This is a genomic window from Streptomyces sp. NPDC096079 (assembly GCF_040303145.1).
In the GTDB taxonomy this organism is placed as follows: Bacteria; Actinomycetota; Actinomycetes; order Streptomycetales; family Streptomycetaceae; genus Streptomyces.
Map to the genome: position 1 here is coordinate 507455 of NZ_JBEOST010000001.1, position 53198 is coordinate 560652.

Annotated in this window: 70 protein-coding genes (2 of these 70 running past the window's edge); 15 read left to right on the top strand and 55 right to left on the bottom strand. The window is 70.3% G+C overall.

Annotation, left to right across the window (positions count from 1 at the left end; genetic code table 11):
• Both rimI and tsaB read right to left on the bottom strand, forming a co-directional pair.
• Positions 1–313 carry the 5' portion of a ribosomal protein S18-alanine N-acetyltransferase gene (gene rimI / locus ABTY59_RS02335; RefSeq protein WP_352017302.1) on the bottom strand. Its footprint begins 152 nt before the window's first position, so only the first 313 of its 465 coding nucleotides appear in the window; its start codon is at positions 311–313; its stop codon lies beyond the left edge, outside the window.
• 32 nt (positions 314–345) lie between these two features.
• Complete coding sequence (gene tsaB, locus ABTY59_RS02340; RefSeq protein ID WP_352017023.1) at positions 346–1002, bottom strand: tRNA (adenosine(37)-N6)-threonylcarbamoyltransferase complex dimerization subunit type 1 TsaB; 657 nt, start codon at positions 1000–1002, stop codon at positions 346–348.
• Between the two features lie 95 nt (positions 1003–1097).
• On the opposite strand from tsaB, the gene ABTY59_RS02345 reads away from it, so the two are divergent.
• Complete coding sequence (locus tag ABTY59_RS02345; RefSeq protein ID WP_352017024.1) at positions 1098–1664, top strand: hypothetical protein; 567 nt, start codon at positions 1098–1100, stop codon at positions 1662–1664.
• A 36-nt stretch (positions 1665–1700) separates the two neighbouring features.
• Here ABTY59_RS02345 and ABTY59_RS02350 read toward each other — a convergent pair whose 3' ends face one another.
• The 9 genes from ABTY59_RS02350 to ABTY59_RS02390 all read right to left on the bottom strand — a co-directional run bounded on the left by ABTY59_RS02350 (position 1701) and on the right by ABTY59_RS02390 (position 10540).
• On the bottom strand, positions 1701–1859 hold the full coding sequence (locus ABTY59_RS02350) for a hypothetical protein (protein WP_352017025.1): 159 nt from the start codon (positions 1857–1859) through the stop codon (positions 1701–1703).
• 110 nt (positions 1860–1969) lie between these two features.
• Positions 1970–2470, bottom strand: a complete 501-nt coding sequence (gene tsaE, locus ABTY59_RS02355) for a tRNA (adenosine(37)-N6)-threonylcarbamoyltransferase complex ATPase subunit type 1 TsaE (protein ID WP_352017026.1) — start codon at positions 2468–2470, stop codon at positions 1970–1972.
• Between the two features lie 10 nt (positions 2471–2480).
• Positions 2481–3644 carry an alpha/beta fold hydrolase gene (locus ABTY59_RS02360; RefSeq protein WP_352017027.1) on the bottom strand — a complete coding sequence of 388 codons (1164 nt, stop codon included), beginning with the start codon at positions 3642–3644 and terminating at the stop codon, positions 2481–2483.
• Positions 3645–3650: 6 nt separating this feature from the next.
• Positions 3651–4799: an alanine racemase gene (alr, locus tag ABTY59_RS02365; RefSeq protein WP_352017028.1), complete on the bottom strand. Its 1149-nt coding sequence runs from the start codon at positions 4797–4799 to the stop codon at positions 3651–3653.
• 20 nt (positions 4800–4819) lie between these two features.
• A complete protein-coding gene (locus ABTY59_RS02370) occupies positions 4820–5773 on the bottom strand; it encodes a L,D-transpeptidase (protein WP_502995325.1) in 954 nt (317 codons plus the stop codon).
• 110 nt (positions 5774–5883) lie between these two features.
• Entirely contained in the window at positions 5884–7338 is a 1455-nt protein-coding gene (locus ABTY59_RS02375) for an NAD(P)H-hydrate dehydratase (protein ID WP_352017029.1), read from the bottom strand.
• Between the two features lie 124 nt (positions 7339–7462).
• The gene (locus ABTY59_RS02380) at positions 7463–7831 is read right to left on the bottom strand and encodes a holo-ACP synthase (RefSeq protein ID WP_030687778.1); all 369 of its coding nucleotides are present in this window, start codon (positions 7829–7831) and stop codon (positions 7463–7465) included.
• Between the two features lie 7 nt (positions 7832–7838).
• Positions 7839–9686, bottom strand: a complete 1848-nt coding sequence (gene glmS, locus ABTY59_RS02385) for a glutamine--fructose-6-phosphate transaminase (isomerizing) (RefSeq protein WP_352017030.1) — start codon at positions 9684–9686, stop codon at positions 7839–7841.
• A gap of 89 nt (positions 9687–9775) precedes the next feature.
• Positions 9776–10540, bottom strand: coding sequence for a hypothetical protein (locus ABTY59_RS02390; RefSeq protein WP_352017031.1), 765 nt, complete (start codon positions 10538–10540; stop codon positions 9776–9778).
• Between the two features lie 221 nt (positions 10541–10761).
• On the opposite strand from ABTY59_RS02390, the gene coaA reads away from it, so the two are divergent.
• Together coaA and ABTY59_RS02400 are read left to right on the top strand one after the other, a co-directional pair.
• A complete protein-coding gene (gene coaA / locus ABTY59_RS02395; protein ID WP_352017032.1) occupies positions 10762–11832 on the top strand; it encodes a type I pantothenate kinase in 1071 nt (356 codons plus the stop codon).
• A gap of 18 nt (positions 11833–11850) precedes the next feature.
• Positions 11851–12801, top strand: a complete 951-nt coding sequence (locus tag ABTY59_RS02400) for a DUF389 domain-containing protein (RefSeq protein WP_352017033.1) — start codon at positions 11851–11853, stop codon at positions 12799–12801.
• Positions 12802–12882: 81 nt separating this feature from the next.
• Here the strand turns inward: ABTY59_RS02400 and glmM are convergent, their stop codons facing one another.
• The 4 genes from glmM to ABTY59_RS02420 all read right to left on the bottom strand — a co-directional run bounded on the left by glmM (position 12883) and on the right by ABTY59_RS02420 (position 17262).
• A complete protein-coding gene (glmM, locus tag ABTY59_RS02405; protein WP_352017034.1) occupies positions 12883–14241 on the bottom strand; it encodes a phosphoglucosamine mutase in 1359 nt (452 codons plus the stop codon).
• A 132-nt stretch (positions 14242–14373) separates the two neighbouring features.
• Positions 14374–14886 (bottom strand): 30S ribosomal protein S9, encoded by a 513-nt coding sequence (rpsI, locus tag ABTY59_RS02410; protein WP_015035601.1) that lies wholly within the window; start codon positions 14884–14886, stop codon positions 14374–14376.
• 44 nt (positions 14887–14930) lie between these two features.
• A complete protein-coding gene (gene rplM, locus ABTY59_RS02415; RefSeq protein WP_041130788.1) occupies positions 14931–15374 on the bottom strand; it encodes a 50S ribosomal protein L13 in 444 nt (147 codons plus the stop codon).
• 265 nt (positions 15375–15639) lie between these two features.
• Complete coding sequence (locus ABTY59_RS02420) at positions 15640–17262, bottom strand: ABC-F family ATP-binding cassette domain-containing protein (RefSeq protein WP_352017035.1); 1623 nt, start codon at positions 17260–17262, stop codon at positions 15640–15642.
• Positions 17263–17318: 56 nt separating this feature from the next.
• Here ABTY59_RS02420 and ABTY59_RS02425 point away from each other — a divergent pair, with 56 nt between their 5' ends.
• The gene (locus ABTY59_RS02425) at positions 17319–18365 is read left to right on the top strand and encodes a hypothetical protein (protein ID WP_352017036.1); all 1047 of its coding nucleotides are present in this window, start codon (positions 17319–17321) and stop codon (positions 18363–18365) included.
• Here ABTY59_RS02425 and truA read toward each other — a convergent pair.
• The 33 genes from truA to ABTY59_RS02590 form a co-directional block, all read right to left on the bottom strand.
• Positions 18336–19193: a tRNA pseudouridine(38-40) synthase TruA gene (truA, locus tag ABTY59_RS02430; RefSeq protein WP_352017037.1), complete on the bottom strand. Its 858-nt coding sequence runs from the start codon at positions 19191–19193 to the stop codon at positions 18336–18338. The genes ABTY59_RS02425 and truA overlap by 30 nt on opposite strands.
• Before the next feature lie 91 nt (positions 19194–19284).
• Complete coding sequence (gene rplQ / locus ABTY59_RS02435; RefSeq protein WP_352017038.1) at positions 19285–19749, bottom strand: 50S ribosomal protein L17; 465 nt, start codon at positions 19747–19749, stop codon at positions 19285–19287.
• 180 nt (positions 19750–19929) lie between these two features.
• Positions 19930–20952, bottom strand: a complete 1023-nt coding sequence (locus ABTY59_RS02440; RefSeq protein ID WP_003966937.1) for a DNA-directed RNA polymerase subunit alpha — start codon at positions 20950–20952, stop codon at positions 19930–19932.
• A gap of 126 nt (positions 20953–21078) precedes the next feature.
• Positions 21079–21483: a 30S ribosomal protein S11 gene (gene rpsK, locus ABTY59_RS02445; protein ID WP_003956432.1), complete on the bottom strand. Its 405-nt coding sequence runs from the start codon at positions 21481–21483 to the stop codon at positions 21079–21081.
• A gap of 66 nt (positions 21484–21549) precedes the next feature.
• A complete protein-coding gene (gene rpsM, locus ABTY59_RS02450; RefSeq protein WP_015035595.1) occupies positions 21550–21930 on the bottom strand; it encodes a 30S ribosomal protein S13 in 381 nt (126 codons plus the stop codon).
• A 189-nt stretch (positions 21931–22119) separates the two neighbouring features.
• Positions 22120–22233 (bottom strand): 50S ribosomal protein L36, encoded by a 114-nt coding sequence (gene rpmJ / locus ABTY59_RS02455; protein WP_003956441.1) that lies wholly within the window; start codon positions 22231–22233, stop codon positions 22120–22122.
• 63 nt (positions 22234–22296) lie between these two features.
• Complete coding sequence (gene infA, locus ABTY59_RS02460) at positions 22297–22518, bottom strand: translation initiation factor IF-1 (protein ID WP_003956442.1); 222 nt, start codon at positions 22516–22518, stop codon at positions 22297–22299.
• A 174-nt stretch (positions 22519–22692) separates the two neighbouring features.
• Positions 22693–23544, bottom strand: coding sequence for a type I methionyl aminopeptidase (map, locus tag ABTY59_RS02465; RefSeq protein ID WP_352017039.1), 852 nt, complete (start codon positions 23542–23544; stop codon positions 22693–22695).
• Between the two features lie 97 nt (positions 23545–23641).
• Positions 23642–24289: an adenylate kinase gene (locus ABTY59_RS02470; protein WP_093874530.1), complete on the bottom strand. Its 648-nt coding sequence runs from the start codon at positions 24287–24289 to the stop codon at positions 23642–23644.
• Positions 24289–25608: a preprotein translocase subunit SecY gene (secY, locus tag ABTY59_RS02475; protein ID WP_352017040.1), complete on the bottom strand. Its 1320-nt coding sequence runs from the start codon at positions 25606–25608 to the stop codon at positions 24289–24291. The genes ABTY59_RS02470 and secY overlap by 1 nt, the downstream gene beginning before the upstream one ends.
• A 324-nt stretch (positions 25609–25932) precedes the next feature.
• On the bottom strand, positions 25933–26388 hold the full coding sequence (gene rplO / locus ABTY59_RS02480; RefSeq protein WP_093874532.1) for a 50S ribosomal protein L15: 456 nt from the start codon (positions 26386–26388) through the stop codon (positions 25933–25935).
• 1 nt (position 26389) lies between these two features.
• Positions 26390–26572 carry a 50S ribosomal protein L30 gene (gene rpmD, locus ABTY59_RS02485; protein WP_015035589.1) on the bottom strand — a complete coding sequence of 61 codons (183 nt, stop codon included), beginning with the start codon at positions 26570–26572 and terminating at the stop codon, positions 26390–26392.
• On the bottom strand, positions 26572–27174 hold the full coding sequence (rpsE, locus tag ABTY59_RS02490) for a 30S ribosomal protein S5 (RefSeq protein WP_015035588.1): 603 nt from the start codon (positions 27172–27174) through the stop codon (positions 26572–26574). Before rpsE ends, rpmD begins: the two co-directional genes overlap by 1 nt.
• 45 nt (positions 27175–27219) lie before the next feature.
• A complete protein-coding gene (gene rplR / locus ABTY59_RS02495; RefSeq protein ID WP_056651228.1) occupies positions 27220–27603 on the bottom strand; it encodes a 50S ribosomal protein L18 in 384 nt (127 codons plus the stop codon).
• Between the two features lie 3 nt (positions 27604–27606).
• The gene (rplF, locus tag ABTY59_RS02500) at positions 27607–28146 is read right to left on the bottom strand and encodes a 50S ribosomal protein L6 (protein ID WP_073810162.1); all 540 of its coding nucleotides are present in this window, start codon (positions 28144–28146) and stop codon (positions 27607–27609) included.
• A 21-nt stretch (positions 28147–28167) separates the two neighbouring features.
• Entirely contained in the window at positions 28168–28566 is a 399-nt protein-coding gene (rpsH, locus tag ABTY59_RS02505; protein ID WP_015035585.1) for a 30S ribosomal protein S8, read from the bottom strand.
• 222 nt (positions 28567–28788) lie between these two features.
• Positions 28789–28974, bottom strand: coding sequence for a type Z 30S ribosomal protein S14 (locus tag ABTY59_RS02510; RefSeq protein ID WP_003948630.1), 186 nt, complete (start codon positions 28972–28974; stop codon positions 28789–28791).
• Between the two features lie 5 nt (positions 28975–28979).
• Complete coding sequence (gene rplE, locus ABTY59_RS02515; protein WP_099054322.1) at positions 28980–29537, bottom strand: 50S ribosomal protein L5; 558 nt, start codon at positions 29535–29537, stop codon at positions 28980–28982.
• Entirely contained in the window at positions 29534–29845 is a 312-nt protein-coding gene (rplX, locus tag ABTY59_RS02520) for a 50S ribosomal protein L24 (RefSeq protein WP_015035583.1), read from the bottom strand. Before rplX ends, rplE begins: the two co-directional genes overlap by 4 nt.
• Before the next feature lie 2 nt (positions 29846–29847).
• Positions 29848–30216 (bottom strand): 50S ribosomal protein L14, encoded by a 369-nt coding sequence (rplN, locus tag ABTY59_RS02525; RefSeq protein ID WP_003956455.1) that lies wholly within the window; start codon positions 30214–30216, stop codon positions 29848–29850.
• 98 nt (positions 30217–30314) lie between these two features.
• A complete protein-coding gene (gene rpsQ, locus ABTY59_RS02530; protein WP_030208995.1) occupies positions 30315–30596 on the bottom strand; it encodes a 30S ribosomal protein S17 in 282 nt (93 codons plus the stop codon).
• Positions 30596–30820, bottom strand: a complete 225-nt coding sequence (gene rpmC / locus ABTY59_RS02535) for a 50S ribosomal protein L29 (RefSeq protein ID WP_017239580.1) — start codon at positions 30818–30820, stop codon at positions 30596–30598. The genes rpsQ and rpmC overlap by 1 nt, the downstream gene beginning before the upstream one ends.
• A complete protein-coding gene (rplP, locus tag ABTY59_RS02540) occupies positions 30820–31239 on the bottom strand; it encodes a 50S ribosomal protein L16 (RefSeq protein ID WP_017239579.1) in 420 nt (139 codons plus the stop codon). The genes rpmC and rplP overlap by 1 nt, the downstream gene beginning before the upstream one ends.
• Before the next feature lie 5 nt (positions 31240–31244).
• Positions 31245–32084: a 30S ribosomal protein S3 gene (gene rpsC / locus ABTY59_RS02545; RefSeq protein WP_015035579.1), complete on the bottom strand. Its 840-nt coding sequence runs from the start codon at positions 32082–32084 to the stop codon at positions 31245–31247.
• On the bottom strand, positions 32084–32431 hold the full coding sequence (gene rplV / locus ABTY59_RS02550) for a 50S ribosomal protein L22 (RefSeq protein WP_030359020.1): 348 nt from the start codon (positions 32429–32431) through the stop codon (positions 32084–32086). Before rplV ends, rpsC begins: the two co-directional genes overlap by 1 nt.
• A 42-nt stretch (positions 32432–32473) precedes the next feature.
• Positions 32474–32755, bottom strand: a complete 282-nt coding sequence (gene rpsS, locus ABTY59_RS02555; RefSeq protein WP_015035577.1) for a 30S ribosomal protein S19 — start codon at positions 32753–32755, stop codon at positions 32474–32476.
• 12 nt (positions 32756–32767) lie between these two features.
• Positions 32768–33604, bottom strand: coding sequence for a 50S ribosomal protein L2 (gene rplB / locus ABTY59_RS02560; protein ID WP_030208986.1), 837 nt, complete (start codon positions 33602–33604; stop codon positions 32768–32770).
• 40 nt (positions 33605–33644) lie between these two features.
• Positions 33645–33968 carry a 50S ribosomal protein L23 gene (rplW, locus tag ABTY59_RS02565; RefSeq protein WP_024755407.1) on the bottom strand — a complete coding sequence of 108 codons (324 nt, stop codon included), beginning with the start codon at positions 33966–33968 and terminating at the stop codon, positions 33645–33647.
• A complete protein-coding gene (gene rplD, locus ABTY59_RS02570) occupies positions 33968–34618 on the bottom strand; it encodes a 50S ribosomal protein L4 (protein WP_189800378.1) in 651 nt (216 codons plus the stop codon). Before rplD ends, rplW begins: the two co-directional genes overlap by 1 nt.
• Positions 34619–34625: 7 nt before the next feature.
• Positions 34626–35270, bottom strand: a complete 645-nt coding sequence (gene rplC, locus ABTY59_RS02575; RefSeq protein ID WP_030687820.1) for a 50S ribosomal protein L3 — start codon at positions 35268–35270, stop codon at positions 34626–34628.
• A 13-nt stretch (positions 35271–35283) separates the two neighbouring features.
• Positions 35284–35592 carry a 30S ribosomal protein S10 gene (rpsJ, locus tag ABTY59_RS02580; protein WP_003948644.1) on the bottom strand — a complete coding sequence of 103 codons (309 nt, stop codon included), beginning with the start codon at positions 35590–35592 and terminating at the stop codon, positions 35284–35286.
• A gap of 430 nt (positions 35593–36022) precedes the next feature.
• Positions 36023–37264, bottom strand: coding sequence for an RNA polymerase sigma factor (locus ABTY59_RS02585; protein WP_352017041.1), 1242 nt, complete (start codon positions 37262–37264; stop codon positions 36023–36025).
• Positions 37261–37623, bottom strand: a complete 363-nt coding sequence (locus ABTY59_RS02590) for a YciI family protein (protein WP_352017042.1) — start codon at positions 37621–37623, stop codon at positions 37261–37263. The genes ABTY59_RS02585 and ABTY59_RS02590 overlap by 4 nt, the downstream gene beginning before the upstream one ends.
• Positions 37624–37822: 199 nt before the next feature.
• Between ABTY59_RS02590 and ABTY59_RS02595 the strand changes: the two genes are divergently transcribed.
• Positions 37823–39793, top strand: a complete 1971-nt coding sequence (locus tag ABTY59_RS02595) for a PIG-L family deacetylase (protein ID WP_352017043.1) — start codon at positions 37823–37825, stop codon at positions 39791–39793.
• Between the two features lie 97 nt (positions 39794–39890).
• Here the strand turns inward: ABTY59_RS02595 and tuf are convergent, their stop codons facing one another.
• The 5 genes from tuf to ABTY59_RS02620 form a co-directional block, all read right to left on the bottom strand.
• The gene (tuf, locus tag ABTY59_RS02600) at positions 39891–41084 is read right to left on the bottom strand and encodes an elongation factor Tu (protein ID WP_352017044.1); all 1194 of its coding nucleotides are present in this window, start codon (positions 41082–41084) and stop codon (positions 39891–39893) included.
• Positions 41085–41234: 150 nt separating this feature from the next.
• On the bottom strand, positions 41235–43364 hold the full coding sequence (fusA, locus tag ABTY59_RS02605) for an elongation factor G (protein ID WP_190101712.1): 2130 nt from the start codon (positions 43362–43364) through the stop codon (positions 41235–41237).
• Between the two features lie 39 nt (positions 43365–43403).
• The gene (gene rpsG, locus ABTY59_RS02610; protein WP_351213415.1) at positions 43404–43874 is read right to left on the bottom strand and encodes a 30S ribosomal protein S7; all 471 of its coding nucleotides are present in this window, start codon (positions 43872–43874) and stop codon (positions 43404–43406) included.
• A gap of 2 nt (positions 43875–43876) precedes the next feature.
• Positions 43877–44248: a 30S ribosomal protein S12 gene (gene rpsL, locus ABTY59_RS02615; RefSeq protein WP_003948652.1), complete on the bottom strand. Its 372-nt coding sequence runs from the start codon at positions 44246–44248 to the stop codon at positions 43877–43879.
• Positions 44249–44531: 283 nt separating this feature from the next.
• Positions 44532–44981, bottom strand: coding sequence for a helix-turn-helix domain-containing protein (locus ABTY59_RS02620; RefSeq protein ID WP_352017045.1), 450 nt, complete (start codon positions 44979–44981; stop codon positions 44532–44534).
• A gap of 252 nt (positions 44982–45233) precedes the next feature.
• Here ABTY59_RS02620 and ABTY59_RS02625 point away from each other — a divergent pair, with 252 nt between their 5' ends.
• From ABTY59_RS02625 to ABTY59_RS02635, 3 genes are read left to right on the top strand one after another with little or no spacing between them, the layout of a single operon-like run.
• A complete protein-coding gene (locus tag ABTY59_RS02625) occupies positions 45234–45509 on the top strand; it encodes a WhiB family transcriptional regulator (RefSeq protein WP_352017046.1) in 276 nt (91 codons plus the stop codon).
• Positions 45502–46551 (top strand): hypothetical protein, encoded by a 1050-nt coding sequence (locus ABTY59_RS02630; protein ID WP_502995326.1) that lies wholly within the window; start codon positions 45502–45504, stop codon positions 46549–46551. The genes ABTY59_RS02625 and ABTY59_RS02630 overlap by 8 nt, the downstream gene beginning before the upstream one ends.
• Entirely contained in the window at positions 46545–46748 is a 204-nt protein-coding gene (locus tag ABTY59_RS02635) for a MerR family transcriptional regulator (protein ID WP_030687838.1), read from the top strand. The genes ABTY59_RS02630 and ABTY59_RS02635 overlap by 7 nt, the downstream gene beginning before the upstream one ends.
• 56 nt (positions 46749–46804) lie before the next feature.
• On the opposite strand, the gene ABTY59_RS02640 is transcribed toward ABTY59_RS02635, so the two are convergent.
• On the bottom strand, positions 46805–47629 hold the full coding sequence (locus ABTY59_RS02640; protein ID WP_352017047.1) for an ATP-grasp domain-containing protein: 825 nt from the start codon (positions 47627–47629) through the stop codon (positions 46805–46807).
• 502 nt (positions 47630–48131) lie between these two features.
• Between ABTY59_RS02640 and ABTY59_RS02645 the strand changes: the two genes are divergently transcribed.
• The 4 genes from ABTY59_RS02645 to ABTY59_RS02660 all read left to right on the top strand — a co-directional run bounded on the left by ABTY59_RS02645 (position 48132) and on the right by ABTY59_RS02660 (position 50068).
• The gene (locus ABTY59_RS02645) at positions 48132–48539 is read left to right on the top strand and encodes a phage tail termination protein (protein ID WP_352017048.1); all 408 of its coding nucleotides are present in this window, start codon (positions 48132–48134) and stop codon (positions 48537–48539) included.
• Between the two features lie 125 nt (positions 48540–48664).
• Positions 48665–49276 (top strand): phage tail tube protein, encoded by a 612-nt coding sequence (locus ABTY59_RS02650; RefSeq protein WP_352017049.1) that lies wholly within the window; start codon positions 48665–48667, stop codon positions 49274–49276.
• A gap of 88 nt (positions 49277–49364) precedes the next feature.
• Positions 49365–49655 (top strand): hypothetical protein, encoded by a 291-nt coding sequence (locus tag ABTY59_RS02655; RefSeq protein ID WP_030687847.1) that lies wholly within the window; start codon positions 49365–49367, stop codon positions 49653–49655.
• A gap of 119 nt (positions 49656–49774) precedes the next feature.
• Complete coding sequence (locus ABTY59_RS02660) at positions 49775–50068, top strand: hypothetical protein (protein WP_352017050.1); 294 nt, start codon at positions 49775–49777, stop codon at positions 50066–50068.
• A 53-nt stretch (positions 50069–50121) separates the two neighbouring features.
• Here ABTY59_RS02660 and ABTY59_RS02665 read toward each other — a convergent pair whose 3' ends face one another.
• Positions 50122–50913 (bottom strand): hypothetical protein, encoded by a 792-nt coding sequence (locus ABTY59_RS02665; protein ID WP_352017051.1) that lies wholly within the window; start codon positions 50911–50913, stop codon positions 50122–50124.
• A 301-nt stretch (positions 50914–51214) separates the two neighbouring features.
• On the opposite strand from ABTY59_RS02665, the gene ABTY59_RS02670 reads away from it, so the two are divergent.
• The 3 genes from ABTY59_RS02670 to ABTY59_RS02680 all read left to right on the top strand — a co-directional run.
• Complete coding sequence (locus tag ABTY59_RS02670; protein WP_352017052.1) at positions 51215–51427, top strand: hypothetical protein; 213 nt, start codon at positions 51215–51217, stop codon at positions 51425–51427.
• A 98-nt stretch (positions 51428–51525) separates the two neighbouring features.
• Positions 51526–52527 (top strand): hypothetical protein, encoded by a 1002-nt coding sequence (locus ABTY59_RS02675; RefSeq protein ID WP_352017053.1) that lies wholly within the window; start codon positions 51526–51528, stop codon positions 52525–52527.
• Positions 52528–52556: 29 nt separating this feature from the next.
• Positions 52557–53198, top strand: the 5' portion of a protein-coding gene (locus ABTY59_RS02680; protein WP_352017054.1) for a phage tail protein. 564 nt of this gene lie beyond the right edge of the window; 642 of the gene's 1206 nt are visible here — the first part of the coding sequence; it begins with the start codon at positions 52557–52559; the stop codon falls past the right edge of the window.

The following is a 53198-nucleotide window of genomic DNA, read 5'->3' on the forward strand; positions in this document are numbered from 1 at the left end:
GGAGGACCTCCTCGCACTCGAAGGCGGTGGCCTCCTTCAGCAGGTCGGTGAGGAGCCGGGCGCCGAGGCCCGTGCCCCACTGGTCGCGGGAGACGGCGATGGTCTGCACGTCGCCGAGACCGCCGGCGGCGGCCAGCCCTGCGTAGCCGACGATCCGGTCGTCGTCCGGGTCCTGGGCCACCACGTAGTGGCGGGTGGCCCGGGGTCCCCTGGCGTGCGCGAGCTCCGACCAGAACATCCCCTCCGACCAGGCGTCCTCGGGGAACAGCTCGGCTTCGAGCGCGAGCACCGGCTCGATGTCCCACCAGCGCATCTCGCGCAGCACGACTGCCTGGGTCGCGGCGCTCACTGGGGGGTGACCACCTTGTAGTTCTTCGGCACCTGCGCGTCGGGGCGGCGCAGGTACATCGGCAGCGGGTCGAGGAAGCCGTCCCCGCCGGCGGCGAGCCGCTCGGCGGCGAGACCGGCGAGCGCGGCGGCCGACTGGTGCTCGGGGTCACGGGCGTCCGGGAAGGCCTCGGGGTAGAGGCGGGCGCCCGCCCCGACGACCGGGAGCCCGGCGAGGGACTCGGCGATGTCGGCGGGCCGGTCGACGGCCGCGTCGCCCACCCGGGTGCGGGAGTCCGCGTACCGCGCCCAGTAGACCTCCTTGCGGCGCGCGTCCGTCGCGACGGCGAAGGGCTCGTCGATCCCGGAGGCGTAGGCGAGGCCGTCGAGGGTGCACAGGCCGTGCACGGGCACGCCGAGCGCGGACGAGAAGGCCGCGGCGGTGACGAGGCCGACCCGGAGCCCGGTGTACGGACCCGGGCCGACGCCGACGACGATCCCGGTGACGGCGTCGAGCTTCAGCCCGGCGTCCGAGAGGACCCGGTCGACGGCGGGCAGCAGCAGCTCCCCGTGGCGGCGGGCGTCGACCTGGGTCGACGAGGCGACGACGGCCTCTCCGTCGTGGAGGGCGACGGTGACGGCGGGGGTGGCGGTATCCAAGGCGAGCAACAGCACGCGAACAGCCTACGGCTCCCGGGCACGGTGCCCCGAACCTCGGGGCGGCGGCTGCTACCGTCACCCTCGATACGTTCGTACGAGAGGTGGGCACGGTGGCAAGGAGCAGCTCGGGATTCGTGGCCGGGCTCACCGCGGCGGCCGTCGTCGCGGTCGGCGTCCTCGCCTACCAGGCCTCGGCGAGCGCGCCCGCCGATCTGTCGTTGAAGCCGCGGACGCCGGGCGCGACCGTCCCCTCGGTCTCGCCGAGCGGCGGCCCGAAGCAGCCCGCCAGGAACCCCCTCGCCCTCCCCGCGGCCTCGGGCACCGGCGAGCGGGTCGTGTACTCGCTCACCGACCGCCGGGTGTGGCTGGTGAACGGCAAGGGGAAGTCGACCCGGACGTTCGCGGTGTGGCCGAGCACGGTCGACCCGGCGCCGGGGGCGTACCGGGTGACCTCGCGCTCGGGCTCCGTGCGGGGTTCGGACGGCGTGCAGATCGAGCACGTGGTGCGGTTCGCGACGGCCGAGGACGTGGCGATCGGCTTCAGCGCGGCGGTGGACGGCTCGACGCCGTCCCCGGACCCGGCGCGGAAGACCGGCGGCATCCGGATGAAGCGCGCCGACGGCGACGCGCTGTGGACGTTCGCGGTGATCGGCGCGAAGGTCGTCGTCGTCGCCTAGGTCGTCGTCGCCAGGGCCTGATCCGAAAGACAGGCCCTAGGCGGCTTCGTCCCGTACGGGCACGTCCACGGGGTCCGTCACCTCGGGCTCGGCCGGTGGCGGGGTCGACAGCGCCCGGGCCGCCGCGCAGGACGCGAGCAGCTCACTCATCGAGACGTGGTCCCGGCCGGGTTCCGCGCGTTCGGGCGTCGCCATGCATGCCTCCCGTAGGTTAGGTGCACCTAACCAGCTCGTGCATCCATGTGACCACGGCGCCCGCGGCCCACGCAACACCTTCCCGACACGTTGTCGGAACCTACGTGCGTTCAGAGCAGCGCCAGGTCCTCCTCGGCCCAGCGCGCGCCGATCCCGCGCAGCACGACCGTGCGCCGGTCGTCGTCGGTGTCGCCGGTCACCCGGTGGATGAGCAGGTGCAGCCGGTCGTCGGTCAGCTCCTCGACCTTGCCGTCACCCCACTCGACGACCACGACGGACTCGGGCAGCGAGACGTCCAGGTCGAGGTCCTCCATCTCGTCGAGACCGCCGCCGAGGCGGTAGGCGTCGACGTGGACCAGGGCGGGGCCGCCGACCAGGGAGGGGTGGACGCGGGCGATGACGAAGGTCGGGGAGGTGACGGCGCCCCGGACGCCGAGCCCCTCGCCGAGACCGCGGGTCAGGGTGGTCTTCCCGGCGCCGAGCTCGCCGGTGAGCATGACGAGGTCGCCGGGGCGGAGGACCTCGGCGAGCCGGCGGCCGAGCTCCTGCATCCGCTGCGGGGAGTCGACGGAGAGTGTGGCGCCGGAGACGGGCGGGTGCGCTGCTTCCATACCGGCAAACCTAGCGCGTGCCGAAGGGCTCCCCGGCCGGGACCGCACCGGCCCGCGCCAGCAGGTCGGCGAGCCGGTCGGTGACCGCCTCCGGATGCTCCAGCATCACCAGATGGCCCGCGTCGGGGACGATGACCAGCTCCGCGTCCGGCAGGAGGGCCGCGATGGCCTCGGTGTGCGAACTCGGGGTGACCAGGTCGTTGTCCCCGGCCAGAGCGAGGACCGGCAGCTCGCCGAAGGCGGCGAGGGCGGCCGTCTTGTCGTGCTCGGCGAAGGCGGGGTAGAAGGCGGCGACCACGTCGATCGGCGTCGACTCGATCATCCGCTCCGCGAAGCGGGCGACGGCCGGGTCCACGTCCTTCGAGGCGAACGAGTACTTCTTGATCAGCCCGGCGAACAGGTCGGCGGTCGCCCGGCGCCCGCGCTCGACCAGCTCCGCCTGGGAACCGAGGGCCCGCAGGACGCCCGGCAGGACCCGGCGGACGGCGTTGACGCCGGCGAGCGGCAGCCCGTACGTCACCTCCCCGAGCTTCCCGGCCGAGGTGCCGACGAGGGCGACGCCGACGACCCGCTCGCGGACCAGCTCCGGGTACTGCTCGGCGAGCGCCATCACCGTCATGCCGCCCATCGAGTGCCCGACCAGGACCAGCGGCCCCTCCGGGGCGGCCGCGTCGAGGACGGCCTTGAGGTCGCGGCCCAGACGGTCGATGGAGACGGGCACCGCCTCCGGCCCGGTCTGCGCGGCGCCCGGCCCGGAACGGCCGTGGCTGCGCTGGTCCCAGTGGACGGTGCGGACGAGTCCGCGCAGCGCGGCCCGCTGGAAGTGCCAGGAGTCCTGGTTGAGGCAGTAGCCGTGGCTGAAGACGACGGTGACGGGAGCCGGTTCACGGCGCCCGAAGAGCCGGCGCCGGCGCGCGGGCGGGGCGTCCGCCTCGACCTCGTCCACCTCGTAGTACAGGACGGTCCCGTCGTCGGCGAGGGCCCGGCCGGAGGTGCCGCGCAGACCGCCGTACGGCCCGGTGGCGTCCAGGGCGAGCCGCGCCTTCTGCCGTACGGAACGGCCGACGGTGAGCCGCTCCACGGCGACACCGGCGGCCGCCCCGGCGGCGAGGACGCCTATCGCGGCGCCGGCGAACCCGGCACGCCGCCAGCTGCTGCCACCCGACTCGGCCATGACCGGCTACTCCCCCAGGTAGACGCGCGGGACGCGGGCGCCGATCCGGGTGACGATCTCGTACGCGATCGTGTCGGCGGCCACCGCCCAGTCCTCGGCCGTCGGCTCGCCCCGGTCGCCGGGCCCGAAGAGCACGGCCTCCGTGCCGGGATCGGGGGTGTCCCCGCCGAGGTCCACCACGAACTGGTCCATGGCGACGCGCCCGGCGACCGTGCGGACGCGGCCGTCGACGAGGACGGGGCCGCGCCCCGAGGCGTGCCGGGGAACCCCGTCGGCGTACCCCAGCGGGACGAGTCCGAGCGTGGTCGCCTCACCGGTCACGTAGTGGTGCCCGTAACTCACCCCGTGCCCGGCGGGCACGTGCTTGACCAGGGCGACGCTCGCCTTCAGCGACATGACGGGCCGCAGGCCCAGCTCGGCGGAGGTGCCCAGCTCGGGGCTCGGCGACACGCCGTACATCGCGATCCCGGGCCGGACCAGGTCGAAGTGGGCCTCGGGCAGCGTCAGGGTGGCCGGCGAGTTCGCGATGTGCCGGACCTCGGGCCGGACGCCCGCCTTCTCCGCGTGATCGAGCATCGAGCGGAACACGCCGAGCTGGGCGGCGATGGAGGGATGGTGCGGCTCGTCGGCGCAGGCGAAGTGCGACCAGAGGCCGGTGACCTTGACCAGCCCGTCGACCTCGGCCTTCAGGGCGGCCCCGACCAGCTCCGGCCAGTCGGCGGGCTGGCAGCCGTTGCGCCCGAGCCCGGTGTCGGCCTTGAGCTGGATGCGGGCGGTCTTCCCCACCGCCCTGGCGGCCTCGACGACCTCCTCCAGCGCCCACATCCCGCTCACGGACATGTCGAGACCGGCCTCGACGCCCTGGTCCCAGGGGTCGCCGGGGGTCCACAGCCAGCACATGACGGGCACGTCCGTGATCCCGGCGGCGCGCAGGGCCAGCGCCTCGTGCGGGGTGGCCGTGCCGAGCCAGTCCGCGCCCGCGTCCAGGGCGGCGCGGGCACAGCGCTCGGCGCCGTGTCCGTACGCGTCGGCCTTGACCACGGCCATGATCCGGACGTGGGGGGCGACACGGGCGCGCAGCGTGCGGACGTTCGCACGCAGCGCGCCGAGGTCGATCTCGGCGCGGGCCCTGCGGGGCGGAGGTGTCTCAGTCATCGCGCCCAGTCTCTCAGGTGTCAGCTCCCGGGCCGCTTTCCCCAGATGTAGACCCGGTCACCCTTACGGAGGACGCCCCAGAGTTTCCGCGCGTCCGCGTGGCTCAGATTGACGCAGCCGCGGCTTCCGCCGGGCGTGGCGAGCTGCCCGTAGACGGCGTGGAAGGCCTGCCCGCCGCTGAAGAACTGGGCGTACGGCATGGGGGTCTTGTAGATGGTCGACCAGTGGTCCTTGTGGCGCCAGTAGACGGTGTGCCAGCCGGTGCGCGTGGCGTATCCGGGCCGCCCGCTCCGCATGTTGACCACGGGATACGTCACCTTCTTCCCCTTTCGCACCCACATGAGCTGGCGGTCGAGGTCGACGCAGGCGACGGCGTACTTCTTCACGGGACAGCGGCGGCCCGGGTCGAGGTTCCTGCGGGCGGCGAGCAGTTCGGCGCGGGCCCAGGTGACGGGCCCCGCGTAGCCGACGGCCGGCTTGATCTTCTCCCTCACCTGGAAGGCCCGGATGGCCCGGCAGTCGGCGACGGACTGCCGCCCGTCGACCCGCAGCCCCAGCAGCCGCTCGACCCGCCTCTGATGGGTCCCGGCCCGGGCGGTGCAGGCGGTCCCGACGGCACTGCGCGGCAGGAACTCGACGAGCTCGTCGACCTCCTCCTCGGGCTCGGGCACGGCGACGCCCCCCTCCTCCCGCAGCGGCGGCAGCACCTGATCGGGCGTGTCCATCGGATACTCGGCCCGCCCGCCCCCGACGACACCGGGCACGAGCGGATCGGGATCGCCCACGGCCGACACGGCGAGGGGCAGGGCCCCGGGGGCGGCCGGCGCGGCGAGGGGCAGGGCCCCGGGGGCGGCCGGCGCGGCGAGGGGCAGGGCCCCGGGGGCGGCCGGCGCGGCGAGGGCGACGGGCCCGAGGGCGAGGGAGACGGCGAGGACGGACAACAACGGCGCGGTACGACTTCTCCAACTGGTCACCCCACCCACCCAATCCGCCCCCCGCCCCACGAGCGCGCCGGAACCCACGGCTGGTCCAACGGCGTTCGCCCGAGTGGGGGTCGGGGGACCCTCCGGTGACTCCCCAGGGGTCACCGGGCCGCCGTGACGTCCCGCCATGCCTCCCGCAGGGAGTCCGCCACGTCCGTCGCCGTCACCGGCGCGCCCCCCTCCGACGCCCGCCGCGCCGCGAGCCCGTGCAGGTAGGCGGCGCAGGAGGCCGCGTCCAGGGGCCGGAGGCCGGCCGCGAGGAGGGAACCGGCGAGGCCGGAGAGCACGTCACCGCTGCCGGCCGTGGCGAGCCAGGAGGTCCCGGTCGGGTTGACCCGTACGGGACCGTTCCCGTCCGCCCCGCACACGAGCGTCGTCGAGCCCTTCAGCAGGACGGTCGCGCCGAAGCGGCCCGCCAGTTCACGGACCGCCGCGAGCCGCCCGGCCTCGACCTCCTCCCGCGCGACGCCGAGCAGCGCCGCGGCCTCACCGGCGTGCGGGGTGAGCAGGGTGGGCGCGCCGCGCCCCCGGACGGTCGCGGGATCCAGGCCCCTCAGGCCGTCGGCGTCGACGAGGACGGGCACGTCGGTGGCGAGGACCCCGGCGACGGCGACCCCGGCGCCCGGCCCCTCCCCGAGACCCGGCCCCACGACCCAGGCCTGGACCCGCCCGGCCTTGTCGGGCGGTCCGGGGTGCACCAGGGTCTCCGGGTGCGCGGCGATCACGGCGTCCCCGGCGTGCCCCACGTAGCGCACCGCCCCCGCCCCGCCGCGCAGCGCGCCCGCCACGGCGAGCACGGCGGCACCCGGATAGCGCGCCGATCCGGCGAGGACGCCGACGACACCGCGCCGGTACTTGTCGCTCTCGGCGCCCGGTACGGGCAGCAGCCACGCCAGGTCGTCGTGCTGGAGGGCCTCCAGGTCGGGCACGCCGGGAAGGACGGCCCCGAGCCCGATGTCGACGAGCCGCAGCGCGCCGGCGTACTCCCGGGCGGGGTCGACGAGCAGACCCGGCTTGTACGCGCCGAAGGTGATCGTCGCGTCGGCCGGCAGGGCCTCGCCGTGGACCTCCCCGGTGTCGGCGTCGACGCCGCTCGGGAGGTCCACGGCGACGACGACGGCGTCGGAGCCGCGCGCGGCCCGGGCGAGGGGCACGGCGTCCGGCCGGAGGCCGCCGCGGCCTCCGATGCCGGTGATGCCGTCCAGGACGAGGTCGGCGCGGGCGAGGGCCTCGAACGGCTCGTCGGCGACCCGTCCGCCCGCCGCCCGGAGCGCCGCGAGCCCGCCCTCATGGGCGCGGTCGCCGAACAGCACGGCGGAGACGCCGGCGCCGCGGCGGGCGAGGCGGGCGCCCGCGTAGAGGGCGTCGCCGCCGTTGTCGCCGCTGCCGACGAGGAGGACGACCCGGGCGCCGTACACCCGCCCCCTGCCGAGCAGCGAGCAGCAGGCGGCGGCGAGGCCGGCGGCGGCGCGCTGCATGAGGGCGCCGTCGGGGAGACGGGCCATGAGGGCGGCCTCGGCGGCCCGGACGGTCTCGACGCGATAAGCGGTACGCATGCCAGCAGTCTGCCCCGCCGGTCGCGCCCGCGCCCCGTGTGAGCCCGCGCCGCCCCGCACCCGTGTGGGCACCGCCCGGGGGGCCGCGGCCACGGGACAGGCCACCCGGGGGGCAGGTCACCCCCTACCCCTCCGCGATCACCACCGCCGACGCCACCCCCGCGTCATGGCTCAGCGACACGTGCCAGTGCTTCACGCCCAGTTCCGCAGCCCGTGCCGCCACCGTCCCCCGGACCCGCAGCCGGGGCTGCCCGCTGCCCTCCACGTACACCTCGGCGTCCGTCCAGTGCAGGCCGCCCGGCGCGCCGAGCGCCTTCGCGAGGGCCTCCTTGGCGGCGAACCGCACGGCGAGCGAGGCGGGCCCGCGCCGTTCGCCGCTCGGGAGCAGCACCTCGCGTTCGACGAAGAGGCGCTGCAGCAGCCCCGGTGTGCGTTCGATCGACGCGGCGAAGCGGTCGATCTCCGCCACGTCGATCCCCACCCCAATGATCATTTCCCACTCACTCCACGGTCACGGATTTGGCCAGGTTGCGCGGCTGGTCGACCTCGTTGCCCCGCGCGGTGGCGAGCTCGCAGGCGAAGACCTGGAGCGGCACCGTGGAGACCAGCGGCTGGAGCAGCGTAGGCGTGGCGGGGATGCGGACGAGGTGGTCGGCGTACGGGACGACGGCCTCGTCGCCCTCCTCCGCGATGACGATGGTCCGGGCTCCGCGGGCCCGGATCTCCTGGATGTTGGAGACGATCTTGTCGTGGAGGACGGACCGCCCGCGCGGCGAGGGCACCACGACGACGACCGGCAGGTCCTCCTCGATGAGCGCGATGGGCCCGTGCTTGAGCTCGCCGGCGGCGAAGCCCTCGGCGTGCATGTACGCCAGCTCCTTGAGCTTCAGCGCGCCCTCCAGGGCCACCGGGTAGCCGACGTGCCGCCCGAGGAACAGCACGGTGTCCTTGTCGGCGAGCGACCGGGCCAGGGCCCGGACGGGCTCCATGGTCTCCAGGACCCGTTCGACCTCGTCGCCGATGCGGGCGAGCTCGCGGACGACGGCGTGGATCTCGTCGCCCCACTTGGTGCCGCGCACCTGGCCGAGGTAGAGCGCGAGCAGGTAGCAGGCGACGAGCTGCGTGAGGAAGGCCTTGGTCGAGGCGACGGCGACCTCGGGCCCGGCGTGCGTGTAGAGGACGGCGTCGGACTCCCGGGGGATCGTCGAGCCGTTCGTGTTGCACACGGCGAGCACCTTGGCGCCCTGCTCGCGGGCGTGCCGGAGCGCCATGAGGGTGTCCATGGTCTCGCCGGACTGGGAGATGGCGACGACGAGGGTGCGCTGGCCGAGGATCGGGTCGCGGTAGCGGAACTCGCTGGCGAGCTCGACCTCGCAGGGGATCCGGGTCCAGTGCTCGATGGCGTACTTGGCGATGAGCCCGGCGTGGAAGGCGGTGCCGCAGGCGATGATGACGACCTTGTCGGCCTCGCGGAGCACGGCGTCGGGGATGCGCACCTCGTCGAGGGTGAGCCGGCCGGCTCCGTCGATCCGCCCGAGGAGGGTGTCGGCGACGGCCTTGGGCTGCTCGGCGATCTCCTTGAGCATGAAGTAGTCGTAGCCGCCCTTCTCGGCGGCGGAGGCGTCCCAGTCGACGTGGTAGGCGCGGACGTCGGCGGGCGCGCCGTCGAAGTCGGTGACGGTGACGCCGTCCCGGGTCAGTTCGACGACCTGGTCCTGTCCGAGTTCGATCGCGGACCGGGTGTGGGCGATGAACGCGGACACGTCGGAGGCGAGGAAGTTCTCGCCCTCGCCGACGCCGACGACGAGGGGCGAGTTCCGGCGGGCGCCGACGACGACGTCCGGCTGGTCGGCGTGGACGGCGACGAGGGTGAAGGCCCCGTCGAGCCGGCGGCAGACGAGCCGCATGGCCTCCGCGAGGTCCCCGACGGAGGAGAACTCCTCGGCGATCAGGTGGGCCACGACCTCGGTGTCGGTCTCGGACAGCAGCGTGTGGCCGCGCTCGCCGAGCTCCTCGCGCAGGGCGGCGAAGTTCTCGATGATGCCGTTGTGGACGACGGCGACCCGCCCGGCGTTGTCCAGGTGCGGGTGCGCGTTGGTGTCGGTGGGCCCGCCGTGGGTGGCCCAGCGGGTGTGTCCGATGCCGACGGAGCCGCCGGCCAGCGGCCGGTCGACGAGCTCCTTCTCCAGGTTGACGAGCTTGCCGGCCTTCTTGGCCGCGGCGAGCCCGCCGTCGGCGAGCACCGCGACACCGGCCGAGTCGTAGCCCCGGTATTCGAGCCTCTTGAGGCCCGCGACCACCACATCAAGCGCCGACTGCCCGCCGACGTATCCCACGATTCCGCACATGACGGCAGGCTACGCCGGAACCCCCGCGACCGGCCGGAGTCGACGCGTCACGAACCACCGCCCGTGTCGTGCTCCCCACGGGCCGCGGTTCAGCCCAGCTTGGCGGCCTGGGCGTCGATCACGGCCTTCGGGAGGTCCTTGGCGGTGCCGCCGAGGCTGAGGGTGGAGAAGGAGGCGAGCGTGTTGCCCTTGCGGAAGACGACGAGCTTGGTGACGAAGGGCTCGCCGTCCATGTCGGTGGTCACGGTCCACGCGAGCGACTCCTCGCCGGCGGACACGGTCTCCGGGGCGACCTTGCTGATCTTCGTCTTCTCGCCGCCGCCGTTCAGCGTGAAGCCGCCCGCGCAGTCGGTGCCGGCGGTCTTCAGCGCGGCGAAGGCCTCCTGGGCGCCCTGTCCGTCGTACGAGCCGAGGGTCACGCTGGTCACGGGTGCGCTGAGCGCCCCGAGGGCGTCCTGCGGCGAGGCCGTGGCGCCCTCGGTCTTCGGCACCTCGATGGCCTTGCGGTGCGCGGAGGCGGCCGGGTCGCCGGTGGCGACGAAGGACATCGCGTCGGCGAGCGGCTTGCAGGAGGGCTTGTCGGTGGAGAGGGTGTCGGGCTTCACGAGGTCCGTGGCCTTGGCCTTCTGGACCTGGTGGCCCGGCAGGTCGGCCTGCTCGACGATGAGCTTCTCCAGCTCGGCGGAGGACAGGGCCTTCGCGGCGGGCGCGCCGCTCGTGGCGGAGGCGCTCGGCCGCGCGTCCTTGCCGGTGTCCTTGCCGTCGCTCTCGTCGCCGCTGCCGCAGGCGGTGACGAGCAGCGCGAGGGAGGCGGCGGTCACGGCGGCGGCGGTGCTTCGGGTGAGGGTGCGCATGGGGTGTGGCTCTCTGTTTCTCTTCGTGACGACCCGGCGTCCGCGTGACGGTCCCGGCGTCGTCGTGACGTCGCGCCGCCTCGTGGCGGCTCCCCCCGCGTGACGTACGGGAACCCACGCGGCTCCAGCATGATCACCCGGGGGCCGGGGTCGGACAATCGCTTTTGTCGCGTGACCGACCCCACGGCCCACGGAGCCCGCCGACCCCCGACAATGGCGGGGTGATCACTTCGCCGCCACGAAGCCCCGACGACGCCCCCGGCAACGGTGCCGGGAACGGCCACGACGCCGCGACCGGCCGGGGCGCCGCTCCCGGCACCGCCCGCAACGGCGCCGGGCACCGTCGGCCGTCCGAGGCGACCCCGTACGTCGACCTCACCCGCGCGGAGTGGAGCGCCCTGCGCGACAAGACGCCGCTCCCCCTGACCGCCGACGAGGTCGAGCGGCTCCGCGGCCTCGGGGACGTCATCGACCTCGACGAGGTCCGGGACATCTACCTGCCGCTCTCCCGGCTGCTCAATCTGTACGTGCAGGCCACCAGCGGTCTGCGCGGCGCGCTGAACACCTTCCTCGGCGAGCGGGCGGAGCAGCGCGGCACCCCCTTCGTCATAGGGGTCGCCGGTTCGGTGGCCGTCGGCAAGTCGACGGTCTCCCGTCTGCTCCAGGCGCTGCTCGCCCGCTGGCCGGAGCACCCGCGCGTGGAGCTGGTGACCACGGACGCGTTCCTCTACCCGATGGAGGAGCTGAAGGCGCGCGGCCTGATGTCCAGGAAGGGTTTCCCCGAGTCGTACGACCGCCGGGCCCTGACCCGGTTCGTCGCGGACGTCAAGGCGGGCAAGGACGAGGTCACCGCCCCGGTCTACTCGCACCTGATCTACGACCGGGTGCCCGGCGAGCGGCTCGTCGTGCGCCGCCCGGACATCCTCATCGTGGAGGGCCTGAACGTCCTCCAGCCGGCCCTGCCGGGGAAGGACGGCAGGACCAGGGTGGGTCTCGCCGACTACTTCGACTTCTCGGTGTACGTGGACGCGCGGCCGGAGGACATCGAACGCTGGTACCTGAACCGCTTCCGGAAGCTGCGCGACACCGCCTTCCAGGACCCGTCCTCGTACTTCCGGCGCTGGACGCAGGTCTCGGAGGAGGAGGCCTTCGACTACGCCCGCACGATGTGGCGGACCATCAACAAGGTGAACCTCCTGGAGAACGTGGCCCCGACCCGCGGCCGGGCGACCCTCGTCGTCCGCAAGGGCTCCGACCACAAGGTGCAGCGCCTCAGCCTCCGGAAGCTCTGACCTCCGTACGCTCTCCCCATGCTGCATCTGCGGATGATCGTCCCGCCCGACCGCACCTCCGAGGCGGTCCGGCTGATCGAGTCGACGGTCGGCACCACCCATCTGGTGGTGCTGCCCGGCGCGGCCCGGGACCCCTCGGGCGACGTCGTGATGTGCGACGTGGCCCGCGAGGCGGGGCACGAACTGCTCAACGGAATGCGCGAGCTGAGGATCGATCAGGACGGCTCGATCGCCGTCGACAACATCGACTTCTCCCTGTCCACGCGCGCGGACGCGGCCGAGGCGGAGGCGCCGGGCGAGCCCGCGGACGCGGTGATCTGGGAGCAGCTGGCGGGCGCGACGCACGAGGAGTCGACGCTCTCCATCACGTACAGCGCGTTCATGATCCTGGCGACGATGATCGCGGCCTGCGGTGTCATCCTGGACAACGCGATCCTGATCGTGGGCGCGATGGCGGTAGGACCGGAGTTCGGACCGCTGGCCGGGGTCTGCACGGCCGTCGTCCAGCGCGCTCCGAAGCTGGCGGCGCGCTCCCTGCTGGCGCTGGTCGTCGGCTTCGCGGCGGCGATCGTGGCGACGACGGTGTTCAGCCTGGGGATGGACGCGCTCGATCTGTTCAGCAGGTCCCAGTTGGAGGCGGACCGGCCCAACACCAAGTTCATCTGGCAGCCGGACCCGTTCTCGTTCGTCGTGTCGCTGCTCGCGGGCATCGCCGGGACCCTCTCCCTGACGTCGGCCAAGTCGGGGGCGCTGGTGGGTGTGGCCATCTCGGTGACGACGGTCCCGGCGGGCGCGAACGCGGCGGTGGCGCTCAGCTACGGCGATCTGAGCCAGACGTGGGGTTCGGTCGAGCAGCTGGGACTCAATCTCTTCGGCATCATGCTGGCCGGGACGCTCACCCTGTACGGACAGAAGCTGCTGTGGCGCACCCAGCGCGGCCGTTGGCGCCGGCAGCCGAAGAGGTCCTGACCCGCCGAAGACACGAAGGAGGGCCCCCGCCGGAGAATCCGGCGGGGGCCCTCCCCCTTGCATGACGGTGCCTCAGAAAGGCTAGCCCAGTGCGGACTTCACGACGTCCGCGAGGCGCTGCGCGACGGCGCGGGCCTGCTCGATGTCGGCGGCCTCGACCATGACGCGGACCAGCGGCTCGGTGCCGGAGGAACGCAGCAGGACGCGGCCGGTGGAGCCCAGCTCGCGCTCGGCGTCGGTGACGGCGGCGGCGAGCTCACCCGAGGTGGTGACCCGGGACTTGTCGACGTCCTTGACGTTGATGAGGATCTGCGGGAGCCGCTCCATGACTCCGGCGAGGTCCGCGAGCGACTTGCCGGTGGCGGCGACGCGGGCGGCCAGCATCAGACCGGTGAGGGTGCCGTCGCCGGTGGTGGCGTGGTCGAGCACGATGACGTGGCCCGACTGCTCGCCGCCGAGGGCGTAGCCGTTCTCCTTCATGGACTCCAGGACGTAGCGGTCGCCGACCGCGGTCTGGACGAGGCTCAGGCCCTCGCGCTCCATGGCGAGCTTGAAGCCCAGGTTGGACATGACGGTCGCGACGACGGTGTCGCCGCGCAGGGTGCCGGCCTCGCGCATGGCGAGGGAGAGCACGGCGAGGATCTGGTCGCCGTCGACCTCGTTGCCCGCCGCGTCGACCGCGAGGCAGCGGTCGGCGTCGCCGTCGTGCGCGATGCCCAGGTCGGCGCCGTGCTCGACGACCGCGGCCTTGAGCAGCCCGAGGTGGGTGGAGCCGCAGCCGTCGTTGATGTTGAGGCCGTCCGGCTCGGCACCGATGGTGACGACCTCGGCGCCGGCCCGGGCGAAGGCCGCGGGCGAGACGCGGGCGGCGGCGCCGTGGGCCTCGTCGAGGACGATCTTGAGGCCGTCGAGGCGGTTCGGGAGGACGGCGATGAGGTGGGCGACGTAGGTCTCGAAGCCCTCGTCGTAGTCCCGGACGCGACCGACGCCGGCACCGGTCGGACGCTCCCAGGGGGCGCCGGTGCGGTGCTCCTCGTACACGGCCTCGATCTTGTCCTCCAGCTCGTCGGCGAGCTTGTGGCCGCCGCGGGCGAAGAACTTGATGCCGTTGTCGGGCATGGCGTTGTGGCTGGCGGAGAGCATCACGCCGAGGTCGGCGCCGAGGACGCCGGTGAGGTGGGCCACGGCCGGGGTGGGCAGCACGCCGACGCGCAGGACGTCGACGCCGGCGCTGGCGAGACCGGCCACGACGGCGGCCTCCAGGAACTCTCCGGAGGCGCGCGGGTCCCGCCCGACCACGGCGGTCGGCCGGTGGCCCTCGAAGGTGCCCGCCTCGGCGAGCACGTGCGCGGCCGCGACCGACAGGCCGAGCGCGAGCTCCGCCGTCAGGTCCGCGTTGGCGACGCCGCGTACGCCGTCCGTGCCGAAGAGTCGTCCCACAGCTGTCCTCCGAAAATACGTGCCCAAGCTGATGAAAGATGAAAGAGGTGACGAAAGAGGTTATGAAAAAACGTACGCCCCGACGGCACGGGCAGTGCCGCCGGGGCGTACGAAAGCAGACCGAGCAGGCGATTAACGCTTGCTGTACTGCGGAGCCTTGCGGGCCTTCTTGAGACCGGCCTTCTTCCGCTCGACCGCACGGTCGTCACGGGAGAGGAAGCCGGCCTTCTTCAGCGCCGGGCGGTTGTTCTCGACGTCCGCCTCGTTCAGCGCACGGGCCACGCCGAGGCGCAGGGCGCCGGCCTGGCCGGAGACACCGCCACCCGCGATGCGGGCGATGACGTCGTAGCGGTTGTCGAGCTCGAGCACCTTGAAGGGCTCGTTGACTTCCTGCTGGTGCACCTTGTTGGGGAAGTAGTCCTCAAGGGTGCGACCGTTGATCTTCCACTTGCCGGTGCCCGGAACGATCCGGACGCGGGCGATGGCGTTCTTGCGACGGCCCAGGCCGGCGGCCGGCTGCGGGTCGCCGAAGCGGGACGCGAGCGACTCGGAGGTGTACTCACCCTCGACGAGCTCGGTCTCGGTGGTGTACTCCTCGACGCCCTCGAACTCGTCGACGGGGGTCTCGGGGGTGGTCTCGGCCACGATGCTCCTCAGATTTCTTTCGTTCTTAGGGGGTGTGGCCGGAACTACTGCGCGACCTGGGTGATCTCGAACGGGACCGGCTGCTGCGCAGCGTGCGGGTGGTTCTCGCCCGCGTAGACCTTCAGCTTCGAGAGCATCTGACGGCCCAGGGAGTTCTTGGGGATCATGCCCTTGATGGCCTTCTCGACGGCCTTCTCGGGGTTCTTGTCGAGCAGCTCGTCGTAACGGACGGAGCGCAGACCACCCGGGAAGCCAGAGTGGCGGTAGGCCATCTTCTGGGTCTTCTTGTTGCCGGACAGGTGAACCTTGTCGGCGTTGATGATGATGACGAAGTCGCCCATGTCCATGTGGGGGGCGTAGACCGGCTTGTGCTTGCCTCGCAGGAGGTTCGCAGCCGTCGTCGCCAGACGACCCAGGACGATGTCCTGCGCGTCGATGATGTGCCACTGGCGAGTGACATCGCCGGGCTTGGGGCTGTACGTACGCACTTCGTAGCCTTCGCTTCTTCAGTGGATGGAGTCCAGACACACCTGAAGCGATCATGCAGCTGGGGCCTGCACTGCCGGGACACCGCCCGTATGCGAGCCACTGGTAACTGCTCCAGGGAACCTGCGTAACGGCCCTTCGCGTGAGAACGACGAAGCCAATACGCATAACAAACCGCAACAGTACCCGCGCCACCCCGGACGGGTCAAAACGCCGCGGGTCCCCAGGTCACCGCGGCCCGGGGCCGAGCCGCGACGAGCCCCGGGGTCACCGCGCCCGCTCGACCCGCCGCTCGTCCCACACCGGCTCCGCCGTCTCCCGCACGATCCCGTCGGACCCGAAGACCAGGAAGCGGTCGAAGCTCTTCGCGAACCAGCGGTCGTGCGTGACGGCCATCACGGTCCCGTCGTACGACTCCAGGCCCTCCTGGAGCGCCTCGGCGGACTCCAGGTCCAGGTTGTCCGTGGGCTCGTCGAGCAGCAGCGCCGTCGTCCCCGCCAGCTCCAGGAGCAGGATCTGGAACCGCGCCTGCTGCCCGCCCGAGAGCCGGTCGAAGGACTGGTCGCCCTGGCGCTCCAGCTCGTACCGCCGCAGCATCGACATCGCCGCGCCCCGGTCCTTGGCGTGCTCGGTCCACAGGATGTCGACGAGCGGACGCCCGGCCAGCTCCGGGTGCGCGTGGGTCTGCGCGAAGTGCCCCGGCAGGACCCGGGCACCGAGCTTCCAGACACCCGTGTGGGCGACCGTCGGGTCCCCCGCGAGCAGCCGCAGGAAGTGCGACTTGCCGGAGCCGTTCGAGCCGAGGACGGCGACCCGCTCCCCGTAGAAGATCTCCAGCGAGAACGGCTTCATCAGACCGGTCAGCTCAAGGTTCTCGCAGGTCACGGCACGTACACCGGTCCGTCCGCCGCGCAGCCGCATCCGGATGTCCTGCTCGCGCGGCGGTTCCGGCGGCGGCCCCGCCTCCTCGAACTTCCTCAGCCGGGTCTGCGCCGCCGCGTACCGGGACGCCATCTCGTGGCTGACCGCGGCCGCCTGCCGCAGGTTGATCACCAGCTTCTTCAGCTGGGCGTGCTTCTCGTCCCAGCGCCGCTTCAGCTCCTCGAAACGGGCGAACCGCTCCCGCCGGGCCTCGTGGAAGGTGTCGAAGCCGCCGCCGTGCACCCAGACGTCCGACCCGGCGGGACCGGGCTCGACCGCGATGATCTTCTGGGCGCCCCGGGAGAGCAGCTCCCGGTCGTGGGAGATGAAGAGCACGGTCTTGCGGGTCTCCCGCAGCCGCTCCTCCAGCCACCGCTTGCCCGGCACGTCGAGGTAGTTGTCCGGCTCGTCGAGGAGCAGCACCTCGTCGGGGCCGCGCAGCAGCGACTCCAGGACCAGCCGCTTCTGCTCGCCGCCGGAGAGCGTCCGGACCTCGCGGAACTGCGCCTTCTCGTACGGGACGCCCAGCGCGGCCATGGTGCAGATGTCCCAGAGGGTCTCGGCCTCGTACCCCTGCACCTCGGCCCAGTCGCTGAGGGCCTGCGCGTACTTCATCTGCGCGGCCTCGTCGTCGACCGTCATGATCAGGTGCTCGGCCTCGTCGACCGCCTTCGCGGCCTCCCTGATCCGGGGCTGGGCCACCGAGACCAGCAGGTCACGGACGGTGGACTCGTCCCGTACGGAACCGACGAACTGCGGCATCACACCGAGGCCGCCGCTGACCGTGACGGTGCCGCCGTGCGGCTGGAGCTCGCCGGCGATCATCCGCAGCAGTGTGGTCTTGCCGGCGCCGTTGGCCCCGACGAGGGCGACGACGGCACCCTCCCCGACCCGGAAGGAGGCGTCCCCGAGGAGGACCCTCCCGTCGGGAAGGTAGTACTCCAGATGCGCGGCCTCGACATGTCCCATGGGATGCATTGTCACCGCCCGCGTCGGTCCGGCCCAACCGGTTTAGGATGCGCGGCATGAGCTTTGGGGGACCGCAGTGGCCGCAGGAGCCGCAGCAGCAGGGGCAGCAGGGGTACGGACAGCAGCCCGGGTACGGGCCGCAGGGCCAGGGACAGCAGCAGGGGGACGGAAGCGGGTACGGGTACCCGCAGCCCCAGCAGCAGGGCGGTGGGTACGGGTACCCGCCCCAGCAGCAGGGCGGCGGCTACGGCTACCCGCCCCAGCAGCCCGCGCAGCCGAACCCGTTCCCGGGCGCGCAGGGCAGCGGTGACACCCCCGACTGGGGCGCCCTCGCCGACGCCTCGGCCTCGCGCGGCCGCCGCAAGCGCCTCCTGGTGATCGCCGGCGGCGTCCTCGCCGCGGTGGCCGTCGGCGCGATCGTGGCGACCGCCGTCGTGAGCACGAACAACAAGAACGACGAGGCCAAGAACGGCCCGCTCCCCACCGGCACGGTCTCCCCCACCGACGCCCCGACCCCCGATCCGACCTTCTCCTCGGTGGCGCCGCCGCCCCCGCCGAACCCGAAGGACTACATCTCGGACCCGAAGAAGGACAAGGCCCCGCTGACCGCGGAGGGCCTCTTCCCGGGCAAGAAGCTGACCATGAACGGCCGCCCGTACAAGAAGGGCGCGACCTCCTCGACCACGAACTGCGCGGCCGTCACCCAGGGCGGCCTCGGCGGCGTCCTGAAGCGGAACGGCTGCCAGCGGGTGCTGCGCGCCACCTACGTCGACGACGGGGTGGCGATCACCGTCGGCGTCGCCGTCTTCCCCTCCGAGGCGGCCGCCCAGAAGGCGAAGGAGCAGGCCGTCGGCGGCATCGCGCCGCTGGTCGGCTCGGGCGTGGGTGACTTCTGCCACGCCACCGTCTGCCTGCGCCGCTCGAACGCGATCGGCCGGTACGCGTACTTCACCCAGGCCGGCTTCGCCAACGGCAAGAAGGTCACCAAGGCCGACAAGCCGGTCTTCCAGGCCAGCGACGACCTCGGCACCTTCGCCTTCAACCAGATCTACGCCCGGGGACGCTCCCAGGCCTCAGCAGCAGCCGGCGCTCCCCGGGAGTGACCGCTTGTTGCGGGCCTCCCGGCTGCGGGCGGCGAGCAGCTCGTCCGCCGGGTAGCCGACCTCTTCGAGGGTGAGGCCGTGCGGCCGCACGACGTGGACGGCCGAGTCCCGGACACCGGCGGCCAGCACCTTGCCGGGCCAGTCGACCGGGCGGTGGCCGTCGCCGACGAAGAGCAGGGCGCCGACGAGCGAGCGGACCATGTTGTGGCAGAAGGCGTCCGCCTTCACGGTCGCCTCCAGGACGCCGTCGTCCCGCCGCTCCCAGCGCAGCACCTGGAGCGTGCGGATCGTGGTGGCGCCCTCGCGCTTCTTGCAGTACGCGGCGAAGTCGTGCTCGCCGACGAGCGCGGTGGCGGCCTCGTTCATGGCGTCCATGTCGAGGGCCCAGTCGTGCCACAGCACGTGCCCTCGCAGCAGCGGGTCGACACCGCCGGGGTTGTCGGTGACGCGGTAGGCGTAGCGGCGCCAGACGGCCGAGAACCGGGCGTTGAAGCCCGCCGGGGCCTCCGCCACGCTCCACACCCGCACATCGTGCGAGAGCCGCCCCGCGAGCCGCCGCAGCAGCTTGTCCCGGTGCTCGGCCCACACGTCCTCGGGCAGGTCGACGTGGGCGACCTGGCCGCGCGCGTGCACCCCGGCGTCGGTGCGGCCGGCGACGGTCAGCTCGTACGTCTCCCTGGACCGGGTCACGGTCCGCAGGGCGTCCTCGATCTCGCCCTGTACGGTCCGCTGCCCCTGGGCCTGCTTGGCCCAGCCGGAGAAGTCCTTGCCGTCGTACGAAAGGTCAAGGCGTACCCGTACGAACCCGTCCTGCACGTCATCGCTCACGCGAAGATCCTCTCAAACACACGACGAACACACGGGAACGGGCCCGCACCCCTGGGGGTGCGGGCCCGCTCACGAGAAACGGAGGAAACGCTTACGCGTCCTTCGACTCCTCGGCCGGAGCCTCGGCGGCCGCGTCGGCCTCCTTGACGGCGCGCACGGTGGCGGCCTCGGCCTCGGCGACGGTCGCCTTCTTGGCGATCTCGCCCTCGACCAGCTCGATCACGGCCATCGGGGCGTTGTCGCCACGACGGTTGCCGATCTTGGTGATGCGGGTGTAGCCACCCGGACGCTCCGTGTAACGCGGGGCGATCTCGGTGAAGAGGGTGTGGACGACGCCCTTGTCGGTGATCGTCTGCAGCACCAGGCGACGGTTGTGGATGTCGCCCTTCTTCGCCTTGGTGATCAGGCGCTCGGCGACCGGACGCAGGCGACGGGCCTTGGCCTCGGTCGTGGTGATGCGGCCGTGCTCGAAGAGCGACTTCGCCAGGTTGGCGAGGAGCAGCTTCTCGTGCGCGGCGGAACCGCCGAGGCGGGCACCCTTCGCGGGACGCGGCATGGTGTTTCTCCTTGTGATCTGCACCGGCCGTATGAGGTACCGATGTCAGTGTCCGAGCGGGCGGTCACCCGTCGGAGATCCGGCCGCGCCCCGAAGGGGCGAGGCCGGAAGGGGCACGGGGAACTGCGCGATCAAGCACAGCGCACCCGCGCCCACGTACGGACCGTGAGGTCCGAGCTCTTAGTACTGCTCGGTCTCGACGAACCCGGCGTCCGCGTCGTCGTCGGCGCCGAAGGCGTCGGCGGCGGCGGTCGGGTCGAATCCGGGCGGCGAGTCCTTCAGCGCGAGGCCCATACCGGCCAGCTTCGCCTTGACCTCGTCGATCGACTTCGCACCGAAGTTGCGGATGTCGAGCAGGTCGGCCTCGGAGCGGGCGACGAGCTCACCCACGGAGTGGATGCCCTCACGCTTGAGGCAGTTGTAGGAGCGGACCGTGAGCTCCAGCTCCTCGATCGGCAGCGCCAGGTCGGCGGCGAGGGCGGCGTCCGTCGGGGACGGACCCATGTCGATGCCCTCGGCGTCGATGTTCAGCTCGCGGGCGAGACCGAACAGCTCGACCAGGGTCTTGCCGGCGGACGCCATGGCGTCACGCGGGCGCATGGCCTGCTTGGTCTCGACGTCGACGATGAGCTTGTCGAAGTCGGTGCGCTGCTCGACTCGGGTCGCCTCGACCTTGTAGGTGACCTTCAGCACGGGGCTGTAGATGGAGTCGACCGGGATGCGGCCGATCTCCTGGCCGACCTGCTTGTTCTGGACGGCGGAGACGTAGCCGCGACCGCGCTCGACGGTCAGCTCCATCTCCAGCTTGCCCTTGCCGTTGAGCGTGGCGAGAACGAGGTCGGGGTTGTGCACCTCGACACCGGCCGGGGGCGCGATGTCGGCGGCGGTGACCAGACCCGGGCCCTGCTTGCGCAGGTACATCACGACCGGCTCGTCGTGCTCCGAGGAGACGACCAGCTGCTTGATGTTGAGGATGAGGTCGGTGACGTCCTCCTTGACGCCCGGCACGGTGGTGAACTCGTGCAGGACACCGTCGATGCGGATGCTGGTGACAGCGGCACCCGGGATCGAGGAGAGGAGGGTACGGCGCAGGGAGTTGCCGAGGGTGTAGCCGAAGCCCGGCTCCAGCGGCTCGATGACGAACCGGGAGCGGAACTCGTCGACGACCTCTTCGGTCAGCGACGGACGCTGAGCGATAAGCATGTCTGTGTTTCCTTCAGTCGTGGACGCCCACTATTTGACGCCCGACAAGTACTGCGTACTGCAAGGGTACGGGCGGCACGGTCCGAAGAGCCGTACCGCCCGAAGTCCTGTCAAGCAGCCCGTGCGTCAGACGCGGCGGCGCTTGGGGGGACGGCAGCCGTTGTGCGGCGTGGGGGTGACGTCCTGGATCGAACCGACCTCGAGGCCCGTGGCCTGGAGGGAGCGGATCGCGGTCTCACGGCCGGAGCCGGGACCCTTGACGAAGACGTCGACCTTGCGCATGCCGTGCTCCTGCGCGCGGCGGGCGGCCGACTCGGCGGCCATCTGCGCGGCGAAGGGGGTGGACTTGCGCGAGCCCTTGAAGCCGACGTGGCCGGCGGAGGCCCAGGAGATCACGTTGCCCGAGGGGTCCGTGATCGAGACGATCGTGTTGTTGAACGTGCTCTTGATGTGCGCGTGGCCGTGAGCGACGTTCTTCTTTTCCTTGCGGCGCACCTTCTTGGCAGCGCCCTGACGTCCCTTGGGGGGCATCTCTTACTCCTACGGGAGGTGGTCGGTCCTACAGCGAAGACCGCTTGGTCAAGCGTCCGCTGAGGACTACTTCTTGCCCGGCTTCTTCTTGCCGGCGATGGCGCGACGCGGGCCCTTGCGGGTACGAGCGTTCGTGCTGGTGCGCTGGCCGCGGACGGGCAGGCCACGACGGTGACGCAGGCCCTGGTAGCAGCCGATCTCGACCTTGCGGCGGATGTCGGCGGCGATCTCGCGGCGGAGGTCACCCTCGGTCTGGAGGTTGGCGTCCACGTACTCGCGGATCTTGACGAGGTCTTCCTCGGCAAGGTCGCGGACACGGGTGGACGGGTTCACGCCGGTCGCGGCGAGGATCTCCTCGGACCGGGTGCGCCCGATGCCGAAGACGTAGGTGAGTGCGACCACCACACGCTTTTCGCGCGGGATGTCAACACCGGAAACGCGTGCCATTCAATGGCTCCTGTGTTCTCGGGGGTCTGCTGCAGAACCGTTCCCGGCTGCCGTATGAGGTACAGGTCGGGTCCCCGGCCCCCGCCGGAGGTGCCGTCAACCGTGGGACACGATCGGACGGGCTCTGCGTATGTACGTATTGCTATGCGTCGCGCGAAGAACTGCGAAATGCAGGTCGGTCGGCGTGCGTCAGCCCTGGCGCTGCTTGTGGCGCAGGTTGTCGCAGATGACCATGACCCGGCCGTGACGGCGGATCACCTTGCACTTGTCGCAGATCTTCTTGACGCTCGGCTTGACCTTCATGGGATGTGAGGTTCTCCGGGTCAGTGCCACCACCCGCGCGCGGAGGCGGGGTGCGGGCAAGATCTACTTGTACCGGTAGACGATCCGGCCACGCGTCAGGTCGTACGGAGAGAGCTCCACGACGACCCGGTCGTCCGGGAGGATTCGGATGTAGTGCATCCGCATCTTGCCGGAGATGTGCGCGAGGACCTTGTGACCGTTCTGGAGCTCCACCTTGAACATGGCGTTCGGGAGGGACTCGATCACGGTGCCCTCGATTTCGATGGCACCTTGCTTCTTGGCCACGCTTCGCCTTTCGAATCGGCTACCTTGATCGACTCTCGCCGCCGTGTGCGGACACACGGGTACACGAGAGCCGACGCATCAGTCTACGTCAGGGCCCTGGAAAAGACGAATCGGGAAGTCTGCCCACGCTAGAAGATCATTACGCGAACACCGAATCGGCATCGGGCCCAGGACCTACGCCAGCGGGTCCGGCGCCGCCGTCACACCCAGCTCCGCCAGCTTCGCCTTGCCGCCGTCGACCGCCGTGAGGACCAGGGGGCCCTCCTCGGTGAGGGCGATGCTGTGCTCCCAGTGGGAGGACCAGGTGCCGTCGGTCGTGATGACCGTCCAGTCGTCCTTCAGGACCTCCGTCCGCGGCGTGCCCAGGGAGACCATCGGCTCGATCGCCAGGCAGAGGCCGGGGACCAGCTTCGGGCCCTTGCCGCGCTTGCGGGAGACGTAGTTCAGCAGGTGCGGGTCCATGTGCATCTCGGTGCCGATGCCGTGGCCGCCGTAGTCCTCGATGATCCCGTACCGGCCGAGGCTGTGGTCGCCGACGGCCGGCCGCGGCTGCCGCTTGATGTAGGTCTCGATCGCCTTCGAGATGTCCACCAGCCGGTTGCCGAGCCGCATCGCCGCGATGCCGGCCCACATCGACTCCTCGGTCACCCGGGAGAGCTCGATCAGCTCCGGGGCGTGACCGGTGCCCACGAAGGCCGTGTAGGCCGCGTCACCGTGCCAGCCGTCCACGATCGCGCCGCAGTCGATCGAGATGATGTCGCCGTCCTTGAGGACGGTCTTGTCGTCGGGGATGCCGTGGACGACGACCTCGTTCACCGAGGTGCAGATCGTCGCGGGGAAGCCGCCGTATCCGAGGAAGTTCGACTTCGCCCCGTGATCGGCGATGACCTTCCGCGCGACCTCGTCCAGGTCCTTCGTCGTGGCGCCCGGCACGGCCGCCTCGCGGGTCGCCGCGTGGATGGCGGCGACGACCAGCCCCGCCTCGCGCATCTTCGCGATCTGCTCGGGGGTCTTGATCTGCACCATCGTGGCCGCGGCCTTTCCATCGAGTACGGGGAACAGAACAACGATACGGCCGCGACGCCCCCGAGGGGCACCGCGGCCGTATCGAACGAACCAGGGGTTACTTCTTGAGCGCGGCCATCGCCTTGGCGGTGACCTCGTCCACCTTGCCGAGCGCCGAGATCGTCTCGACCAGGTTCTGCGCCCGGTAGTAGTCGATGATCGGCTCGGTCTCCGTGTGGTAGACCGACAGGCGCTTGCGGACGGTCTCCTCCGTGTCGTCGTCACGCTGGTACAGCTCGCCGCCGCAGACGTCGCAGACGCCCTCGGTCTTCGGAGCGTTGTACGTCACGTGGAAGACGTGCGCGGAGTCCTTGCGGCAGATGCGGCGACCCGCGATCCGCTTCACGACCTCGTCCTCGGGGACCTCCAGGTCCAGGACCGCGTCCAGCTCGATGCCGTCCGACTTGAGGAAGGCGTCCAGGGCCTGGGCCTGGGCCACGTTCCGGGGGAAGCCGTCGAGCAGGAAGCCGCCCTCGGCGTCCGCCTGGCGCATGCGGTCCTCGGCCATCCCGATCGTCACGGAGTCCGGCACGAGCTGGCCGGCCTTCATGTACGACTGCGCCTCTACGCCCAGCGGCGTGCCCTGCGAGATGTTGGCACGGAACAGGTCGCCCGTAGAGATGTGCGGGATGCCCAGGTTCTTGGCGAGGTACGCAGCCTGCGTGCCCTTACCCGCACCGGGCGGTCCGACGAGGACGATTCGCATCAGCGGAGGAACCCTTCGTAATTGCGCTGCTGGAGCTGGCTCTCGATCTGCTTCACGGTCTCCAGCCCCACACCCACGATGATCAGGATGCTCGTCCCGCCGAAGGGGAAGTTGGCATTGGCACCGCCGAAGCCTGCCAACGCCATCGTCGGCACAAGAGCGATCAGACCCAAGTACAGCGAGCCCGGCCAAGTGATCCGGTTGAGCACGTAGCTCAGATACTCGGCAGTAGGTCGACCAGCCCGGATACCCGGGATGAAGCCACCATACTTCTTCATGTTGTCCGCAACTTCCTCGGGGTTGAACGAGATCGCCACGTAGAAGAAGGCGAAGAACACGATCAGGAGGAAGTACGCGGCGATGTAGTAGGGGTGGTCACCCTTGACGAAGTGGGCTTCGATCCAGGTCTTCCACCCTGCGGTGGAGTTCGAGAACTGCGCGATCAAGGCCGGGATGTAGAGCAGCGACGACGCGAAGATGACGGGAATCACACCCGCCTGGTTCACCTTCAGCGGGATGTAAGTGGACGTTCCGCCGTAGGAGCGCCGGCCGATCATGCGCTTCGCGTACTGGACCGGGATGCGTCGCTGGGCCTGCTCGACGAAGACCACGAGGGCCACCATCACGAAGCCGATGAGGATGACGACGCCGAACTCGATCCAGCCCTGGGCGAGCTTGCCGCTCTTCTTGATGGCCCACAGGGCGCCCGGGAAGCCGGCCGCGATCGAGATGAACATCAGGATCGACATGCCGTTGCCGATGCCGCGGTCGGTGATCAGCTCACCGAGCCACATCACGACGCCGGTGCCCGCGGTCATGGTGATGACCATGGTGGCGATGGTGAAGATCGACTGGTCGGGCACGACCTGGTCGGCGACGATGCAGCCGCTGAAGAGCGCACCGCTCTTGGCGGTCGCGACGAGACCGGTGCCCTGGAGGATGGCGAGCGCCACGGTCAGGTACCGGGTGTACTGCGTGATCTTGGCAGTGCCGGACTGACCCTCCTTCTTGAGCGCTTCGAGGCGGGGGATCACGACGGTCAGCAGCTGCAGGATGATGCTCGCCGTGATGTACGGCATGATGCCGAGCGCGAAGATGGTGATCTGCAGCAGCGCTCCGCCACTGAACATGTTGACCAGGCCGAACAGGCTGTTGTTGCCCTCGCTGGCCTGCTTGACACACTGCTGGACGGCCTCGTAGCTGACGCCGGGGACCGGGATGTGGGCCCCGAGGCGGTACAGCACGATGATGGCGAGCGTGAAGAGCAGCTTCTTGCGCAGGTCGGGCGTCTTGAACGCCCGGGCGAACGCGGTGAGCACGGTGCCTCCTGCGACCCCCGCGCTATGCGTCAAGGGTGACGGTCTTGAGGTTCGACGATTGGGTATCGGTCATCAATCCCGTGCGGGCATACCGCACGGAGTCTAGACAGTGCACGCCACCTTACCGGCGACCATGCCCCCCTAGGAACGACCAGCCGGGGATACCCCTTTTGGGAGGCCGCAGGTACCCCGGATCGGGTTCACCTCCGACGGGCCGCGAGAGGCCCCCACGGGCCCGCGGCACGCTCTCCCCGGCATACGCACAAGCCCGGCCGGCTCCCCCGTGGGGGAACCGGCCGGGCTTGTTCAGCTGTCGACCGGAGCTCAGACGAGCTCGGTGACGGTGCCGCCGGCGGCGGCGATCTTCTCCTTGGCGGAGCCGGAGACGGCGTCGACCGTCACCTGCAGCGCCACGGAGACCTCGCCCTGGCCCAGGACCTTGACGAGCTGGTTCTTGCGAACGGCACCCTTGGCGACCAGGTCGGCCACCGTGACCTCGCCACCCTGCGGGTAGAGCGCGGTGAGCTTGTCCAGGTTCACGACCTGGTACTCGGTGCGGAAGGGGTTCTTGAAGCCCTTCAGCTTCGGCAGACGCATGTGGAGGGGCATCTGGCCACCCTCGAAGCGCTGCGGAACCTGGTAGCGGGCCTTCGTGCCCTTCGTACCACGACCGGCCGTCTTACCCTTGGACGCCTCACCACGACCCACACGGGTCTTGGCGGTCTTGGCGCCCGGGGCGGGACGGAGGTTGTGGGCCTTCAGCGGGTTGTTCTCCGCCATGTCAGTCAACCTCCTCGACCGTCACGAGGTGGCGGACGGTGTGCACCATGCCGCGGAACTCGGGGCGGTCCTCCTTGACAACCACGTCGTTGACCTTCTTGAGGCCGAGCGAACGCAGGGTGTCGCGGTGGTTCTGCTTGCTGCCGATGTACGACTTCGTCTGCGTGACCTTGAGGCGAGCCATTACGCACCCGCCCCAGCACGCGCACGGAGCAGAGCCGCGGGAGCGACGTCCTCGAGGGGCAGACCACGGCGAGCCGCGATCTCCTCGGGACGCTGCAGGCCCTTCAGGGCCTCCACGGTCGCGTGCACGATGTTGATCGCGTTGTCGGAGCCGAGCGACTTCGACAGGATGTCGTGAACGCCGGCGCACTCGAGCACGGCGCGCACCGGGCCACCGGCGATCACACCGGTACCGGGGGAAGCCGGCTTGAGCAGGACGACGCCCGCGGCCTTCTCGCCCTGGATCGGGTGAGGGATGGTGCCCTGGATGCGGGGAACCTTGAAGAAGTTCTTCTTGGCTTCCTCGACGCCCTTGGCGATGGCCGCGGGAACTTCCTTGGCCTTGCCGTAACCGACACCTACGGTGCCGTCACCGTCACCCACCACGACGAGCGCGGTGAAGCTGAAGCGACGACCACCCTTGACAACCTTGGCGACGCGGTTGATCGCGACAACGCGCTCAACGTACGCGGTCTTCTCGGCGGCAGCGCCACCGTCGCGGCCCTTCCGGTCCCGCCGCTCGCCGCCACCGGCACCGCTTCCGCGGCGCTGGGGTCCAGCCATTGGATTACCTCTCTCTGTTACGTCCGTTAGTCCCGGAACCGGGGCTTAGAACTTCAGCCCGGCTTCGCGGGCGGCGTCAGCCAGAGCGGCAATGCGCCCGGCGTACCTGTTGCCACCACGGTCGAACACGACAGCCTCGACACCGGCGGCCTTGGCGCGCTCGGCGACCAGGGAACCGACCTGCTTGGCCTGCGCGGACTTGTCACCCTCGCCACCGCGGATCGACGCGTCCAGGGTCGACGCGGACGCAAGGGTGTGGCCCTTGAGGTCGTCGATGACCTGAGCGGTGATACCGCGGTTGGAACGCGTCACGACGAGGCGCGGACGCTCCGCCGTACCCGACACGTTCTTGCGGATGCGGATGTGGCGGCGCTTCTTGGCGGCGCCCTTGTAGGCGTCGCCCTTGGCGATCTTCACACCGTATGCCATGGCTTACTTACCAGCCTTTCCGACCTTGCGGCGGATGACCTCGCCCGCGTACTTCACGCCCTTGGCCTTGTAGGGGTCGGGCTTGCGAAGCTTGCGGATGTTGGCGGCGACCTCGCCGACCTTCTGCTTGTCGATGCCCTCGACCGAGAACTTGGTCGGCGACTCGACCTTGAACGAGATGCCCTCGGGCGCCTCGATCAGGATCGGGTGGCTGTAGCCGAGCTGGAACTCCAGAGCGGAGCCCTTCGCGGCCACGCGGTAACCGACACCGCTGATCTCGAGCGCCTTGACGTAACCCTGGGTCACACCGGTGATCATGTTGGCCACCAGCGTGCGGGACAGGCCGTGGAGGGCCTTGTTCTGACGCTCGTCGTTCGGACGGTTGACGTTGAGCACGCCATCCTCGCCCTTAACGATCTCGATCGGCGCGGCGACGGTGTGGCTCAGGGTGCCCTTGGAACCCTTGACCGTGACCGTGCGGCCATCGATGGTGACGTCCACGCCGGCGGGAACCTGGATAGGCAGCTTGCCAATACGCGACATTAGCTATTCCTCCGTTCCCGACTACCAGACGTAGGCGAGGACTTCCCCACCTACGCCCTTCTTGCCTGCCTGCTGGCCGGTCAGGAGACCGTGGGACGTGGAGATGATCGCCACGCCCAGGCCGCCGAGAACCTTCGGCAGGTTGGTGGACTTCGCGTAAACCCGGAGACCGGGCTTCGAGATCCGCTTGATGCCCGCGATGGAGCGCTCACGGTTCGGACCGAACTTGAGCTCGAGGACGAGGTTCTTGCCGACCTCGGCGTCCTCGACCTTCCAGCCCGTGATGAAGCCCTCCTGCTGGAGGATTTCCGCGATGTGAGACTTGATCTTGCTGTGCGGCATCGTCACGGAGTCGTGGTATGCCGAGTTCGCGTTACGCAGACGAGTCAGCATGTCCGCGATCGGATCAGTCATGGTCATGAATTGGCCTTCGGCCTCTCTCGCCGGGGTTTCCTGTATGCGCCATCCCTCTCCCCACACAGGGGCGGGACGGGTGCGGCGCGGGGACCTACGGCGTAGTAAGTCGTACGGGCGGCGGACGCCCAACCCCACAAGCCTAAGGCATGCGGGGGTGGGCCTCCGCCGACCCAATGCTTACCGAGAGACTCCGGTTATCCCTAACGTCCAGAGGACAGAAGGGAGTTACCAGGAGCTCTTGGTCACGCCCGGCAGCTCGCCACGGTGAGCCATCTCACGGAGGCACACGCGGCACAGGCCGAACTTGCGGTACACGGAGTGGGGACGACCACAGCGCTGGCAGCGCGTGTAGCCACGCACGCCGAACTTGGGCTTGCGGGCAGCCTTCGCGATGAGAGCCTTCTTCGCCATCTCGCTTACGCCTCCTTGAACGGGAAGCCGAGGTGACGGAGAAGGGCGCGGCCCTCAGCGTCGTTGGTCGCCGTGGTCACCACGGTGATGTCCATACCCCGGACACGGTCGATCTTGTCCTGGTCGATCTCGTGGAACATGACCTGCTCCGTGAGACCGAAGGTGTAGTTGCCACGCCCGTCGAACTGCTTGGGGGACAGACCACGGAAGTCGCGGATGCGCGGGAGCGCGAGCGACAGGGTGCGGTCCAGGAACTCCCACATGCGGTCGCCACGGAGGGTGACGTGCGCACCGATCGGCTGGCCCTCACGCAGCTTGAACTGCGCGATGGACTTGCGAGCCTTGGTGACGGCCGGCTTCTGGCCGGTGATCGTGGTGAGATCGCGGATCGCACCGTCGATCAGCTTCGAGTCACGGGCGGCGTCGCCGACACCCATGTTGACCACGATCTTCACGAGGCCGGGAACCTGCATGACGTTCTCGTACGAGAACTCCTCACGCAGCTTGCCCGCGATCTCCTCGCGGTACTTCGTCTTGAGACGCGGAGTGGTGGTAGCCATCAGATGTCCTCACCCGTCCGCTTGGCAACGCGGATCTTGTTGCCCTCGTCGTCGAAGCGGTAACCGACACGCGTGACGACCTTCTTGCCGTCCTTCTCCACGACCAGCTGGACGTTGGAGACGTGGACCGGAGCCTCGGTCGTGACGATGCCACCGGCCTGCGACGGGCCGGCCTTGGTGTGCTTCTTGACCCGGTTGACACCCTCGACGAGGACACGGTTCTCGCGGGGGAAGGCCGTGATGACCTTGCCCTGCTTGCCCTTGTCCTTACCGGTGATGACCTGGACCAGGTCGCCCTTCTTGATCTTCATGCTTACAGCACCTCCGGCGCGAGCGAGATGATCTTCATGAACTTCTTCTCGCGCAGCTCACGGCCGACCGGGCCGAAGATACGGGTGCCACGAGGGTCGCCGTCGTTCTTGAGAATGACAGCGGCGTTCTCGTCGAAGCGGATGTACGAGCCGTCCTGGCGGCGGCGCTCCTTGACGGTGCGAACGATGACCGCCTTGACGACGTCACCCTTCTTCACGTTGCCACCGGGGATCGCGTCCTTGACGGTGGCGACGATGACGTCACCGATGCCCGCGTAGCGGCGACCCGAGCCACCGAGAACACGGATGCAAAGGATCTCCTTGGCACCAGTGTTGTCGGCGACACGCAGTCGCGACTCCTGCTGGATCACGTCTATCTCCTGATTTGTCTGCCGGTTCCCGGCCGGGGCTTCCGAAGAAGCCCCGGCCGAGCCTGGCGGAACTGACCCGAGGGAAACCCCTCAGGTAATTACTTGGCCTTCTCGAGGATCTCGACGACGCGCCAGTGCTTCGTGGCGGACAGCTTCCGGGTCTCCATCAGGAGGACGCGGTCGCCGATGCCGGCAGCGTTCTGCTCGTCGTGAGCCTTGAGCTTGTTCGTACGGCGGATGACCTTGCCGTACAGCGCGTGCTTGACGCGGTCCTCGACAGCGACGACGACGGTCTTGTCCATCTTGTCGCTGACGACCAGGCCCTCGCGGACCTTGCGAGCGTTGCGCTCGGTCTTCTCAGTCACGTTGCTCTCGCTCATCAGGCGTTCTCCACCGTCTCGATGCCCAGCTCACGCTCACGCATCAGGGTGTAGATCCGGGCGATGTCCTTACGGACGGACTTGAGCCGACCGTGGTTCTCGAGCTGACCCGTCGCCGCCTGGAAGCGGAGGTTGAACAGCTCTTCCTTGGCCTCGCGGAGCTTGTTGAGAAGCTCCTCGTTGCCCAGCTCGCGCAGCTCGGACGCCTTGGTACCGGCCGACATCACAGCTCACCTGCTTCGCGCTTCACGATCTTGCACTTCATCGGCAGCTTGTGGGCCGCACGGGTCAGGGCCTCGCGCGCGATCTTCTCGTTCGGGTAGGACAGTTCGAACATCACCCGACCCGGCTTGACGTTCGCGATCCACCACTCCGGAGAACCCTTACCGGAACCCATGCGGGTCTCGGCGGGCTTCTTCGTCAGCGGGCGGTCCGGGTAGATGTTGATCCAGACCTTGCCGCCACGCTTGATGTGGCGGGTCATCGCGATACGAGCCGCCTCGATCTGGCGGTTGGTCACGTAAGCCGGCGTGAGGGCCTGAATGCCGTACTCGCCGAACGCAACCTGCGTACCACCCTTGCTGGCGCCGGAGCGCTTCGGGTGGTGCTGCTTGCGGTGCTTGACCCTACGGGGGATCAGCATGTCGGTCAGGCCTCCGTTCCGGTGCTCTCAGCCGGAGCAGCGGCGGCAGCCTCGGCCTTGGGGGCCTCGGCGGCCGGAGCCGACTGCTGCGGCTTGCGGCCGCGGCCGCCACGCTCGCCACCGCGGCCACCACGGCCGGCCGGGCGGTCGCCAGCGCCGGCGCCACGGGCCGGGCGGTTACCCGCACGGGCAGCGGCGTTCTCGGCGCGGACCTCGGCGATGTTCTTGACGTCGCCCTTGTAGATCCAGACCTTCACGCCGATGCGGCCGAAGGTGGTCTTGGCCTCGAAGAAGCCGTAGTCGACGTTCGCGCGGAGCGTGTGCAGGGGCACACGGCCCTCGCGGTAGAACTCCGAGCGGGACATCTCGGCGCCGCCGAGACGACCGCCGCACTGGATCTTGATGCCCTTGGCGCCGGCCTTCATGGTGCCCTGCATGCTCTTGCGCATGGCACGACGGAAGGAGACGCGGGAGGAGAGCTGCTCGGCAACGGCCTGAGCGACCAGCTGGGCGTCCATCTCGGGGTTCTTGACCTCGAGGATGTTCAGCTGGACCTGCTTGCCCGTGAGCTTCTCGAGGTCGCCGCGGATGCGGTCGGCCTCGGCGCCACGGCGGCCGATGACGATGCCGGGACGCGCGGTGTGGATGTCCACCCGCACGCGGTCACGGGTGCGCTCGATCTCAACCTTCGAGATGCCGGCGCGCTCCATGCCGGACGTCATCATCCGACGGATGGCGACGTCTTCCTTGACGTAGTCCTTGTACAGCTTGTCGGCGTACCAGCGGGACTTGAAGTCCGTGGTGATGCCGAGCCGGAACCCATGCGGGTTAACCTTCTGGCCCATTACCGGGTTCCTTCCTTGCTGCTGACGACCACGGTGATGTGGCTGGTCCGCTTACGGATCCGGTAGGCACGGCCCTGGGCACGCGGACGGAACCGCTTCAGGGTCGGGCCCTCATCGACGAACGCCTCGCTGATGAACAGCGAAGAGGCGTCCGTGTGGTCGTAGTTGTGCGCGGCGTTGGCGATGGCGCTGTCCAGCACCTTGCCAACCGGCACGCTCGCGGCCTGCGGGGCGAAACGCAGGACCGCCTGAGCCTCCGTGGCGTCCATGCCACGGATAAGGTCCACCACGCGGCGGGCCTTCATGGGCGTGACGCGGATGTACCGCGCCTGGGCCCTGGCTTCCATGGTTGTCCTTCCAGTGTCTGTCATGGTCATTCCACCCCGCTACTAGCGGCGCTTCGACTTCCGGTCGTCCTTCACGTGACCCCGGAAGGTGCGCGTCGGCGAGAACTCGCCGAGCTTGTGGCCGACCATCGACTCGGTGACAAACACCGGAATGTGGGTCTTGCCGTTGTGCACCGCGATCGTGTGGCCGAGCATGGCCGGGATGATCATCGAGCGACGGGACCAGGTCTTGATGACGTTCTTGGTACCGGCTTCGTTCTGGGCGTCCACCTTCTTGACGAGGTGGCCGTCGACGAAGGGTCCCTTCTTGAGACTGCGCGGCATCTAAACCCGCTCCTAGCGCTTCTTGTTCGTCTTGCGGCGGCGGACGATGTACTTGTTCGAAGCCTTCTTCGGCGAACGAGTACGACCCTCCTTCTGACCCCACGGGGAGACCGGGTGGCGACCACCGGAGGTCTTGCCCTCACCACCACCGTGCGGGTGGTCGACCGGGTTCATCGCCACACCGCGGACGGTCGGGCGAACGCCCAGCCAGCGCTTACGGCCGGCCTTGCCCCAGTTGATGTTCGACTGCTCGGCGTTGCCGACCTCGCCGATGGTGGCGCGGCAGCGGGCGTCGACGAGACGGATCTCACCGGACGGCATACGAAGGTGGGCCATCGTGCCCTCCTTCGCCAGCAGCTGCACGGAGGCACCGGCCGAGCGGGCGAACTTGGCGCCGCCACCGGGACGGAGCTCGATCGCGTGGATCGTGGTACCGACCGGGATGTTGCGGAGCGCCAGGTTGTTGCCGGGCTTGATGTCAGCGCCCGGGCCGTTCTCGACGCGGTCGCCCTGGGTCAGACCCTTGGGGGCGATGATGTAGCGCTTCTCGCCGTCCACGTAGTGGAGGAGCGCGATGCGCGCGGTGCGGTTGGGGTCGTACTCGATGTGAGCGACCTTGGCCGGCACGCCGTCCTTGTCGTGACGACGGAAGTCGATCACGCGGTAGGCGCGCTTGTGGCCACCGCCCTGGTGACGGACGGTCACACGACCGGTGTTGTTACGGCCGCCCTTGCTGTGCAGGGGGCGGACCAGCGACTTCTCCGGCGTGGACCGCGTGATCTCGACGAAGTCGGCTACGGAGGAGCCGCGACGGCCCGGCGTAGTCGGCTTGTACTTGCGGATTCCCATTTCTCAGTCCTCGTCCGATTCCGGACGATCCAGACCGCCGTTAGGCGGTCGGACCGCCGAAGATGTCGATACGGTTGCCCTCAGCAAGGGTCACGATGGCGCGCTTGGTGTCCTTGCGCTTACCGAAACCGGCCTTGGTGCGCTTGCGCTTGCCCTGGCGGTTGATCGTGTTGACCCCGGTGACCTTGACCGAGAAGACCGCCTCGACGGCCTGCTTGATCTGGGTCTTGTTGGAGCCAGGCGCGACGATGAACGTGTACTTGTTCTCGTCCAGCAGGGCGTAGCTCTTCTCCGAGACGACCGGCTTGACGAGAATGTCGCGCGGGTCCGAGAAGGTCTTGCTGGTGACGACGGCCTCAGTCATCAGGCGTCGCTCCCTTCGGTCTCAGCGGTCTGGGGGCCAGACACGAAGGACTCGAGGGCGGCCTGGGTGAAGACCACGTCGTCGGAGACGATCACGTCGTACGTGTTGAGCTGGCCCGGCTCCAGGATGTGCACCTGGGGCAGGTTACGAGCGGACAGCCACGCGGCCTCGTCGGAGCGCTCGACGACCAGGAGCAGGTTCTTGCGCTCCGAGATCTTGCCGAACAGCGTCTTGGCGGCCTTGGTGGAGATGCCACCCTCGACCACGCCGGTGACGACGTGGATGCGGGAGTGGTTCGCCCGGTCCGACAGGGCACCGCGGAGGGCGGCGGCCTTCATCTTCTTCGGGGTCCGCTGCGAGTAGTCACGCGGCACGGGACCGTGCACGACGCCACCACCGGCGAACTGCGGGGCGCGGGTCGAACCCTGACGGGCGCGGCCGGTGCCCTTCTGGCGGTAAGGCTTCTTGCCACCACCGCGGACTTCGCCACGGGTCTTGGTCTTGTGCGTGCCCTGACGGGCCGCGGCCAGCTGCGCGACGACGACCTGGTGGATCAGCGGGACGCTGACCTTGGCGCCGAAGATCTCCTCGGGGAGCTCGACGGTCCCGGCCTTGTCGCCAGACGGCGAAAGGATGTCAATGGTGCTCATCGGTTCCTCAAACCCCCTTGGCCGCGGTGCGGACCAGGACGAGGCCACCGTTGGGGCCGGGGACGGCGCCCTTGATGAGCAGCAGACCCTTCTCGGCGTCAACGGCGTGGACGGTCAGGTTCTGGGTGGTCACACGCTCGTTGCCCATGCGACCGGCCATGCGCATGCCCTTGAAGACACGGCCCGGGGTGGCGCAGCCACCGATCGAACCGGGCTTGCGGTGCACGCGGTGGGCACCGTGCGAGGCCTTGCCACCACGGAAGTTGTGGCGCTTCATCGCACCGGCGAAGCCCTTGCCCTTGCTCTTGCCGGTGACGTCGACCTTCACGCCGGCCTCGAAGACCTCGGCGGTGATCTCCTGGCCGAGCGTGTACTCGGAGGCGTCAGCGGTGCGGAGCTCCACCAGGTGGCGGCGCGGGGTGACGTCGGCCTTGGCGAAGTGGCCCTTGAGGGGCTTGTTCACCTTGCGCGGGTCGATCTCGCCGAAGGCGATCTGGACCGACTCGTAGCCGTCGACGTCGTTCGTACGGACCTGGGTCACGACATTCGGGCCGGCCTTGACGACGGTCACCGGGACGACCCGGTTGTTCTCGTCCCAGACCTGCGTCATGCCGAGCTTCTCGCCCAGGATGCCCTTGATGTTCTTAGCCATCTCGCGCGTCACCTCAGAGCTTGATCTCGATGTCGACGCCCGCCGGCAGGTCGAGACGCATGAGCGAGTCAACCGTCTTCGGCGTGGGGTCGAGGATGTCGATGAGGCGCTTGTGCGTGCGCATCTCGAAGTGCTCGCGCGAGTCCTTGTACTTGTGCGGCGACTTGATGACGCAGTACACGTTCTTCTCAGTGGGCAGCGGCACCGGGCCCGCGACCGACGCACCAGTGCGGGTCACCGTCTCGACGATCTTCTTCGCCGAGGAGTCGATGACCTCGTGGTCGTAGGCCTTGAGCCGGATGCGGATCTTCTGTCCCGCCATGGCTACTAGTAGTCCTTTGTCTCGTAACGCTCTGGAACCCGCTGCGTTTGCGTTTTGCTCCGACCCACGCGGTCGGGCGTGTCGCGCTCCCTCTACGCAGAAATCCCAGAGGATTTCCCAACCAAGGGGGCACGGTCGCCATGACCGCAGGCCGGGGGCGAAACACCCACCGGGCGCCTGGTCGGCACCCCGCTGACGCTTCCCAGAAGATTCCCGTACGTCCGCTCCTGAGAAGGAGCGACGAGTACTGTGGGACTCGCTTCCGGTCCTCCCGACGGGAGGCGCGCAGCATCGGCACTCAACCGAGCAACCCCGACAGTCTGCCATACGGGGGCTTCCCGCCGCCAATCGGGATCGAAGACTGTACCCCACGTCACGTACGACCATGCGCCGGGGCGCATGCACCGGTCGCGCGCGCCCCGCTCCCCCGTCATCCCAACCGCCGGGCCCGCTCCGTCAGATGCCGGCGCTCGGGCGCGCTGGTGGTGTGCCGGGCCGCCTCGCGGTACGCGCCGGCCGCCCCCTCCCGGTCGCCGAGCAGCTCCAGCAGATGCGCGCGGGTCGCGAGGAGCCGGTGGTTCCGGGCGAGCAGCCGGTCCGCCGCGAGCCCGTCGAGGAGGGCGAGACCGGCCTCGGGGCCGTGGACCATGGCCACGGCCACCGCGCGGTTGAGCGTGACCATGGGGTTCGGTCCGGTGCGCTCCAGGAGCTCGTACAGGGCGAGGATCTGCGGCCAGTCCGTGGCCCCGGCGGACGCGGCCTCGTCGTGCACGGCCGCGATCGCGGCCTGGAGCTGGTACGGGCCGACCCTCCCCCGCGGCAGGGTGCGGCTGATCAGCGCGACGCCCTCGGCGATCAGAGCGCCGTCCCAGCACCCCCGGTCCTGCTCGGTGAGCGGTACGAGTTCCCCGTGCGGGCCCGTGCGGGCCGGCCGCCGGGCGTCGGTGAGCAGCATCAGCGCCAGCAGGCCCGCCGTCTCGGTGTCCTCGGGGACCAGCCGGTGCAGCATCCGGGCGAGCCGGATCGCCTCGGTGGACAGCTCGGGCGCGGTGAGCGCGTCCCCGCCACTGGCCGTGTAGCCCTCGTTGAAGACGAGGTAGAGCACGTGCCGCACCTCGGCGAGGCGGGCGGTGCGGTCCTCGCCCTCGGGCGGCGCGAGGGAGAGGCCGGCGGCCCTGATCGCCTGCTTGGCCCGACTGATGCGCTGCGCCATCGTCGACTCGGGCACCAGGAAGGCGGCGGCGATCTGCGCGGTGGTGAGGCCGCCCACGGCGCGCAGGGTGAGCGCGATCCGGCTGGGCGGCGACAGGTCGGGGTGGCAGCAGAGGAAGAGCAGCGACAGGGAGTCGTCCACGTCGGCGTCCGGGGCGTCGTCGGCGGCGCGGGCGAGGAGCGCGGAGTCCGGGGTGGCGAGGGCGACGGCGTCCTCCCGGCGCCGGCGCGCGGCCTCGCCGCGCACCTGGTCGACGTACCGGCGCCGGGCCACGGTCAGCAGCCACGCGCGCGCGTTGTCGGGGATCCCCTCGTCGGGCCACTGCCGGGCCGCCGCGATCAGGGCCTCCTGGACGGCGTCCTCGCAGAGGTCGAAGTCGCCGTACCGCCGGACGAGCGTGCCGAGGACCTGCGGCGCACAGGCGCGCAGCAGGTCCTCGACGGGGTGGGGGCCGGTCACGCGTCCGCCGCGGACTCGTGCAGGACCGGCCACAGCTCGACGGGCTCGGCGTCCGCGAAGGGCATGTCGGCCGCGATCTGCTGGGCCCGCTCCAGGCTCTCGCAGTCGAGCAGGTAGAAGCTGGCGAGGTACTCCTTGGTCTCCAGGTACGGGCCGTCGGTGACCACGGGGGCCCCGCCCTCGCGGCGCACGAGCTGGGCGGCGGCCGCGTCGGCCAGGCCGTACGCGCCGATCAGCTCGCCGCTCTCCCGGTACTTCCGGTTGAAGGCCTCCTGCCGGGCGATCGCCTCGGGCCAGGCCTCGGCCGGGAAGGAGTCCCACTTGGCCTGGTTGCCGTAGATCATCGCGACGTACTTCATCTCGGGTGTCCTCCCCGTTCCGCCCGCCCCGGTGGCGCGCTGTCACCCTTCGGTCGGAACCAGGATCGGTCCCTCGACATCCGCCCGCACGTTCCGGTGATCTTTTTCCGAGGATCGCTCTCCGCGGCGCCACGGGCGCGCAACCCCCTCGCTCGCCCACCCGTCTTCCAGGGGAACGCCTGAGCGAAGGGCCCTTGCCGTGCACACTCCACTCCGCCGTCGGACGGTTCTCGCCGCCGCCCTCGCGGTCACCGCGGCCGCCGCCGGGTGCTCCGTACCGGATCCGCGCCGGACCGCGCCGACCGCCGATCCGGCGCCCGGCAAGCCGATCGCCTCGGCACGGTCCCGGCAGGCGCTGCTCATGCAGTTCTCCGCGCATCCGGACGACGACCTGTACTTCATGAACCCGGACACGCAGCGGCTGCTCGACGCGGGCGTGTCCCTGGTCTCCGTGTACGTGACGGCGGGCGAGCACACCGGCCGGAACCGGATCGCGGGGATGCCGCAGACTCCCCCGGACCGTGCCGCGTACTCCTCGGCCCGCCACCAGGGCCTGCGCCAGTCGTACGCGGTGGCACTCGGGCTCCCCGCGTTCACGCCGTGGCGGCGGGAGGCGCTGACGCTCCCCGGCGGCCGACGGGCCGAGGCCGACACCCTGGCGCACGGCGGCCGCAGGGTCGAGCTGGTCTTCCTCAACCTGCCGATGCACACGAACCGCCGCTCCATGGCCCTGCCCGCGCTCTGGCACGACCGGGCCCTGGAGCTGCGCACCCATCTGTCGGCCGGCTCCCCCGTGACCCGCGCCGACACCTACGACTACGACCGGCTGGTCGAGGCCCTCGTCGCCCTGCTCCGCCGCCACCGGCCCACGGTCGTGCACACCCTGGACCCGGACCCCGACATCCAGCGGGGCGACGAGGCCACCCGCCAGCGGGACTCCGAGCAGCCGGGCTACTCGGACCACGGCGACCACACGGCGGTCGCCTCCTTCACCTGGGCCGCGCTGTGCCGCTGGGTCACCGACGCGGTCCGGGACGGCGAGCCGATACCGGCGTTCACCACCACCGCCTTCCGGGGCTACTACAACCGCCACTGGCCCAAGAACCTCCCGCCGGAGGCCCTGAAGGAGAAGGCGGCCCGCCTCGTCCCGTACGGCGGTGACCCGTCCTGGCAGTGCGGGAACCCGTCGGGCTGCGGCGACTACGGCGTCGGCGGCGACCGGCCGCTGACCAACCGCAAGGGCTGGGTCCGCTCCACGCACCACCGCTGGCCGGGCCCGGGCCCGGCACTCGCCGCGGAACCGGACGGCCGCCTCGCCGCGTACGGGGTCCTGGGCCTGCGCGCGGTCCGCTGGCGGGAGTCCTCGCCCGGTACCTGGGGCGAGCCGGTGGACCTGGGCGGCGGCCCGCTCGCGCCCGCGCTCGGCTCCGCGGTGCTCGGCGACGGCCGGGTGCTGCTCCTGGGCGTGCGGTTCGCCGCCCTCGACGGGCACGCCGCGGCCAACCGGCGCGAGGTGGTGCTCCTGGAGCAGCGTTCCCCCGGCGGCGGCTTCCTGGCCTGGCGGGGCCTGGGCAACCCGGAGCGCGGAGACGACCGGGGCCGCCGGATCGGCGCCCCGGTGGCGGTGACCGCGCCCGACGGCCGGGTCCACCTCTTCGCACGGAACGCCGACAAGGGCGTCTCGACGCGGGTCCGGGCGGCGGACGGCTCCTGGTCCCCGTGGCGGCGGCTCCCCGGCGACGGCGAGGTCCAGGACGGTCTGGCGGTGTCGCTCGACGCCTCCGGCCGGGTGCACCTGTACGCGGCGGGGCGGGAGTCCGTACGGCACTGGGTGGACGGCGTCCCGCGGTCGGCCCCGCTGCCGCTCTCCGGGTCCACGGTGGCGAGCGCGGGCGGCGCGCTCTACTACCGGGCGCCGGCCGTGGCGCGGCTGACCGGCCCGGACGGCGACGCGGGTCTGGACGGGTACGGGGAGGTGGTCGCGGCGCGGTCCCCGGCGCTCGGGACGGTGCTCCTCGGCACGGACGCGCGGGGCCGGACGGCGCTCAGGGCCGGCGGCCGGCTCCGTACCCGTCCCGGCACGGGACCGGCCGCGCTCCACCTCGGCGCCCGCGGGGCGGTGGTGGTGGGCCTGGGCGCGGACGGCCACCCGTGGAGCTGGCGGCCCTGAGGGTCCGTCCGGACATGCGAGAAGGCCCCGCACCTCTCGGTGTGGGGCCTTCCCTCACTGCTCAGCGGCTCGTGCGAGCCACCAGGTCAGTTCAAGATCAGGCAGTGATCTTGACGACCTGGCCGGCGCCGACGGTCCGGCCACCCTCACGGATGGCGAACTTGAGGCCCTCCTCCATGGCGACGGGCTGGATCAGCTCGACGGACATGGAGGTGTTGTCGCCCGGCATGACCATCTCGGTGCCCTCGGGGAGGGTCACGACGCCGGTCACGTCCGTGGTACGGAAGTAGAACTGCGGGCGGTAGTTGTTGAAGAACGGGGTGTGACGGCCACCCTCGTCCTTCGACAGGATGTAGGCCTGGGCCTCGAAGTTCGTGTGCGGCGTGACCGAACCCGGCTTGATGATGACCTGGCCGCGCTCGACGTCCTCACGCTTGATGCCACGGAGGAGCAGACCGACGTTCTCACCGGCCTGGCCCTCGTCGAGCAGCTTGCGGAACATCTCGATGCCGGTGACCGTGGTGGTGGTCTTCTCGGTCTTGATGCCGATGATGTCGACGGTCTCGTTGACCTTGAGGACACCACGCTCGATACGACCGGTGACGACGGTGCCACGACCGGTGATCGTGAAGACGTCCTCGATCGGCATCAGGAACGGCTTGTCGACGTCACGCTCGGGCTGCGGGATCGACTCGTCGACGGCGTGCATGAGGCCGAGAAGCTTCTCGCCCCACTCCTTGTCGCCCTCGAGCGCCTTGAGCGCCGAGACGCGGACGACCGGCAGGTCGTCGCCCGGGAACTCGTACTCGGAGAGGAGCTCACGGACCTCGAGCTCGACGAGCTCCAGGATCTCCTCGTCGTCCACCATGTCGGCCTTGTTCAGGGCGACGACGATGTACGGAACGCCGACCTGGCGAGCAAGGAGGACGTGCTCCTTGGTCTGCGGCATCGGGCCGTCGGTGGCGGCGACCACGAGGATGGCGCCGTCCATCTGCGCCGCACCCGTGATCATGTTCTTGATGTAGTCAGCGTGACCGGGGCAGTCGACGTGCGCGTAGTGACGCGACTCCGTCTGGTACTCGACGTGCGCGATCGAGATGGTGATACCGCGCTGGCGCTCCTCGGGAGCCTTGTCGATCTGGTCGAAGGCCGAGGCCTCGTTCAGGTCCGGGTACGCGTCGTGCAGCACCTTGGTAATGGCGGCCGTGAGGGTCGTCTTACCGTGGTCGATGTGACCGATGGTACCGATGTTGACGTGCGGCTTAGTCCGCTCGAACTTTGCCTTCGCCACTGAATCCTCCTGCGGAGTGGTTCTGTACGCCTTGCTTCATCGGCGCCAGGTGATCTTTGCTGGGATGCCAGTCGCCGGGGCCCGATCCTCGGGGTTCCGGGGTGAAACCCCGGCGACAGGTGTCAAGCCTAAAGCGTGAACTCGGGAGAGTTACTCGCCCTTGGCCTTCGCGATGATCTCCTCGGCGACGTTCCGCGGAACCTCGGCGTAGGAGTCGAACTGCATCGAGTAGCTTGCGCGACCCGAGGTCTTGCTGCGGAGGTCTCCGACGTAGCCGAACATCTCCGAGAGGGGCACGAGGCCCTTCACGACGCGAGCGCCGCTGCGCTCCTCCATGGCCTGAATCTGGCCACGGCGGGAGTTGATGTCACCGATGACCTCACCCATGTAGTCCTCGGGCGTGACGACCTCGACGGCCATCATCGGCTCAAGGATGACGGGAGAAGCCTTGCGCGCGGCCTCCTTGAAGGCCTGCGAACCGGCGATCTTGAACGCGAGCTCGGAGGAGTCGACCTCGTGGTAGGCACCGTCGAGAAGGATGACGCGGACGCCAGTCATCTCGTAGCCGGCCAGGATGCCGAACTGCATGGCCTCCTGCGCACCCGCGTCGACCGAAGGGATGTACTCCTTCGGGATGCGGCCACCGGTGACCTTGTTCACGAACTCGTAGGAGGCGTCGCCACCCTCGATGGGCTCGATCGCGATCTGCACCTTGGCGAACTGACCGGTACCACCGGTCTGCTTCTTGTGGGTGAAGTCCACGCGCTCGACGGCCTTGCGGATCGTCTCGCGGTACGCGACCTGCGGCTTGCCGACGTTCGCCTCGACCTTGAACTCGCGACGCATGCGGTCGACGAGGATGTCGAGGTGAAGCTCGCCCATGCCACCGATGATGGTCTGGCCGGTCTCCTCGTCCGAGTGGACCTGGAAGGAGGGGTCCTCCTCCGCGAGACGCTGGATGGCGACACCCAGCTTCTCCTGGTCACCCTTGGACTTGGGCTCGATGGCGACCTGGATGACCGGCGCCGGGAAGTCCATGGACTCCAGGATGACCGGGTTCTTGTCGTCGCACAGCGTCTCACCGGTGGTGGTCTGCTTGAGGCCCATGACGGCGACGATGTCGCCGGCGCCCACCGAGTCGATCTCCTCACGCTTGTTCGCGTGCATGCGGTAGATCTTGCCGATGCGCTCCTTCTTGCCCTTGACGGAGTTCAGCACCGCGGTGCCGGCCTCCAGGCGACCGGAGTAGATCCGGACGAAGGTGAGCTTGCCGAGGTGCGGGTCGCTCGCGATCTTGAACGCGAGGGCCGACAGCGGCTCGTCGTCGGACGGCTTGCGCTTCACGACGACCTCGGCGTCCTTGACGTCGTGGCCCTCGATGGCCTCGACGTCCAGGGGCGAGGGGAGGTAACGGACGACAGCGTCGAGCAGGGGCTGAACGCCCTTGTTCTTGAACGCGGTGCCGCAGAAGACGGGGGTGACCGTCTTCTCGCCGTTGCCCTTGCCGGACGCGATGGTGATGCGACGGACAGCCGCGTACAGCTGCTCCTCGGTGGGCTCGACGCCCTCGAGGAAGAGCTCCATGAGCTCCTCGTCGTTCTCCGCGACGGTCTCGACGAGCTTGGCGCGGTACTCCTCGGCCTGCTCGAGCTTGTCCGCCGGGATGTCGACGACGTCGTACATCTCACCCTTGCTGGCCTCGGCGGACCAGACAAGCGCCTTCATGCGGACCAGGTCGATGACGCCCTGGAAGTCCATCTCGGCGCCGATCGGGAGCTGCATGACGATCGGGACGGCGCCGAGGCGGTCCACGATCATGTCGACGCAGCGGAGGAACTCGGCGCCCGTACGGTCGAGCTTGTTGACGAAGCAGATACGCGGGACGCCGTAGCGGTCCGCCTGACGCCAGACAGTCTCGGACTGGGGCTCGACGCCGGCCACACCGTCGAACACGGTGACAGCACCGTCGAGCACGCGCAGCGAACGCTCCACCTCGACGGTGAAGTCGACGTGACCCGGCGTGTCGATGATGTTGATCGTGTGATCGACATTCTCGAGCGGCCAGTGGCAGGTCGTCGCGGCAGACGTGATCGTGATGCCGCGCTCCTGCTCCTGCTCCATCCAGTCCATCGTGGCAGCGCCGTCGTGGACTTCACCGATCTTGTACGAGACACCGGTGTAGAACAGGATCCGCTCGGTGGTGGTCGTCTTGCCCGCGTCGATGTGAGCCATGATGCCGATGTTGCGCACCTTGGCAAGGTCAAGCGAAGTGGTAGCCATATCGGCTCAGTCTTCTCTCGGTCTCGATGTGGGTTGCGACTACCAGCGGTAGTGCGCGAAGGCCTTGTTGGACTCGGCCATCTTGTGCGTGTCCTCGCGCTTCTTGACCGCAGCGCCCAGGCCGTTCGAGGCGTCCAGGAGCTCGTTCATGAGGCGCTCGGTCATGGTCTTCTCGCGACGGGCGCGGGAGTAACCGACGAGCCAGCGGAGGGCCAGCGTGGACGCGCGGCCCGGCTTGACCTCGATCGGCACCTGGTAGGTGGCGCCACCGACACGGCGGGACTTGACCTCAAGAGCCGGCTTGACGTTCTCAAGAGCGCGCTTCAGCGTGATGACCGGGTCAGCACCGGTCTTCTCGCGGAGGCCCTCCATGGCGCCGTAGACGATGCGCTCGGCGGTGGAGCGCTTGCCGTCCAGCAGGATCTTGTTGATCAGCGAGGTGACAAGAGGAGAGGCGTAGACCGGGTCGATGATGACCGGGCGCTTCGGGGCGGGGCCCTTACGAGGCATTCTTACTTCTCCTTCTTGGCGCCGTAGCGGCTGCGAGCCTGCTTACGGTTCTTGACGCCCTGCGTGTCGAGGGAACCACGGATGATCTTGTAGCGAACACCCGGCAGGTCCTTCACGCGGCCACCGCGGACGAGCACGATCGAGTGCTCCTGCAGGTTGTGGCCCTCACCCGGGATGTAGGCCGTGACCTCGATGCCGGAGGTCAGACGCACACGCGCGACCTTACGGAGGGCCGAGTTCGGCTTCTTCGGGGTGGTCGTGAACACACGCGTGCAGACGCCGCGACGCTGAGGGGAACCCTCGAGTGCGGGCGTCTTGTTCTTCTCGACCTTGTCCTGCCGGCCCTTACGGACCAGCTGCTGGATCGTAGGCACTACTTCTCCGGTTTCTGTGTGCCGTCGGTGAAACTAACCTGGAACATTCGCCGACCCACGCGGTCGGGTGTGTCGAATCTCGCGCACCCCCGCCAAAGGCGGAAAAGGCGCGGATCGCGGTGGCCGATATATGACTCACCGTGCGGCTGATGACACGCACGGGAGCCCAGGCACACCCCAGGCACAAGGCATGAGCGTACCTACCGCATGGACTCCGGTCAAAACAAATGCCCACGCGCACGCGGTCCCGGCCGCGACGGGCCGGGACCAGGGCGAACGGCGATCAGTCCCGGGCCGTCCGACGGGGCTCGGGCGCCTCGCCGGCGGCCGCGTCGTCGGCATCGGGCTCCAGGAACTGGTTGACGACCTTGACGAAGACGCCCATGCGCTCGTCGGGCACGCCCAGCCAGCGGGCGAAGTCCTCCATGGAGGGCTGCCAGTCGGTCGGCGGCAGCAGGTCCGCCGCCATCGGAAGCTCCTCCGGGGTCACGCGGCCGGACCGGATGAGCATGTCGCGGACGGAGACGCCGAGCAGCGGCGCGATCCGGCGCATGGTCTCCAGGTCGGGCATGCTCTGGCGCTGCAGCAGGCGCGTGACGGCGGCGCGGTGGACCCCGGCCTCGTCCGCGATCCGGGACTTGCCGCCGCCGCGCGGGCTGTCGATGTCGTAGCCGCGCTCTCTCATCAGGCCTTCGACCCAGCCTGCGAACTCGTCGAGCCCTTGAGTGCTCATGGTGTACCGCTCCTCGCTCCCCACCCTCCGGATCCCATACCTTAGCGTGCTTGCGCGCACGGAATTACGTGCTTTCGGGCACGCAATCGTGTCGAATCGGTGAAGGGACGAGGAAGGGGCCCTCGGTTTTTGTTGCGCGCTCGCACGCAACGTGTAAGTCTGGCTCGCCGCCGCACTCGTCGGCCCCCTGAGCCCCAGGGGCCCCACCGGCCCCATGGAAGGCCCCGGTGGCCCCGGACCGTGGAGAACCCCTTGTTCCGTCCCGACCCGTCCCCCTGGCAGGCCTCCGCCGCGTGCGCCGGCCTCTCCCCGTCCGTCGTCTTCGCCCGCCGCGCCAAGGAGGCCGCCCCGGCCCTGCGGGCCTGTGCCGCCTGCCCCGTGCGCGGCGAGTGCGAGACGGCGGTGGCCCCGGCCGAGAGCTACTTCGACGGCGTCTGCGCGGGCCGCCTCTGGCGCAACGGGCGCCCGGCGGACGCCCGGCGCGTGGCGAAGGCCCTCGCGACCACGGGAAGCGGCCGCCGTGACTGACCGCACCCCCCGCACCGCCACTCCGGCCCCGGCCGACCACACACCCGGCACCGCCGCACCCACCCCGGCCGACCACACACCCGGCACCGCCGCACCCACCCCGGCCGACCACACACCCGGCACCGCCGCACCCGCCCCGGCCGACCACACACCCGGCACCGCCGCCCCCGCCCCGGCCGACCACACACCCGGCACCGCCGCCCCCGCCCCCGCCGACCGCACACCCGGCACCGCCCCCGCCCCGGCCGGCCGCACCCCCCGCCCGACGCCGGCCCCCGAGTCCCCCGGGCCCGCCGCGCCCCTCGGCGCCGCCGCTCCCGACCCCGCCGTCGCGCTCGTGGTGCGGGACGTCGCCCTCTGGACCGCCTCCCTGGTACGGCAGTTCCCCGAGCTCGCCGAGGAGCTCGCGCCCGGGCGGCGCGGGCCCGCCGGGACCGCCCCCGCCCCCTCTCCCGCCGGCCGCGACGAGCTGATCCGCGAGGAGCGCCGGGAGGCGCTGCTGCTCCAGCAGCGGCACGGCCTCTCGGTCCCCGGCCACGGTGCCGCCCCGATCCGGCTGCACGTCTCCGACGCCATCCGGGACATCACCGACGGGGTGGTGGAGCTGGAGGAGGCGGTGTGCGCCCGGCTCGCGCTGCCGCGCCCGCCCCGCGCCGGGGTGATCGACCGGCTGCGGCGGCTCGTGGGTCTCCTCGACCGGATCGCCGGCCACCCGGACCTGGCCCGGCACGTGCGGGACGAGATCCGCCGGATGGCCCGGCGCTGTGCCCGGACGCTCGGCGACGCGGAGACCGTCGTGCGGGTCTCGGGCCGCTGCCCCTGGTGCGACTCGGTGTCGCTGCGGGCGTTCCCCGACCGGCGCGCGGTGCTGTGCGTGAACCCGGCCTGCGTGTGCACGGACGAGGTGTGCGGCTGCCAGGACGACCCGGCCTACCGTCACCTGTGGACGGAGGACCGGTGGGAGGAGCTGTCGGAGGCGTCGGGGACCCGTACCGACGAGATCGAGGCGGCGATGGACGACCCGAAGGAGACCTCGTGCTGAGCTCGCCCGCACTGCCCACGCTGGTCCCCGGCCCGCTGGCCGCCGAGGAGGCGGGCGTGGCGCCCGCGACGATCCGCAAGTGGGTCCAGCTCGGTCATCTGCGGGCGGCGGGCCGGGCCGGGCGGGCGCAGCTCTTCCGCCTGGAGGACGTGTTCGCGGCGGAGCGGCTGGCCCGTCGCCGCCCCCGTACCGCCTGACCCTCCGCCCCCTCAAGAGAAGCGCCCCGCGTCCCTCCCGGACGCGGGGCGCTTCGTCATGCCGCCAGGAAGCGCCGGAGCGAGTCGGCGAGGGCGGTGGCGAAGCGCTCGCGGGTCTCCTCGGGGACGCGGTCGAGGGAGAGGTACGGGTTGAGGTCCTCCAGTTCGACGAGGAGCAGCTCGCCGCCGGGGGCGCGGCAGGCGTCGACGCGCTGGACGCCGTGGTCGAGGGTGTTCCAGTCGATGAAGCGGCGGGCGAACGCGAGGTCGTCGGCGGTGGGTTCGTACGGCTCCAGGATCCAGCGGCGCTCGGGGTCGGGGGCGTACAGGGCGTACTGGAAGAGGTCGTCGACGAAGTAGAAGGAGACCTCGTACCGGAAGTCGACGCGCGGCTGGACGAGGATCTCGCCGTAGGCGAGGCCGGCGAGGTCGTCGTACGGGAGGAAGCGCAGTCCTATGGAGTCGGCGCCGGCCTTGGGCTTGACGGCGTAGCGCTCGGCGGCGGGGAGGCGGGGGAGGTCCTCGGCGCGGTCGACGGTGGGGATGACGGGGTGTCCGGCGGCCGTCAGGTCGAGGAGGTACTGCTTGCCGGCCATGTCGCCGCGGCCGTGGAGGGGGTTGTAGACGCGGGTGCCGGCGGCCAGGGCCCGCTCGCGGAAGGCCTCGTACTCCTTCGGGTAGCCGAGGACGGGGCCGCTGTTGCGGACGACGACGGCGTCGAAGCCGTCCATGAGGGCGGCGGCGTCGAGCGGGTGGCAGAGCGCCAGGTCGAAGGAGGCGCGGAGCCGGGCGGTGAGCTGGACGTCCTCGTCGCCGTAGCGGCGGCCCCGGGCCGGGTAGGCGAGGTCGGTCACGTAGAGCAGGCGGGGGCGGGCGGACACGGGGCGGCTCCTGGGTCGGGGCCGCTCAACCTATCGGGGCCGGCGCGGGGCGGCCATGGGCGACCGGTGCGCGCCGGGGAGGGCGGCCATCGGCCCGGTGCGGGCCCGGTGCGGGCCCGGGGAGGGCCCGGGGAGGGCGGTCGTCGGCCCAGTGCGGGCCCGGTGCGGGCCCGGGGAGGGCCCGGGGAGGGCGGTCGTCGGCCCAGTGCGGGCCCGGTGCGGGCCCGGGGAAGGCGGCCGTCGGCCCGGTGCGGGCCCGGTGCGGGCGGCCCGGGGGCGGTCGTTCCCGAGGACCGGGGGAATCAGATCCAGAACTAGTTGCGTGCGCGCACGCTCCCTGTCACAGTTGGTGCAGCGGCGGAGCTGCGCCCGCAGGTCGGGACGCGGCTCCGCCGCCGCCGTCCGGGAGGCGCTCCGCGCCCCCGCCCCTCCCCCGCGTCGAGCGCCCCGGACGGCCCCCGCACCACCCGTCCCGCCTCCCCTTCTCCCGAGGAGAACCGTCATGACCACTCCCCCGAGTGCGTTCCCGGACGTCGAGAAGCTGGTCGTCGACGTCCTCAAGGCCGACCCGGCGCTGGCCGGCGTCACGGTCGCCGTCCAGGCGCCGGCCGGTTTCGACGGCACGCAGAACGCCGTCCTGGTGAACCGCCGCGGCGGCGCCTGGATCGGCGACCTGCACGTCGACAAGCCGCTGATCGAGTTCGAGGTGTACGGGCCGACCAAGAACGCGGCCCACGTCCTCGCGAACGCCGCCCGGCGCGCCCTGCTCGCCACCATCGGCAAGCAGCTCGGCGCCACCTTCGTCAGCGACGTCGAGGAGCAGGACGGGCCGCGCTGGATGCCCGACTACCTCTACCGGGGCGCCAACCGCTACCTCAGCGTCATCCAGCTCTCGCTGAACGTCTTCTAGCCACCCGGCTCCAGGACGTCGCCCAGCGACCCACAGACCAGGCCTCGCCGTCCGGCGGGGCCTTTGCCGTACCCGGACCGCGCGTGCGGGCACGGCCAGCCCTCATCACCCAAGGAGACACCACCATGGCAGGAAACAACTCCGCCGAGATCCGCGTCGCAGGCACCGGCAAGCTCTACGTCGCCGACGCCGGCACCTCCCTCCCCGCCACCTTCGGCACGGACCCCGTGGCCGACTGGACCGGCGCGGGCTGGAAGGACCTCGGCTTCACCTCCGGCGACGGCGTCACGTTCTCGAAGAAGGACAAGCTGGAGGCCATCGACTCGTGGCAGTCGGTCTCCCCGGTCCACTACATCTACTCGAGCCGTGACCTGTCGCTGAAGTTCTCGCTGCTCCAGTTCAACGAGGACACGCTGCCGTTCTTCATGGGCGGCGACGCGGTGAAGGCCGAGCCGACCCCGGCGGTCGACACCTACCGCTACGAGATCGCCGAGCGTCCGTTCGCGGACGTCCGCGCCCTCGGCCTGGAGTTCACCGACGTCAAGGCCGGTGGCACCACCCCGGTGAAGTACCGCTTCATCATCCCGCGCGGCCAGGTCACGGCCACCGACGACATCAAGCTGGCCCGCAAGGCGGCCTCCCAGCTCGGTGTCACCTTCACCGCCATGTCGAAGGGCGACGGCAAGCCGCTGGCGACCTTCCTCATGAAGGACAGCCAGTACTCCGCGACCGTCTGATCCTTCTCCACCCGGGGCGGGACGGCGGTCCGCCGTCCCGCCCCGCCCCTCTCCTCTTCACCCACACGAACAAGGAGCACGCATCACCATGGCCCGTTTCGACGTCAACGCCGCCCGCGCCCAGCGACTGGAGGCCCACGGCCGCACCTGGTCCTTCGAGCTGGACGGCGAGTCCTACACGCTGCCCACCGAGCTGTCCCGCAAGACCGCGAAGGCGCTGCGGAAGCTCGACGACAACGACGTGGACGGTCTGCTCGAACTCCTGATGGGTGAGGAGCAGTACGTCCGCTTCGAGGAGCACGACCTCACGATGCAGGACATCGCCGCCATCCTGGAGGCCTACGGCAAGGAGACCGGGCTCGGCCTGGGGGAAGACTGAGCCTCGTCGAGTTCGTCGACGAACACGCCGAGGCCCTTGAGGCGGACCTGCTCCGCTACTACGCCACCGATCTCCTCGACTGGCACCGGGGCGAGCTCTCCAGCCGTCGCCTGTGGGTCATGATCAAGCACCTTCCGGCGGACAGCGCGGCGCAGCGCCAGATCCACGGCGAGGCGGCGGAGTGGTCGCTCGCCGACCATCTGCTCGCCGCGGCCGTGGACCATCTGGCCGTCGCCAACTGGATGTTCCAGTGCGTGAACACCGGCGAGGACGACGAGACCCCGGATCCGCCGAAGCCCGTTCCGCGCCCGGGCGTCACGGCCGAGGACGAGGAAGAGGACGAGCAGGCGCCGGGTGAGCCGGCGCGGGACGCGGCCGTCTCCCCGACCGCTCTCGCCCGCTTCTTCGGCTGAGCCCCCCTGAGGGGGCGTCGTGCCGCCCCCCGCAGCCCCCGGTGCCCGCTCCGTCAGGAGGCGGGCTCCGGGGGCGCTTCCTGTGCTCGCTCCGCGGCCAGCTCCTCCTCCAGGCTCCTGGCCCGTTCGGAGAGCCGGCGTCCGCGCCGCTCGGGGGTTCCCGGCTGGCCGGGTACGTTGCTGAGCGGGGGCACGATCGGCCGGCCGCCCTTGCCGCGGACGACCTTCCGCACCGGCTGCGGGTTCCGGCGGGGGCGGCCCTCCTGGGCGGTCACCCGGACGTCCGCCTCGGGCTCGGGCTCCGGCTCGGGCCCGGAGGCGTGCTCGGGCTCCGGCTCGTACAGGGGCGCGGGGACGGGCGCGGGCTCCGGCGCGTACGTCTCGTGCTCCTCGGGCTCCGGCTCGGGGCGCTGTTCGAACAGTTCGCGCTCCCGGCGGACGCGCTCCTCGGCCTTGACCACCGCGGCCGGGGGCTCCAGGAACCGGGCGAAGGGCAGCGGGATGACACGGGCCCCGTCCTGGGGGCCGCTGTCGGTGCGCCGCTGCGGGCGCCGTATACCACGCGCGTCGCCCTGGCCCTGCGCGTAGGCGTCGGCCACGCGCCGCTCGTACTCCCTGCGGATGCGCGGGAGTTCGTCGGAGACGGCCTCGGCCCAGCCGGCGGTGAACGCGGCGGTCTCGCGGCGGTCCACCTCGGCGCGGGGCAGCACGACGAGGTCCTCCGGGGCGTAGCCGGCGACGTGGACGAGCTCGGCGAGCCGCGCGAAGAGATGGGGCAGGTCGGGGTGGGATTCGAGCCAGTCGGCGACCTGCTCGTGCCGGTTACCTGCCGGCTCCGTGTCCATGCGTCAGCACTGCCTTCCAACCCCCTGGGGTCCCCACGCGCCCCTCGCGCCCCCGGCTCCCCGAATGAGTCAGGTCCGGGGAACGCGCCTTCCAGGGTACCCGGTCGCACAGAAGCTCTGTTCGAGGACCAACCCCCACGGGAATCCGGCCAGAAGACACGCCGTCAGACGTTTCCCGCTCGACAAACCCCGAACAGGTGTTCCAAACTCTGTTCGCACAGTAGTTCGAAAACGTGGTGCCCCCGCCTCACTCCGCGGCGCCGCCACACACGCACGGGCACGTAACGGAAGGCAGGCGTCCATGACTCAGCAGGCCGAGGCATCCCGACCGCACATCCCGCTCCAGGACCGCCTCCGCCAGCTCCTCGACGGACCTGTCGCCCTCGACAAGAGAGCGTTGCTCGGCACGCTGTGCGCCGAGGTCAGCCGCTACGAGACCCTCGCGTACACGGCGGGCTGGAACGACGCCCTCGCGACGACGCGCCACGGCTCCCGCCGGGACGCCGACGCCTAGCCCTCCGAACCGCCCCTACGCACGAGCCCCTGCCGAAGCTCCACACCGGCAGGGGCTTTTCGGCGCTTGGCCCTCACCGGCCGGAAGCGGAGCAGAACATGCCAGAAGTAACGACCGGGGATCTCTCGATCCAGATCGCCGGCCTCAACCACAAACTCCGGATCGTGGACGGGGGCTGGCTGCCCTCCACCGAGTGGCTGAAGGGAAAGCTGGCCCCCCTCGACCTCCTCGCCGACATGAAGGCGAAGATCGAGGACGTCCACAAGGAAGTCGTCAAGAACCCGGTCTCGGAGTACTGGGAGGCCGCGGGCTTCGACGGCATCGCCGCCGGCATCGAGAAGCTGTACGAGGGCGAGGGCCTCGGCACCGCCCTCAAGTACTGGCTGTCGAACGGCGCCGGAGCCTTCGCGGCCGTCCTCATCGGCGGCATCGGCGTCTACATGGCGGGGAGGTTCGTCTCACTCCGCCGGGATCTGCAGGAACTCATCAGCCGCCTCCCCGGAGCCACCCCGGGCATGATCCGCGGCTACGACGAGAACGGCGACGTCAGGCTGCAGAGCCGCCGGGACATCGAGGCCCGCGAGCGCCGGGTCGCCAACGGCGGCACCAGCCTCGCCGACCTCCCGAGCAGCCCGGACATCGCCCGGGTCGGCCCCCTGCGCGAGCAGCTGGAGAAGCTGAACGTGGAGGTGCTCAAGTTCAACAGCCGGGCCCCCGCGTTCTTCCAGTCCTTCCGCAAGCTGCCGACCGAGGCCAAGGCCGAGAAGGCCGCGAAAGCCGTCAAGAGCATCGCCGACGCCATCACGGGCATCGACCACTCCCAGATGCAGCCGGTCGCCGAAGGCGTCAACAAGATCAACAACGCCATGCGGAACGCCGACCCCAAGAAGGTCGACAAGGTCGCCAAGGCCACCGACAAGCTCAAGAACGCCATGCTCGGCTTCAATCCGGCCAAGATCCCCGAGGCGAGCAAGCTCCAGGGCGTGGACACGGAGCTGAGCAACATCGCCACGGCGGCCGGAACCCTGCGCACGAAGTTCAACGAGCTGAGGCAGTCGGTCCAGTCCCTCGACCAGCAGATCGGCGCGACCGGCGCCTGACCCCACCCCACCACGGAAGGAGGTAACCCATGTCTCTCGTCAAGTCCCTCAAGAACGCGTCCGACGGCCTGCGCAACCTCAAGACCCAGGCCTCCGGCGCCGGCACCTCGGTCAAGAAGGTCGGCGACGCCGGAAAGTCCGCGTCCGGCCAGCTCAAGACCCTCAAGACCAACGCCCAGGGGTCCAACACCCAGCTCAAGAACCTCAAGACGGCCACGGACCAGGCCGAGAAGTCCATGGCGAAGGCCGGCACGACCGCCGAGTCCGCCGGCAAGAAGATGGGCAAGTACGAATCCGGCGCGGGCAAGGCGTCCAAGGGCCAGGACAAGCTCAACAAGTCCATGAAGGGCAACTTCCTCGCCCGCCTGATCGAACTCTTCATGCCTCTCATCGAGAAGATCGTCGAGATGGCGATGCAGTCGAAGACGATGCAGAAGATCCTGAAGAAGGCCTTCGACGCGATCAAGACCGTGATCAGCTCGGTCATGAAGGCCATCGGGCCGATCATGAAGAAGGCCGGTCAGCTGATCAAGACGGTCTGGAACGGCATCAAGTCGGCCATCTCGACCGTCGTCAAGGCCGTCGCCACCGTCGTCAAGACCTATGTGAACATCTGGAAGACGGTCATCACCACGGTGATGAAGGCGATCAAGACGGTCATCAGTTCCGTC

Bases quoted from the DNA above. Each gene is read 5' to 3' on its own strand.
- ABTY59_RS02350 (WP_352017025.1), bottom strand. From the start codon at position 1,859: ATGGCGACGCCCGAACGCGCGGAACCCGGCCGGGACCACGTCTCGATG.
- tsaE (WP_352017026.1), bottom strand. From the start codon at position 2,470: ATGGAAGCAGCGCACCCGCCCGTCTCCGGCGCCACACTCTCCGTCGAC.
- ABTY59_RS02360 (WP_352017027.1), bottom strand. From the start codon at position 3,644: ATGGCCGAGTCGGGTGGCAGCAGCTGGCGGCGTGCCGGGTTCGCCGGC.
- alr (WP_352017028.1), bottom strand. From the start codon at position 4,799: ATGACTGAGACACCTCCGCCCCGCAGGGCCCGCGCCGAGATCGACCTC.
- ABTY59_RS02375 (WP_352017029.1), bottom strand. From the start codon at position 7,338: ATGCGTACCGCTTATCGCGTCGAGACCGTCCGGGCCGCCGAGGCCGCC.
- ABTY59_RS02380 (WP_030687778.1), bottom strand. From the start codon at position 7,831: ATGATCATTGGGGTGGGGATCGACGTGGCGGAGATCGACCGCTTCGCC.
- glmS (WP_352017030.1), bottom strand. From the start codon at position 9,686: ATGTGCGGAATCGTGGGATACGTCGGCGGGCAGTCGGCGCTTGATGTG.
- ABTY59_RS02390 (WP_352017031.1), bottom strand. From the start codon at position 10,540: ATGCGCACCCTCACCCGAAGCACCGCCGCCGCCGTGACCGCCGCCTCC.
- ABTY59_RS02400 (WP_352017033.1), top strand. From the start codon at position 11,851: ATGCTGCATCTGCGGATGATCGTCCCGCCCGACCGCACCTCCGAGGCG.
- ABTY59_RS02420 (WP_352017035.1), bottom strand. From the start codon at position 17,262: ATGGGACATGTCGAGGCCGCGCATCTGGAGTACTACCTTCCCGACGGG.
- ABTY59_RS02425 (WP_352017036.1), top strand. From the start codon at position 17,319: ATGAGCTTTGGGGGACCGCAGTGGCCGCAGGAGCCGCAGCAGCAGGGG.
- rplQ (WP_352017038.1), bottom strand. From the start codon at position 19,749: ATGCCGCGTCCCGCGAAGGGTGCCCGCCTCGGCGGTTCCGCCGCGCAC.
- ABTY59_RS02440 (WP_003966937.1), bottom strand. From the start codon at position 20,952: ATGCTTATCGCTCAGCGTCCGTCGCTGACCGAAGAGGTCGTCGACGAG.
- rpsK (WP_003956432.1), bottom strand. From the start codon at position 21,483: ATGCCCCCCAAGGGACGTCAGGGCGCTGCCAAGAAGGTGCGCCGCAAG.
- rpsM (WP_015035595.1), bottom strand. From the start codon at position 21,930: ATGGCACGCGTTTCCGGTGTTGACATCCCGCGCGAAAAGCGTGTGGTG.
- rpmJ (WP_003956441.1), bottom strand. From the start codon at position 22,233: ATGAAGGTCAAGCCGAGCGTCAAGAAGATCTGCGACAAGTGCAAGGTG.
- map (WP_352017039.1), bottom strand. From the start codon at position 23,544: ATGGTGCAGATCAAGACCCCCGAGCAGATCGCGAAGATGCGCGAGGCG.
- ABTY59_RS02470 (WP_093874530.1), bottom strand. From the start codon at position 24,289: ATGCGAATCGTCCTCGTCGGACCGCCCGGTGCGGGTAAGGGCACGCAG.
- rplO (WP_093874532.1), bottom strand. From the start codon at position 26,388: ATGGCGGAGAACAACCCGCTGAAGGCCCACAACCTCCGTCCCGCCCCG.
- rpmD (WP_015035589.1), bottom strand. From the start codon at position 26,572: ATGGCTCGCCTCAAGGTCACGCAGACGAAGTCGTACATCGGCAGCAAG.
- rpsE (WP_015035588.1), bottom strand. From the start codon at position 27,174: ATGGCTGGACCCCAGCGCCGCGGAAGCGGTGCCGGTGGCGGCGAGCGG.
- rplR (WP_056651228.1), bottom strand. From the start codon at position 27,603: ATGGCATACGGTGTGAAGATCGCCAAGGGCGACGCCTACAAGGGCGCC.
- rplF (WP_073810162.1), bottom strand. From the start codon at position 28,146: ATGTCGCGTATTGGCAAGCTGCCTATCCAGGTTCCCGCCGGCGTGGAC.
- rpsH (WP_015035585.1), bottom strand. From the start codon at position 28,566: ATGACCATGACTGATCCGATCGCGGACATGCTGACTCGTCTGCGTAAC.
- ABTY59_RS02510 (WP_003948630.1), bottom strand. From the start codon at position 28,974: ATGGCGAAGAAGGCTCTCATCGCGAAGGCTGCCCGCAAGCCCAAGTTC.
- rplX (WP_015035583.1), bottom strand. From the start codon at position 29,845: ATGAAGATCAAGAAGGGCGACCTGGTCCAGGTCATCACCGGTAAGGAC.
- rpsQ (WP_030208995.1), bottom strand. From the start codon at position 30,596: ATGAGCGAGAGCAACGTGACTGAGAAGACCGAGCGCAACGCTCGCAAG.
- rpmC (WP_017239580.1), bottom strand. From the start codon at position 30,820: ATGTCGGCCGGTACCAAGGCGTCCGAGCTGCGCGAGCTGGGCAACGAG.
- rplP (WP_017239579.1), bottom strand. From the start codon at position 31,239: ATGCTGATCCCCCGTAGGGTCAAGCACCGCAAGCAGCACCACCCGAAG.
- rpsC (WP_015035579.1), bottom strand. From the start codon at position 32,084: ATGGGCCAGAAGGTTAACCCGCATGGGTTCCGGCTCGGCATCACCACG.
- rplV (WP_030359020.1), bottom strand. From the start codon at position 32,431: ATGGAAGCCAGGGCCCAGGCGCGGTACATCCGCGTCACGCCCATGAAG.
- rpsS (WP_015035577.1), bottom strand. From the start codon at position 32,755: ATGCCGCGCAGTCTCAAGAAGGGACCCTTCGTCGACGGCCACCTCGTC.
- rplB (WP_030208986.1), bottom strand. From the start codon at position 33,604: ATGGGAATCCGCAAGTACAAGCCGACTACGCCGGGCCGTCGCGGCTCC.
- rplW (WP_024755407.1), bottom strand. From the start codon at position 33,968: ATGACTGAGGCCGTCGTCACCAGCAAGACCTTCTCGGACCCGCGCGAC.
- rplD (WP_189800378.1), bottom strand. From the start codon at position 34,618: ATGAGCACCATTGACATCCTTTCGCCGTCTGGCGACAAGGCCGGGACC.
- rplC (WP_030687820.1), bottom strand. From the start codon at position 35,270: ATGGCTAAGAACATCAAGGGCATCCTGGGCGAGAAGCTCGGCATGACG.
- rpsJ (WP_003948644.1), bottom strand. From the start codon at position 35,592: ATGGCGGGACAGAAGATCCGCATCCGGCTCAAGGCCTACGACCACGAG.
- ABTY59_RS02590 (WP_352017042.1), bottom strand. From the start codon at position 37,623: ATGAAGTACGTCGCGATGATCTACGGCAACCAGGCCAAGTGGGACTCC.
- fusA (WP_190101712.1), bottom strand. From the start codon at position 43,364: ATGGCTACCACTTCGCTTGACCTTGCCAAGGTGCGCAACATCGGCATC.
- rpsG (WP_351213415.1), bottom strand. From the start codon at position 43,874: ATGCCTCGTAAGGGCCCCGCCCCGAAGCGCCCGGTCATCATCGACCCG.
- ABTY59_RS02620 (WP_352017045.1), bottom strand. From the start codon at position 44,981: ATGAGCACTCAAGGGCTCGACGAGTTCGCAGGCTGGGTCGAAGGCCTG.
- ABTY59_RS02645 (WP_352017048.1), top strand. From the start codon at position 48,132: ATGACCACTCCCCCGAGTGCGTTCCCGGACGTCGAGAAGCTGGTCGTC.
- ABTY59_RS02650 (WP_352017049.1), top strand. From the start codon at position 48,665: ATGGCAGGAAACAACTCCGCCGAGATCCGCGTCGCAGGCACCGGCAAG.
- ABTY59_RS02655 (WP_030687847.1), top strand. From the start codon at position 49,365: ATGGCCCGTTTCGACGTCAACGCCGCCCGCGCCCAGCGACTGGAGGCC.
- ABTY59_RS02660 (WP_352017050.1), top strand. From the start codon at position 49,775: ATGATCAAGCACCTTCCGGCGGACAGCGCGGCGCAGCGCCAGATCCAC.
- ABTY59_RS02665 (WP_352017051.1), bottom strand. From the start codon at position 50,913: ATGGACACGGAGCCGGCAGGTAACCGGCACGAGCAGGTCGCCGACTGG.
- ABTY59_RS02670 (WP_352017052.1), top strand. From the start codon at position 51,215: ATGACTCAGCAGGCCGAGGCATCCCGACCGCACATCCCGCTCCAGGAC.
- ABTY59_RS02675 (WP_352017053.1), top strand. From the start codon at position 51,526: ATGCCAGAAGTAACGACCGGGGATCTCTCGATCCAGATCGCCGGCCTC.